The 57,671-nt window shown below is 60.9% G+C and carries 46 protein-coding genes; 22 read left to right on the forward strand and 24 right to left on the reverse strand.

The features are described from left to right. Positions 1 to 249: 249 nt before the first annotated feature. Together CLV41_RS20870 and denD are read right to left on the reverse strand one after the other, a co-directional pair. Entirely contained in the window at positions 250 to 1,026 is a 777-nt protein-coding gene (locus tag CLV41_RS20870) for an SDR family oxidoreductase (RefSeq protein ID WP_103224409.1), read from the reverse strand. After that, a complete protein-coding gene (gene denD, locus CLV41_RS20875; protein WP_103224411.1) occupies positions 1,023 to 2,009 on the reverse strand; it encodes a D-erythronate dehydrogenase in 987 nt (328 codons plus the stop codon). The genes CLV41_RS20870 and denD overlap by 4 nt, the downstream gene beginning before the upstream one ends. Positions 2,010 to 2,159: 150 nt before the next feature. Here denD and CLV41_RS20880 point away from each other — a divergent pair, with 150 nt between their 5' ends. From CLV41_RS20880 to CLV41_RS20890, 3 genes are all read left to right on the forward strand, one after another. Then, positions 2,160 to 3,368: an NADH:flavin oxidoreductase/NADH oxidase family protein gene (locus CLV41_RS20880; protein WP_103224616.1), complete on the forward strand. Its 1,209-nt coding sequence runs from the start codon at positions 2,160 to 2,162 to the stop codon at positions 3,366 to 3,368. Positions 3,369 to 3,513: 145 nt separating this feature from the next. Then, positions 3,514 to 4,335 (forward strand): bifunctional allantoicase/(S)-ureidoglycine aminohydrolase, encoded by an 822-nt coding sequence (locus CLV41_RS20885; RefSeq protein ID WP_103224413.1) that lies wholly within the window; start codon positions 3,514 to 3,516, stop codon positions 4,333 to 4,335. A 4-nt stretch (positions 4,336 to 4,339) separates the two neighbouring features. Then, on the forward strand, positions 4,340 to 4,837 hold the full coding sequence (locus CLV41_RS20890) for an ureidoglycolate lyase (RefSeq protein WP_103224415.1): 498 nt from the start codon (positions 4,340 to 4,342) through the stop codon (positions 4,835 to 4,837). A 324-nt stretch (positions 4,838 to 5,161) separates the two neighbouring features. On the opposite strand, the gene CLV41_RS20895 is transcribed toward CLV41_RS20890, so the two are convergent. The 4 genes from CLV41_RS20895 to CLV41_RS20910 form a co-directional block, all read right to left on the reverse strand. Continuing rightward, on the reverse strand, positions 5,162 to 8,275 hold the full coding sequence (locus tag CLV41_RS20895) for an efflux RND transporter permease subunit (protein ID WP_103224417.1): 3,114 nt from the start codon (positions 8,273 to 8,275) through the stop codon (positions 5,162 to 5,164). 29 nt (positions 8,276 to 8,304) lie between these two features. Continuing rightward, positions 8,305 to 9,399: an efflux RND transporter periplasmic adaptor subunit gene (locus tag CLV41_RS20900; RefSeq protein WP_103224420.1), complete on the reverse strand. Its 1,095-nt coding sequence runs from the start codon at positions 9,397 to 9,399 to the stop codon at positions 8,305 to 8,307. Positions 9,400 to 9,406: 7 nt separating this feature from the next. After that, complete coding sequence (locus CLV41_RS20905; RefSeq protein WP_103224422.1) at positions 9,407 to 9,976, reverse strand: TetR/AcrR family transcriptional regulator; 570 nt, start codon at positions 9,974 to 9,976, stop codon at positions 9,407 to 9,409. A gap of 162 nt (positions 9,977 to 10,138) precedes the next feature. Continuing rightward, positions 10,139 to 11,782 (reverse strand): EAL domain-containing protein, encoded by a 1,644-nt coding sequence (locus tag CLV41_RS20910; RefSeq protein ID WP_208987646.1) that lies wholly within the window; start codon positions 11,780 to 11,782, stop codon positions 10,139 to 10,141. Positions 11,783 to 12,047: 265 nt separating this feature from the next. Here CLV41_RS20910 and CLV41_RS20915 point away from each other — a divergent pair, with 265 nt between their 5' ends. Next, positions 12,048 to 12,947, forward strand: coding sequence for a sugar kinase (locus CLV41_RS20915; RefSeq protein WP_103224424.1), 900 nt, complete (start codon positions 12,048 to 12,050; stop codon positions 12,945 to 12,947). 137 nt (positions 12,948 to 13,084) lie between these two features. Next, positions 13,085 to 14,254, forward strand: a complete 1,170-nt coding sequence (locus CLV41_RS20920) for a hypothetical protein (protein ID WP_208987647.1) — start codon at positions 13,085 to 13,087, stop codon at positions 14,252 to 14,254. 83 nt (positions 14,255 to 14,337) lie between these two features. Here the strand turns inward: CLV41_RS20920 and CLV41_RS20925 are convergent, their stop codons facing one another. From CLV41_RS20925 to CLV41_RS20935, 3 genes are all read right to left on the reverse strand, one after another. Continuing rightward, positions 14,338 to 16,125: an ABC transporter ATP-binding protein gene (locus tag CLV41_RS20925; protein ID WP_103224425.1), complete on the reverse strand. Its 1,788-nt coding sequence runs from the start codon at positions 16,123 to 16,125 to the stop codon at positions 14,338 to 14,340. A gap of 119 nt (positions 16,126 to 16,244) precedes the next feature. Further along, positions 16,245 to 18,026 (reverse strand): aspartate--tRNA ligase, encoded by a 1,782-nt coding sequence (gene aspS / locus CLV41_RS20930; protein WP_103224426.1) that lies wholly within the window; start codon positions 18,024 to 18,026, stop codon positions 16,245 to 16,247. Between the two features lie 167 nt (positions 18,027 to 18,193). Then, positions 18,194 to 18,820 carry a ParA family protein gene (locus CLV41_RS20935; protein WP_103224427.1) on the reverse strand — a complete coding sequence of 209 codons (627 nt, stop codon included), beginning with the start codon at positions 18,818 to 18,820 and terminating at the stop codon, positions 18,194 to 18,196. Between the two features lie 147 nt (positions 18,821 to 18,967). On the opposite strand from CLV41_RS20935, the gene rnd reads away from it, so the two are divergent. Then, on the forward strand, positions 18,968 to 20,152 hold the full coding sequence (gene rnd, locus CLV41_RS20940; RefSeq protein WP_103224428.1) for a ribonuclease D: 1,185 nt from the start codon (positions 18,968 to 18,970) through the stop codon (positions 20,150 to 20,152). A gap of 26 nt (positions 20,153 to 20,178) precedes the next feature. Here rnd and CLV41_RS20945 read toward each other — a convergent pair whose 3' ends face one another. From CLV41_RS20945 to CLV41_RS20960, 4 genes are all read right to left on the reverse strand, one after another. Next, positions 20,179 to 21,699 (reverse strand): Ppx/GppA phosphatase family protein, encoded by a 1,521-nt coding sequence (locus tag CLV41_RS20945; protein WP_103224429.1) that lies wholly within the window; start codon positions 21,697 to 21,699, stop codon positions 20,179 to 20,181. Between the two features lies 1 nt (position 21,700). Further along, a complete protein-coding gene (locus CLV41_RS20950) occupies positions 21,701 to 23,935 on the reverse strand; it encodes an RNA degradosome polyphosphate kinase (protein WP_103224430.1) in 2,235 nt (744 codons plus the stop codon). A gap of 121 nt (positions 23,936 to 24,056) precedes the next feature. Then, positions 24,057 to 24,737 (reverse strand): P-loop NTPase family protein, encoded by a 681-nt coding sequence (locus CLV41_RS20955; RefSeq protein ID WP_103224431.1) that lies wholly within the window; start codon positions 24,735 to 24,737, stop codon positions 24,057 to 24,059. Positions 24,738 to 24,748: 11 nt separating this feature from the next. Next, on the reverse strand, positions 24,749 to 25,846 hold the full coding sequence (locus CLV41_RS20960) for an AI-2E family transporter (protein WP_103224432.1): 1,098 nt from the start codon (positions 25,844 to 25,846) through the stop codon (positions 24,749 to 24,751). A 224-nt stretch (positions 25,847 to 26,070) separates the two neighbouring features. Here CLV41_RS20960 and purM point away from each other — a divergent pair, with 224 nt between their 5' ends. From purM to CLV41_RS20975, 3 genes are all read left to right on the forward strand, one after another. Then, positions 26,071 to 27,162 (forward strand): phosphoribosylformylglycinamidine cyclo-ligase, encoded by a 1,092-nt coding sequence (gene purM, locus CLV41_RS20965; protein ID WP_103224433.1) that lies wholly within the window; start codon positions 26,071 to 26,073, stop codon positions 27,160 to 27,162. After that, positions 27,159 to 27,806 (forward strand): phosphoribosylglycinamide formyltransferase, encoded by a 648-nt coding sequence (gene purN, locus CLV41_RS20970; RefSeq protein WP_103224434.1) that lies wholly within the window; start codon positions 27,159 to 27,161, stop codon positions 27,804 to 27,806. Before purM ends, purN begins: the two co-directional genes overlap by 4 nt. 304 nt (positions 27,807 to 28,110) lie before the next feature. Then, positions 28,111 to 29,184, forward strand: a complete 1,074-nt coding sequence (locus CLV41_RS20975) for a tartrate dehydrogenase (protein ID WP_103224435.1) — start codon at positions 28,111 to 28,113, stop codon at positions 29,182 to 29,184. 57 nt (positions 29,185 to 29,241) lie between these two features. Here CLV41_RS20975 and CLV41_RS20980 read toward each other — a convergent pair whose 3' ends face one another. Beyond that, positions 29,242 to 29,880: a 5-formyltetrahydrofolate cyclo-ligase gene (locus CLV41_RS20980; RefSeq protein WP_103224436.1), complete on the reverse strand. Its 639-nt coding sequence runs from the start codon at positions 29,878 to 29,880 to the stop codon at positions 29,242 to 29,244. Between the two features lie 135 nt (positions 29,881 to 30,015). Here CLV41_RS20980 and CLV41_RS20985 point away from each other — a divergent pair, with 135 nt between their 5' ends. Then, a complete protein-coding gene (locus CLV41_RS20985) occupies positions 30,016 to 31,176 on the forward strand; it encodes a WD40/YVTN/BNR-like repeat-containing protein (protein ID WP_103224437.1) in 1,161 nt (386 codons plus the stop codon). 190 nt (positions 31,177 to 31,366) lie between these two features. Here the strand turns inward: CLV41_RS20985 and CLV41_RS20990 are convergent, their stop codons facing one another. From CLV41_RS20990 to ndk, 4 genes are all read right to left on the reverse strand, one after another. After that, positions 31,367 to 34,720 carry a hypothetical protein gene (locus tag CLV41_RS20990; RefSeq protein WP_146048618.1) on the reverse strand — a complete coding sequence of 1,118 codons (3,354 nt, stop codon included), beginning with the start codon at positions 34,718 to 34,720 and terminating at the stop codon, positions 31,367 to 31,369. A 282-nt stretch (positions 34,721 to 35,002) separates the two neighbouring features. Continuing rightward, the gene (locus CLV41_RS20995) at positions 35,003 to 37,099 is read right to left on the reverse strand and encodes a molybdopterin-containing oxidoreductase family protein (protein ID WP_103224439.1); all 2,097 of its coding nucleotides are present in this window, start codon (positions 37,097 to 37,099) and stop codon (positions 35,003 to 35,005) included. Between the two features lie 122 nt (positions 37,100 to 37,221). Continuing rightward, a complete protein-coding gene (locus CLV41_RS21000) occupies positions 37,222 to 37,668 on the reverse strand; it encodes an EF-hand domain-containing protein (protein WP_103224440.1) in 447 nt (148 codons plus the stop codon). A gap of 280 nt (positions 37,669 to 37,948) precedes the next feature. Continuing rightward, positions 37,949 to 38,371 carry a nucleoside-diphosphate kinase gene (ndk, locus tag CLV41_RS21005; protein WP_103224618.1) on the reverse strand — a complete coding sequence of 141 codons (423 nt, stop codon included), beginning with the start codon at positions 38,369 to 38,371 and terminating at the stop codon, positions 37,949 to 37,951. Positions 38,372 to 38,609: 238 nt separating this feature from the next. On the opposite strand from ndk, the gene CLV41_RS21010 reads away from it, so the two are divergent. The 3 genes from CLV41_RS21010 (at position 38,610) to CLV41_RS21020 (ending at position 42,239) form a co-directional block, all read left to right on the forward strand. Continuing rightward, entirely contained in the window at positions 38,610 to 39,491 is an 882-nt protein-coding gene (locus tag CLV41_RS21010; RefSeq protein ID WP_103224441.1) for a DUF4344 domain-containing metallopeptidase, read from the forward strand. Between the two features lie 163 nt (positions 39,492 to 39,654). Next, entirely contained in the window at positions 39,655 to 41,541 is a 1,887-nt protein-coding gene (locus CLV41_RS21015) for an ABC-F family ATP-binding cassette domain-containing protein (protein WP_103224442.1), read from the forward strand. Beyond that, positions 41,541 to 42,239: an HAD family hydrolase gene (locus CLV41_RS21020; protein WP_103224443.1), complete on the forward strand. Its 699-nt coding sequence runs from the start codon at positions 41,541 to 41,543 to the stop codon at positions 42,237 to 42,239. Before CLV41_RS21015 ends, CLV41_RS21020 begins: the two co-directional genes overlap by 1 nt. 49 nt (positions 42,240 to 42,288) lie before the next feature. Here the strand turns inward: CLV41_RS21020 and CLV41_RS21025 are convergent, their stop codons facing one another. Together CLV41_RS21025 and CLV41_RS21030 are read right to left on the reverse strand one after the other, a co-directional pair. Continuing rightward, entirely contained in the window at positions 42,289 to 42,681 is a 393-nt protein-coding gene (locus CLV41_RS21025; protein ID WP_103224444.1) for a rhodanese-like domain-containing protein, read from the reverse strand. Positions 42,682 to 42,728: 47 nt separating this feature from the next. After that, positions 42,729 to 43,181 (reverse strand): DNA polymerase III subunit chi, encoded by a 453-nt coding sequence (locus CLV41_RS21030; RefSeq protein ID WP_103224445.1) that lies wholly within the window; start codon positions 43,179 to 43,181, stop codon positions 42,729 to 42,731. Between CLV41_RS21030 and CLV41_RS27855 the strand changes: the two genes are divergently transcribed. The 3 genes from CLV41_RS27855 (at position 43,165) to CLV41_RS21040 (ending at position 44,997) form a co-directional block, all read left to right on the forward strand. Further along, positions 43,165 to 43,368, forward strand: coding sequence for a hypothetical protein (locus CLV41_RS27855; RefSeq protein WP_170107275.1), 204 nt, complete (start codon positions 43,165 to 43,167; stop codon positions 43,366 to 43,368). The genes CLV41_RS21030 and CLV41_RS27855 overlap by 17 nt on opposite strands. Positions 43,369 to 43,876: 508 nt before the next feature. Further along, positions 43,877 to 44,233, forward strand: a complete 357-nt coding sequence (locus CLV41_RS21035; RefSeq protein ID WP_103224446.1) for a PRC-barrel domain-containing protein — start codon at positions 43,877 to 43,879, stop codon at positions 44,231 to 44,233. A 203-nt stretch (positions 44,234 to 44,436) separates the two neighbouring features. Further along, the gene (locus tag CLV41_RS21040) at positions 44,437 to 44,997 is read left to right on the forward strand and encodes a type 1 glutamine amidotransferase domain-containing protein (RefSeq protein WP_103224447.1); all 561 of its coding nucleotides are present in this window, start codon (positions 44,437 to 44,439) and stop codon (positions 44,995 to 44,997) included. 81 nt (positions 44,998 to 45,078) lie between these two features. Here the strand turns inward: CLV41_RS21040 and CLV41_RS21045 are convergent, their stop codons facing one another. Then, positions 45,079 to 46,578: a leucyl aminopeptidase gene (locus CLV41_RS21045; protein ID WP_103224448.1), complete on the reverse strand. Its 1,500-nt coding sequence runs from the start codon at positions 46,576 to 46,578 to the stop codon at positions 45,079 to 45,081. 246 nt (positions 46,579 to 46,824) lie between these two features. On the opposite strand from CLV41_RS21045, the gene lptF reads away from it, so the two are divergent. The 6 genes from lptF (at position 46,825) to rsmA (ending at position 54,516) form a co-directional block, all read left to right on the forward strand. Then, positions 46,825 to 48,000 carry an LPS export ABC transporter permease LptF gene (gene lptF, locus CLV41_RS21050; protein WP_103224449.1) on the forward strand — a complete coding sequence of 392 codons (1,176 nt, stop codon included), beginning with the start codon at positions 46,825 to 46,827 and terminating at the stop codon, positions 47,998 to 48,000. Beyond that, entirely contained in the window at positions 48,000 to 49,091 is a 1,092-nt protein-coding gene (gene lptG / locus CLV41_RS21055; RefSeq protein WP_103224450.1) for an LPS export ABC transporter permease LptG, read from the forward strand. The genes lptF and lptG overlap by 1 nt, the downstream gene beginning before the upstream one ends. Positions 49,092 to 49,154: 63 nt before the next feature. Then, positions 49,155 to 51,473, forward strand: coding sequence for an LPS-assembly protein LptD (locus CLV41_RS21060; protein ID WP_208987649.1), 2,319 nt, complete (start codon positions 49,155 to 49,157; stop codon positions 51,471 to 51,473). 240 nt (positions 51,474 to 51,713) lie between these two features. Next, a complete protein-coding gene (locus tag CLV41_RS21065; RefSeq protein WP_103224451.1) occupies positions 51,714 to 52,634 on the forward strand; it encodes a SurA N-terminal domain-containing protein in 921 nt (306 codons plus the stop codon). Positions 52,635 to 52,640: 6 nt separating this feature from the next. After that, positions 52,641 to 53,663: a 4-hydroxythreonine-4-phosphate dehydrogenase PdxA gene (gene pdxA / locus CLV41_RS21070; RefSeq protein WP_103224452.1), complete on the forward strand. Its 1,023-nt coding sequence runs from the start codon at positions 52,641 to 52,643 to the stop codon at positions 53,661 to 53,663. 1 nt (position 53,664) lies between these two features. Then, positions 53,665 to 54,516, forward strand: a complete 852-nt coding sequence (rsmA, locus tag CLV41_RS21075) for a 16S rRNA (adenine(1518)-N(6)/adenine(1519)-N(6))-dimethyltransferase RsmA (RefSeq protein WP_103224453.1) — start codon at positions 53,665 to 53,667, stop codon at positions 54,514 to 54,516. Between the two features lie 153 nt (positions 54,517 to 54,669). Here rsmA and gmk read toward each other — a convergent pair whose 3' ends face one another. From gmk to mltG, 3 genes are read right to left on the reverse strand one after another with little or no spacing between them, the layout of a single operon-like run. Beyond that, entirely contained in the window at positions 54,670 to 55,374 is a 705-nt protein-coding gene (gene gmk / locus CLV41_RS21080; protein ID WP_103224454.1) for a guanylate kinase, read from the reverse strand. A 5-nt stretch (positions 55,375 to 55,379) separates the two neighbouring features. Next, a complete protein-coding gene (locus tag CLV41_RS21085) occupies positions 55,380 to 56,273 on the reverse strand; it encodes a YicC/YloC family endoribonuclease (protein ID WP_103224455.1) in 894 nt (297 codons plus the stop codon). A gap of 57 nt (positions 56,274 to 56,330) precedes the next feature. After that, the gene (gene mltG, locus CLV41_RS21090; RefSeq protein WP_103224456.1) at positions 56,331 to 57,461 is read right to left on the reverse strand and encodes an endolytic transglycosylase MltG; all 1,131 of its coding nucleotides are present in this window, start codon (positions 57,459 to 57,461) and stop codon (positions 56,331 to 56,333) included. Between the last annotated feature and the right edge of the window lie 210 nt (positions 57,462 to 57,671).

The following is a 57,671-nucleotide window of genomic DNA, read 5'->3' on the forward strand; positions in this document are numbered from 1 at the left end:
CCTCGGCCCCATCATCGCCAGCATCTCCCAAATCAGTAAGGAGATTGAATCAGCGTTCAGAACTTAAAACAACAGGAGTTTTTCAACGGAATAGGCCATAAGCCACAGTGCGCCTGCTCTGTGCGAATGTCCGCTTCAATGACTTTCCGAACAAAACCTGAAAATCAGCACTTGGCCCCATTCGTTCAAATAGCAGTAAACGCCCACTCCCCGCCCGACTTACCTATCTATCCACCGCGCAACTTCCCTCTACCCCCTGCCCACAAACGGCATCTTCGTTGCCATGACCGTCAGCGTCAGCACGTTGGCGTCCAGTGGCAGGCTGGCCATGTAGACGACGGCCTGGGCGATGTGGGCCGGGTCGATGGTGGGTTCGCTCATCATTTCGCCGTTGGCCTGCGGGACGCCGCCGCCCATGCGGGCGGTCATGTCGCTGGCGGCGTTGCCGATGTCGATCTGGCCGCAGGCGATGTCGAAGGGGCGGCCGTCGAGGGCGGCGGATTTGGTCAGGCCGGCGACGGCGTGTTTGGTGGAGGTGTAGGGGGCCGAATTGGGCCGTGGGGTTGTCGCCGAGATCGAGCCGTTGTTGATGATCCTGCCGCCGCGCGGGGTCTGCGCCTTCATCAGCCGGAAGGCCTCCTGGGTGCACAGGAAGACGCCGGTCAGGTTGGCGGCGACGACGCTGTTCCATTCCTCGAAGCTGATATCCTCCAGCGGAACGGAGGAATTGGAAATGCCGGCATTGTTGACCACGAGATCGATGCGGCCGAATTTTTCGCGGATATCGCCGAACAGCGCGCGCACGGAGACGGGATCGCCGACATCGGCGGCGCTCCAGGTCACATCGCCGCCGGTTTCCGCCGAGAGGTCCGCGGCGGTCTTTTCAAGCACGTCCTTGCGGCGGCCGGAAATCACCACGCGCCAGCCCACGGCGCTCAGGTCTTTCGCCATGGCCCGGCCGATGCCGGTGCCGCCGCCGGTCACAAGGGCGATCCTGCCTTTCACGTCGAAACCGTTGTATGTCATGCGTGCGTGCCTCCCAGCTCGTCTTCAAGATGTATTCGAATGATGTCGTCAAAGCATGTTTCGGCCTGAAAGCCCAGTTCGCTTGCTCGCCGGGCGTCGAAATCGGTTGGCCATCCGGCAACGATCCGCGCGATGTCCGCATCCGGCTCGCGGCGGATAAGGCGCACGGCCTTTTCACCGGCGACGCGGCGCAGCGCTTCGATCTGTTCGCCGACCGTTGCCGAGAGCCCCGGCATGGAGAGGCTGCGGCGCGGCCCTATCAGCGCGGTGTCGATTCGGGCGGCATGGGTGAAGAAGCCGATCGCGGCGCGCGGGCTGGCGAACCAGTGGCGCACGTCTTCACCGACCGGCAGAACGGCCTCCTTGCCGGAGAGCGGTTCGCGCAGGATGTTAGAAAAGAAGCCGGAGGCCGCCTTGTTCGGCGCGCCGGGGCGGACGCAGATGGTCGGCAGGCGCAGGCCGATGCCGTCGAAAATACCCTTGCGGCTGTAATCTGCCAGCAGAAGTTCGGTGATTGCCTTCTGGGTGCCGTAGCTGGTCAGCGGCGCCGACAGGAACTCGTCGCCGATCTTTTGCGGAAACGGCTGGCCGAAGACGGCAATCGACGAGGCGAAGAGGACGCGCGGATAATAGGGCGCGCGCGCGTTCTCAAGGCGGATCGCCTCGAACAGCATCCGGCTGCCATCCAGATTGACCGCGTAGCCCTTGTCGAAATCGGTTTCCGCCTCGCCGGAGACGACGGCGGCGAGATGAAAGATCACGTCCGGCCGTCCTTCGATCAGCTTTTCCGGCTCGCCAGGCATGGCAAGATCCAGCGTGAGCGCCGAGGTTATGCCCTGAATGGATGGCGGCACGGGTGGCGCGAACGCATCGGCAAGCGTCAGCCGGCTGACCTCGAAGCCGAAGACGGACGGGTCATCGGCCAGTTTTTCCACCAGCTTGCGGCCCACCATTCCGGCGGCGCCAATCACGAGCACATGCATTTCCCCCCCCTTCTCCCATGCCTGCTGCAATTCAGGTCATGGAACAGTGCGCATTCAACCGAATGCGAAAAAAGCCGATCCAGCGTTGCGCTAGCGCGCGTTTTCGCGGATGTAAAACCAACGCTGCACAATCCGGCCATGGACGTTCAAATGCAACACCCTGAAATTCTGTTCGAACCGCTGAAACTGCCCTGTGGCGTCATCCTGAAAAACAGGATCGCGAAATCGGCGATGTCGGATTCCCTGGGGGACGGAACGGGCCATCCGAGCGCGGACCAGTTACGGCTGTATCAACGATGGGCAGAAGGCGGGCTGGCGCTTGCCATCATCGGCGAGGTGCAGGGCACAGCAAGCTATGCCGAAAAACCCGGCAATCTGGTGCTCAACGAGGCGTCCGACCTGGAGCGCTTCGGAGACCTTGCCCGAAAGGGCGGCGCGAACGGCGCGAAGCTGTGGCTGCAGCTTGGCCACGCCGGGGCGCTTGCCTATGCGCCGACCAGCGCCCCCAAGGGCCCGAGCGCTCTCGATCTGCCGGGGCTGCGCTGCGCGCAGATGACAGCGGACGAGATCCGTCAATTCCCGCTGGAGATCGCGCGGACGGCCCGGCTGGCGCGGCAGGCCGGTTTCGGCGGGGTGCAGATCCACGCGGCGCACGGATTTCTGCTCAGCCAGTTTCTGTCACCCCTGTTCAACAAGCGGAGCGATGCCTATGGCGGGCCGATCGCCAACCGCATGCGGCTGCTTCTGGAAGCCATCGAGGCCGCACGCGCCGCCGTCGGGCCGGATTTTCCCATCGGCGTGAAGCTCAATTCCTCGGACCAGCTGGAAGGCGGGCTCATAGAGGACGAGGCGCTGGAGGTGGTGGCGGCGCTGGAAAATACCTCGGTCGATCTGATCGACATCAGCGGCGGGACGTATTTTCCCGGCGCGAAAGCCGCCTCCGACGGCGCGGGACGCGGGCCGTATTTCATTGGCTTCGCGAAACGCGCCCGCACTGTCACGTCAAAGCCGCTGATGCTGACGGGCGGGTTCAAGACCCGCGCCCAGGCCGAGGACGCATTGGCCGGCGGCGCGGTCGATATCGTCGGCCTGGCGCGCGCGCTCGCCCTTGTGCCCTCCCTCGCCGACCAGTGGAAAGCTGGCAGGATGCTCGAGCCGGAGTTTCCCAGATTTTCGCAAGCCCCGGAGGGCGGCATAACCGCGTGGTACACGATGCGGCTGACCGGCATCGGCTCCGACGCGGAAACACCTGCCGCGTCGGACCTTCACGAGGCGATCCAGGCCTATGAGGCGCGCGACAGGTCGCGAACGGACATCTGGTTGCGCCACTTCGGCGGCAATGCAACGGGAGAAGGCTGAAAAAGACCCTTCAATCACCGGCGCGCCGGACGAAAAGCCTTAAAGCAGATTGATCTTGTTGCTTTTTCCATTGCTTTGCCGGGACCACACTTCTTAGGGTACGAACTCATAAAATTATGCTTCCAGGCGCTATCAGGAACTCTCAATGACTTCCAAATCCTATTACGCCCCGAGCGGCGGTCATCCGCCGCAAACCCAGCTCCTGACCGACCGCGCGGTCTTCACCGAGGCCTATGCGGTCATCCCCAAGGGCACGATGCGCGACATCGTCACCAGCTTCCTGCCGTTCTGGGACAAGACCCGGCTGTGGGTGCTGTCGCGGCCGCTGTCCGGCTTTGCCGAGAGCTTCTCGCAATACATCATGGAAGTGCAGCCGGGTGGCGGCAGCCAAAAGCCGGAACCGAATGGCCGGGCCGAAGGCGTCCTGTTCGTCGTCGAAGGCAGCATGAACGTCATCATCGAAGGCATTCCTCACCCGATGGAGGAAGGCGGCTATGCCTATCTGCCCGCCGGCTGCAATTGGACCCTGACGAACGAAAGCAGCGCGCCGGTGCGGTTTCACTGGGTCCGCAAGGCCTATGAGGCCGTCGAGGGACTTGAAAAGCCGGAGGCCTTCGTGCGCAACGAGAAGGACGTCGCGCCCAACCCGATGCCGGGCACAGACGGCAAATGGGCGACGACGCGGTTCGTCGAACCGGACGACCTGCGCCATGACATGCATGTCAACATCGTCACGCTGGAACCGGGCGCCGTCATTCCGTTTGCCGAGACACATGTGATGGAACACGGGCTTTATGTTCTGGAGGGCAAGGCCGTCTACCGCCTCAACCAGGACTGGGTGGAAGTGGAGGCCGGCGATTACATGTGGCTGCGCGCCTTCTGCCCGCAAGCCTGCTACGCGGGCGGGCCCGGCAGGTTCCGCTATCTGCTCTACAAGGACGTCAACCGCCACATGAAGCTTCTGTAAGCCCATGGCGCGCGGAATTTTGACCGAACCGCTCACACGCGACGCCTTCGCCCCGTTCGGCGATGTGATCGAGACCAGCGGCGATCCGACCATGATCATCAACCAGGGTAAATGCGGCCGCTACCACGATCTGGCGGCGCTCGACATGGCCGGCGCGAATGCCCGTGCCGGCATCAGCCTGTTCCTGTCTGAGAAACGCACCCTGCCCTACCTGCTGGAGATGGTCGAGCGGCACCCGCTCGGCAGCCAGGCCTTCCTGCCGATGACACAGGCCGCTTTCCTGGTGATCGTCTGCCCGGACGACAACGGCAAGCCGGGACATCCGCGAGCCTTCATCACCGAACCGGGCCAGGGCATCAATCTTCACCGCAACATCTGGCACGGCGTGCTGACACCCTTGAGCGATCCGGGACTTTTTTCAGTCGTCGACCGGATCGGCGACGGCGACAATCTGGAGGAATTCCGGTTCGAGGAACCTTACGAGGTTGTTCGGGGGAGTTGACAGATTGAGTCCGGAAGAGCTGCTAAGTTTCTGGATAAAATAGAGAAATTTAACCCACCCACACCAGCCTGACCCATTTTGGCGCTGCGAAGGAAGATAGCCGAGAGTATCACAGCTATAGCCGCTTGCTCCCGTCTCCCCCCTTGAGGGGGAGATGTCCGTGAAACGGACAGAGGGGGGACGGCCTCTCGGCACACAAATCCTGTCAGAACTCGCGGAACCGCTTCACCCCCCTCTGTCCCCTGCGGGGACATCTCCCCCTCAAGGGGGGAGACGGGAGTGTGCCGAGCGGACAGCGAGACGCCGCTCTTCCAAACGAAGCCGTTATTCGGCCGGTACGGGTATTGCTGCCGGTGCGGCGCTGCCGGTGTCCGTCGATGCCTTGGTCTTCTTCGGCGGGCGGATCCGGAAGAACAAGGCGTAGAGCACCGGCGCCGCGATCAGGGTCAGGACGGTGGCAAAGGCCAGGCCGCCCATGATGGTGACCGCCATGCCGCGGAAGAAAGCGTCGGACAGAAGCGGCGCCATGCCGAGGATGGTGGTGATCGCCGCCAGCATCACGGGCCGCATACGCGACACGCAGGCATCGACGATCGCCTCGTATTTCTCCCTGCCCTCGCGGATCAGCAGATCGATCTCCTCCAGAAGCACGATGGCGTTCTTGATCAACATGCCTGAAAGCGACAGGAAACCGAGCAGCGACATGAAGCCGAACGGCGTGTCGGTTCCCAGAAGGGCGAGAGCGACGCCGTTGATGCACATCGGCACCATCAGCCAGATGATCAGCGGCTGGCGGACGGAGCCGAACAGCATGATCGAGATGATCAGCATCACCAGGAAACCGAGCGGCAACTGGGCTCCGAGCGAGGCCTGCGCGTCATTGGTGCTCTCGTATTCCCCGCCCCATTCAAGGGCATAGCCTGGCGGAAGCTCCATCTCCTCGATCTGCGGCCGGACCCTTGCGAGCGCGGAGGTCGCGGTTTCTCCCGCCGTGGTTTCGGCCTTCACCGTGAGGGTGCGCACCCGGTCCCGCCGGTGGATCAGGGTATCCTGGGGCTCCATGACGAACTCGCTGACGACCTCGTCGATGGGGATGTAACGGCGCTGGCTGTTGCTCCACACCAGGGCGTCGGACACACTCTCGTTCACCGAAATGCCGTCGGTATCCGCCTTGCGGGCGATGATCGGAATGCTTTCGTCGATGTCCCGGTAGGAGCCTACCTGAACGCCTTCCGTGGCGAATTTCAGCGCCAGCGAGAGTTCTTCCCGGGTCACGCCCGAGATGCGGGCACGGTCTTCATCGAAGATCGGCCGCACGACGAGCTCGCGTTGACGCCAGTTGGTGTTGACGTCGGCCAGCGCATTGTCGGGCTGGGAAAAGATCGCCTGGGCTTCGTCTCCGAGACGCTTGAGAACATTCTCGTTTGGACCGGAGAACCGGGCCTCGATCTTTGCGCCGCTGCCGGGACCGAAAACGAGACGTTTGGTGATGATCTGGGCCGCCGGAAAGCGCTCGGCGAACTGCTGCCGGAGTTCCAGCGCCAGCATGTCGATGTCATCACGGCTCGCGGTGCGGATGATCATGTGGCCATAGGCCGGATTGGCATCTTCCGGTGCATAGGTCAGCATGAAGCGCGTCGCCCCGCCGCCCGCGAAGGCGGTTACGGTCTCGACGCGCTCGTCGGCCAGGATGACCTTCTCCATTTCCTTGAGGTCGGCCTCGGTGACGCGGATATCCGTCCCCTGCGGCGCCCAGTAATGGACATAGAAGATCGGCGTGTTGCTGTCCGGGAAGAATGCCTGCTTCACATTGCCGAACGCCATGACACAGGCAACGGTGATGCCGATCAGCACCAGCACCGTCAGAAGGCGCGCATGCAGTGTAGCGATGAGAAACTTGCGGTAAATTGTGTAGAGAATGCCCTTGTAGGGGTCATGGTCATCCAGGTTGCCGGTGGCCGTCCTGAAAAAATACTTGCCGAAGAGCGGCGTGACCGTGATCGCGAAGACCCAGGACAACAACAGCGAGATTCCGATCACGGCAAACAGGGAAAACAGGAATTCCCCGGTCGAGTCGGGCGACAGTCCGATGCCGGAAAAGGCCATGATGCCGATGACCGTTGCGCCGAGCAGCGGCCACATGGTCTGCGCCACCACCTTGCTGGCGGCCTCGATGGCCTTCTGGCCGCGCTGCATGTTGATCATCATGCCTTCGGCCACGACGATGGCGTTATCCACCAGCATGCCCATTGCGATGATCAGGGCTCCGAGGGAGATGCGCTCCATCTCGATCGCGAAGATCCGCATGAACAAGACCGTTGCCAGAACGGTGAGCAGCAGAACGGTGCCCACCACCATGGCGGCGCGCCAGCCCATGAACAGGGCCAGGACGCCAATCACGATCACGACAGAGGCGGCAAGGTTCAGGATGAAGCCGTTCACGCTTTCATCGACGATCGCGTTCTGCTCATAGATCGGATGGATCTGCATGCCGACGGGAAGCTGTTTCTCAATCGCGGCGAGTTTTTCAACCACCCGTCCACCGACATCTACGATATTGGTGCCGTCCACCTGCGAGACACCGATGGTCACCGCCTCGTGGCCGTTGTGCCGGATCAGCCGACCGGGGCGTTCGGGTTCTCCCAGTTCCAGCGTCGCAACGTCGGACAGGCGGATCATGGCCGTCGACCCGGGCCTGCCGATGACCAGATCCTGGATGCCGCGAAAATCGTCAAAGGCCGAAGCGGTCATCAGCCGGATGCGCTTTTGCCCCGACACCGCGGAGCCGTTGGTCTGAATACGGTTTTCCGCGTCCAGGACACTGGTGATGTCGCTGTTGGAAATGCCGAGGCCGGCCATCTTGTCATGATCGACATTCAGATAAATGATGTCGTTCGGCTCGCCGGCGATCTCGACCTTGCCGACACCGTGTACCGTCAGCAACTCCCGGCGGATCCGCTTGACTGTTTCGCGGATCTCCCGGTTGGTATAGCCATCCGCCGTGAAGGCGTAGAAAAGGCCGTAGACGTCGCCGAAATCATCGTAGACCAGCGGCACGCCGACGCCGGCAGGAAGGTTGCGGACCTCGTCAGTGACCTTGCGGCGCAACTCGTCCCAGACCTGAGGCAGCTCGCTGCCGTCATAGGTGGGCTTTATCTCCACGCTGATCCGCGACAGGCCCGGTTCGGACACAGAAGTGACCAGATCCAGCTGCGGCATTTGCTGGATTGCGGTTTCGAGATTTTCAGTGACTTCGTTTTCCACCTCGGCGGCGGTCGCGCCGGGATAGCTGGTGATGACCTGAGCCTGTTTGATGGTGAAGGCCGGGTCTTCAAGCCGGCCTACCGTGGTAAGCCCCCAAAGCCCGCCCAGAAGCGCCATGATGACGATCATCCACGTGTTGACCGGCTTCTCGATGGAGTAGCGTGCGATATCCAAGATACTGATCCTTTTTCTGTCCGTACGGATCAGCGCAGACGGCGCACGACCTGGCCGTCGCTGAGATAGGCCACGCCCGCGGAAACGATTTCATCTCCCCGCTGCAGACCGGAGCTGACCGGGAGGTAATCCCCCATCACCGTTCCGATTTCGACCGGCTGTTTGGAGACTTCTCCGGTTGCATCCGCGAGTTTCCAGACAAAGGCCTTGCCGTCGCCGTCAACCGCGACCGAGTCGGAGGGCACCAGAAATTGCTCGCCAAGTTCCAGTCCCTGCGGAGAGAAACTGACGATGACCGAGGCCGTCATTCCGGGGGAAAGGTGTTCTGCTCCGGCCTTGGGCATCGCCAGAGTTACCCGGTAGGTTTGCGTGACTTCATCCACCTGGCTGGAATGCTCGCGATAGGTCAGCGGAAACCGCTTGTCGCCAAAGGCGGCGAACGTCCCCTCGATGGAGGCCACATCCTCCTCCGTCACGCGGGCAAACAGGGCTTCGGCGACATTGATGTCCACATGCACTTCGGAGACGTCATGGACCTGAACCACCGGCGTGCCGACGCTGACCGTGGTGAAATTGTCGACGAGCCTTATGGAGACGATGCCGTCGAAAGGGGCGTGCAGCTCGGTATAACCGAGGTTCTGCTTTGCTTCCTTCAGCTCCTCGACGGCGAGATCATGAACGTTCTTCTGCTCGTCATAGGCCGCCTGCGAAATGATCGAGCGCTCACGCAGGGTTTCCAGCCTGTCGAGTTCGCGCTTGGCCTGCTCGGACCGAAAGGTGGCTTCGCGGACCGCGCGATCGAAATCGGTGGTATCGAGTTTGGCAATCAGCTGGCCTTTCTTGACCCGCTGACTTTCCAGAATCGGGAGTTCGACGATTTTTCCGGGAACCTGGAACGACAGGTCAACCGTCTGGACGGCAGCCACGCGGCCGGCAAAGCGGCGCTCCAGCAATCCGACCTGATCGGTGACGGTGAAAATTTTGGCCGGCCGCGGTGCCGCGTGCAGCTCCGCCTCGGCCTTTGCCACCGGGTCGAGAACATCCTCCTGGCAGGCCGACAGGAAACCGGCGGCGAGCAGGAGCGCGGCCAGGCGGCCGATGGAGGTTTTGCGAATTGCGGTCATCTCGTGATCAATCCTGATTCTTGTTTTTCTGCAGGCACTTGCGAAGTTCCTTGAAGACTTCCAGGCGCTCTTCCTCAGAGAAAATCGTTACACAATGAGCTTCGGAGAAGTGCAGTCCCTCCAGACTGGCCCAGATGGCGCAAGCCTTGCCGATTTCGGTTGTTTCTCCCGCAATCGCCGCTTTCAGCCGCGTCTTGACTTCCATGAAGGGTTTGCTGAGATCGGGCCGGTCGACCTTCGTCGCCAGCATGGCCTGTGCGACGTCCTTATGCGCGCGCAGCCAGCCTTCCGTAACGTCGATCATGGCGCTGAGCGTCGGACATTGCGACGAAAGGTGCCTTTCCCGCGCGGTGGCGATCTCGCCCTCGAACTGGCCGGCGAGAAACTCGACCATTCCGGTGATCAGCGCATCCTTTGTCGGGAAATTGTAAAGGACGCCGCCCTTGGAAAAGCCGCTCTCCTCCGCAACCGCATCGATAGTCAGGCTCGGCGCACCGGATCGCTTGATGACCTCCAGGGCTGCCTTGAGTATTTCCGACTTCGAATCCTGTGATTTTCTGGCGTTCCGCACAGCCATTTTTATACCGTCCAGTCAGTACATATCTTGAGGCATATAAACCGTCCAGCCGGTACAGACAAGTGGCATTTTCCGCAATGCAGCATAATTTTCGGTGTGTGGCTTAGTCAGCCATGCCGGGCAAGGATTCAGATATGCGGAAAGCTCCGCCTGGCGGAGCGATCAGGCCGCGGCACCCTTCATCGCGGTCTCGGACGCCGCCCTTGCCGCAGCGGCAGCTTCAGCCGCCATCCGCTCGCGCTCACGCGCTTCGGCTTCGGTGCGTTCGGCGTATTCGATGAATTCGCCGGAAGGCATCGGCGCGGCGAAAAAATATCCCTGCGCGGCGGTCACGCCGAGTTCCAGGAGCCGTTCGATCTGCTCCTCCATCTCCACACCTTCGGCAATGATGCCCATGCCGAGATTATCGGCCAGTTCGACCATTGAATCGACAATTGTGGTGGAGTTGTCGTCCGAACTGATCGTATCGATGAACATCTTGTCGATCTTGATGATGTCGACGCCGAGTTTCTGCAGATAGGCCATGCCGCCGTGGCCGGTTCCAACGTCGTCCAGGGCGACACGGACGCCGAGCGCCTGGAGTTCGGCAATGATCTTGCGGGCAAGGTCCATGTCTTCCAGCGGATGGCGTTCCGTCACTTCGACGACGATCTGCTGATAGGAGATATTGGATTTTTCGAAGATCGCCTTGATATCGGACACGATCTCGCGGTCCAGGAAGTGGCCCGCGAAGAGGTTTATCGACAGTTTCAGGTCCGGATTATCGCCGTAAAGCTCACCGACTTCCTCCGCGGCCACCCGCATCATGTGCCGGGTCATGTCAAAGATATGGCCGTTGTTTTCCGCGTAAGCCATGAATTGACCCGGTGAAACGATCATGCCGTTCGGGCGCCGCCAGCGCATCAGAACCTCACAACCGCGCAGGCGATGGCTTTCGATGTCCATGACAGGCTGATAATAGGGAATGAATTCGCCGTTGCGGATGGCCGCGATGAATTCGTCATTCGCCTCGCTCTCGGGCCGCCAGGAGAACCAGACCCCGATGGCGACGAACAGGACTGCAACGCCCGCGCATGCGGCGGCGGCCAGCACCTTCAGATCCTGCACGACCTGTCTCGCCGACGATGCGGGCGCGGTGACCGTGGCCACGAGCGGATAAAGCTCGGAGGCTATTTCCACGGTCAGCATTTCCTCCGGATCGGAGCCTACGGAATTATAGCCGCCGACGTTGTACCAAAGCAGGTTGTTTCCGAGGCGGAGCTCGGTTCGCCTGTAGGAACGCAGGTATTCCGGCCCCGGATCCATGGCGATCACCGCGGGCGTGACTTCCGCGAAAAGCCTTGTCTGGTTCTTCAGATCCCAGCTGATCACGGCCGCATGGGCGCCGAGAAAGCTGCGCTCGAGCATGCCGATGCCGACCAGGGGACCATCCGCACGCAGTGGCGGCAGGATGATCATTCCGGCCAGTTCGCGGTCCGGAATGATGCACATGCGCTGGCCGGAGGCATCGGCGAGGCCCACGGCATCGATCATGCCGTGTTCAACGATCTGTTTTTCGAAAATGACCCGGTCTTCGGCGCTGCATGTCTGGACATTGTCCCGGTCGAGCCGCTGCAGCAACGAGACGGTGGTGCTGATGGCCTCTTCCGCCCGGTGGACCGAGACGTTGCCCATGGCCTCCATCTCGGTGACCGCGCGCCGTTCCGCGTACTGGTTCAGGATGATATTGATTGCAAACAGGGGCGTGGTCGCCAGCACCAGGGCAACCATGACCGTCTTTGCGAAGCCAATATAGCGGAGGGACAAAACGCATGCCTGTTTGTGAATAAACTCTTTCTGACAATCGCCGATCTGGGTAAACAAGGACTGAATATGCAGGTGTTTCATCCAGATCAAAGCCGTCTCGCGCGCAATCTGACTAGGATTGTGGCGATGTAAAAACCCAATCAGGTCGCGAGCTCATAAATGAGGATGAAATGGTTTGAGGCGGTTTGCTCCTCATTTATGAACTCGTGACCTAAAGCAACTTGTCTGCGTTTGGATGAACGCAGGTTGATCCAGGGAGAACGCCATGCAGGCATTGTTTATCGGCCAGTCCTATATCGACGTAACTTTTCTGACCGACCGCCTCCCGACAGGCGATGAAAAGACAATTGCCCGGGACTATGCCATCAGCTTTGGCGGCAACGCCGTTACCGCGGCCTTCTGCTGCGCCAAGCTCGGCGGCAAACCGGAGCTTCTTTGTTCGCTGGCCGATGACTGGCTGGCGCGGATGTTCCTGGACATGGCGGCGGCCTACGGCATCTCCGTGCATGGGCGCAAAGTGCGGGAATCCTCCCTGTCCTTCATTATGCCGCAGGGCGGCAAGCGGGCGATTGTCCGTTGCCGCGATAATGACTTTCTGCATCCCTTCCCGCCGCTGACAATTGCCGGCATGAAGGCGCTTCACCTCGACGGGCATATGCCGGACGCGGCGCAGCACTACGCGGCAACCTGCAAAAACCTTGGTATCCTGACCTCGCTGGACGGCGGCGCGGTCAGGGAGAACACGGACGAACTGTTGAACCATATCGACATCGCGGTGGTCTCCGAGCGCTTCTGTCAGCAGCTCGGCAAATCGACGGGGGAAACGCTGAATTACCTGCGGTCTAAGAACTGCCCGGTCGGTGCCGTGACACTCGGCGAACACGGCATGGTCTGGTATGAAGCGGGCGGGCCCGACAAAATCATGCCCGCGCTTTCCGTCCCGATCGAAAAGGTGGTGGATTCCAATGGTGCGGGCGACGTGTTCCACGGAGCCTATATCGCCTCTTACCTGCACTGGCCGGAAAACAGCTGGGACCAGCATTTCAGGTTCGCCCGCGGCGCCTCCACCCATGCCGTTCAGCATCTTGGCAATGAAGCCAGCCTGCCGCGCATGGAGGACGTGGAGCGGGCCAACTCCACCTTCCGTGAAAAGGCAGCCGCCTGAGCGGCGGTTTCCGGGTCCAAACCCTTCCCCGCCGGCTCCGGCTTTCGCCTTGCTCCGCACTGGAACTTGGGCCATACCCTCATGGTTCATGCAGGGTTGCCTGACACGGCGTGTTCCATCCGTTTGCTGGAGATTTCATGATGTTTTACCGATCCCACCGGTTTGCCGCCGGTCTCGCAGTCAGCCTGTTCCCTCTTCAGGGCCTGCCTGCCCTCGCCTTCGACCCGAGCGGAAACGATGTTGCCGACACCTTTCTGGAATTGCTGGATTCAGAAGAGGGAACCGTTGAGAGCTACAGTGCCGTCGACACGTCCGCTGACACGGTAACGATCAGGGATCTCGTCATTACCAATGACGACAAGGACGACGCCAGGGTGACCATCGGCTCCACGACGCTGACGGGCGGCGCCATTCAGGACAACGGACGCCTCAAGCTCTCCAGCCTCGATCTGGAAAACCTGGAACTTGCCGCTGACGACGGCGGCATGTCCTTGAAAAACCTCAAGGCGACCGGGTTGCTTTTGCCATCGGCGGAAGAGGTTAAAGCGGACAAGGCTCCGGTCAACCCGGGCTACAGCATGCTTGAGATCACTGGTGTACTGATCCGCGGCGAAGACGGACAGATCGCCGATATCGAGAAAATCACCTCCTCGATCGACGCAATGGACGGCGACCTGCCGACGGCAGGAAGTTTTGCCGTCTCGGGAGCCAAAATCGATGTCGACAAGGTCGAAACCAAGGAGTCCAAATCGCTTAGCGAGCTGGGTTACAAAACGCTGACAGTCGATCTGTCCGGTTCTGGAAAATGGGATCCCGAAACGGCAACGCTCACGGTTCCGGAGCTGAAGATCAACGCCGAGCAGGCTGCCAGCGTGTCGCTGTCGTTTTCCCTGGGCGGTGTCACCCGGGAGGTGATCATGCAGCTCAACCGGAACTCCGGCGAGCCGCAGGAGACGATGGCGGCTTTGCAGGCGGTCACAGTGCAGAATATCGGCATCCGGCTGGATGACGATTCACTGACGGGCCGCATTCTGGACGTCGAGGCCCAAAAGGCGGGCGTCGAAACGCCTGTCTATGTCGAGCGTCTGACCGGCAGCCTGCCGCTAATGCTCGGCATGCTGCAGAACAAGGACCTGCAGGACAAGGTTCAGCAGGCGGTCACACAGTTTCTGACCACTCCGGACTCTCTGGAGATCAAAGCCGCTCCGGGTGTTCCGGTACCGGTGGCGCAGATCATGGGAACCGCGATGCTCGCCCCGCACATGATCCCGCAGATCCTGTCGATCAGCATAGCGGCAAACGAATAGGCCCGACTTGGTCCGACGGTTCTCAATCAAAATGCCCGGATCGAACCGTCCGGGCATTTTTCATTCCAGATCAAAACAGAAGCTTACTCGGCCGCTTCGCTGCGATTCTGGAACTGCAATTCGCAAAGACGGCGATAAATGCCGTCATGCTCGAACAGCTCGTCATGCGTTCCGCTTTCAATCGCCCGTCCCTTGTCCAGCACATGGATCATGTGGGCATGGCGCACCGTGCTCAACCGGTGCGCGATGACCAGGGTGGTCCGGCCCGCCATCAGGGTTTCCAGCGCAGCCTGGATCTTGGATTCAGATTCCGCGTCCAGCGCGGAAGTCGCCTCGTCCAGAAGCAGGATCGGCGCATCACGCAGCATCGCCCGCGCGATCGCGACACGCTGACGCTGGCCGCCCGACAGACGCCCGCCGCCTTCTCCGGCCGCCGTGTCATAGCCGTTCGGTAGCTCCAGAATGAATTCATGGGCATTGGCGGCCCGCGCCGCGGCCTCAATCTCACTGTGGCTGGCGCCAGGCTTGCCGACAGAGATATTGTCCCGGATGCTCATGTTGAAGAGATAGGATTCCTGGCTGACATAGGCGATGTGACGGCGCAGCGACGCCAGCGAAACGTCCCTGACCGGCTGGCCGTCAATGACGATATCCCCGCTCTGCGAGTCGTAGAAGCGCTCGATCAGGGCGAAGACGGTCGATTTGCCCGCGCCTGAAGCGCCGACCAGCGCGGTTGTCCTGCCGCCTTCGGCGGTGAGGGAAAGGCCACGCAGGGCGGCACCTTCCCCATAGGAGAAATGCACGTCCCTGAGAGCCACCTCGCCGTTTTTCACCCGCAATTCCGGTGCGTTCTCGACCACTTGCAGGTCCTGTTCCTCGTCGATCAGCTCATACATCAGCCGGACGCCGACAATCGACTTGTTCAAATTGACATTCAGCCGCGCAAGGCGCCGGGCCGGATCGTAGGCAAGCAGCAACGCCGTGATGAAGGCGAAAAACGCTCCCGGATCCTTGTTGAGTTCGATGACTGAATAACCACCGTAGAAGATGACCAGCGCAATGGCGAAACCGCCAAGGGTTTCCATCAAGGGCGAGGTGCGCGCGGTCAGCGAAGCGATCTTGTTGGACTGGTGCCGCACTTCGGAAACGGAGGAATTCATCCGCCGGTGCATCGCAGGTTCCATTCCGAAAGCCTTGACGATGCGGATGCCGAGAACCGTTTCCTGCATGGTCGCGCCGATCTTGGCGTTGGAGACCACCTGCCGCCTGGCATAGGTCTTGACCCGCTTGACAAGAAGACTGACGCCGATCACCGCCGGCGGCATGATCAACAGAGCGAGCAGGCTCATCAGCGGATCCTGCACGATCATCACCGCCAGCAGACCGACCAGCGTCAGGACATCCCGGCCGAGTGTCAGCACGAGCATCTCGATAACGGAGCGCGCACTGCCGGCACCGGTATTCACACGGATCGTCAGTTCCGGCAGGGACATGCGGTCGAAATAGGACTGGTCCTGTTCGGTCAGACGCTTGAAAAGCCGGTTCTGCAGGTCGGCGACAATGGCGTTGCCGACACGGGACAGAACCACCATCTGCCCATAGGTCGAAAAGCCCTTCAGCGTGAAGATGAAGATGACCGCGCCGGCGATCGTATAGATCATCATCTTGTCGCGGTTGATGAACACCTCGTTGATGACGTCTTTCATGATCCAGGCGCTGGCCGCGGTCGTGGCGGCGACGACCCCCATGAACACGAATGCAAGGATATAACGCGGGATATAGGACCGGATATTCTCGCTGAGCAGCCGTTTGATCAGCTGGACGGTTCCGTCCGGATCTTCCCAGACCTGCCATTTCGCAGGGTTGAACACGAGGCAGTGCCTTTCCGTAAGTTGCCGAACCCGGCATGCGGGAGGCCGGCGGAACCGGCCTCGAAGCCCTCTTCTAGAGAGGTACTCCTATTTCAAGGTTTGCCGCAAGTGGGCCCAGGTCAGTCCTCAGGCAGGTTCAGGCGCAGGTGCAGGTCGCGAAGCTGGGCGGGCGTCACGTCGCCGGGCGCCCCCATCATCAGATCTTCCGCCTTCTGGTTCATCGGGAAGAGCATGACCTCACGGATGTTGGCCTCGTCCGCCAGCAGCATGACCATGCGGTCGATCCCGGCCGCGCAGCCGCCATGCGGCGGGGCGCCGTACTGGAAGGCGTTGACCATGCCGCCGAAGCGCTTGTCGACCTCTTCGGCCGGATAGCCCGCGATCTCGAATGCCTTGTACATGATTTCCGGCTTGTGGTTCCGGATGGCGCCGGACAGCAACTCGTGACCGTTGCAGGCAAGGTCGTACTGAAAGCCGAGAACCTCCAGCGAGTCGCCTTGCAGCGCTTCCATCCCGCCCTGCGGCATGGAGAACGGGTTGTGCTCGAAGTCGATCTCGCCGGTTTCCTCGTCGCGCTCGTAGATCGGGAAGTCGACGATCCAGGCGAATTCAAACCGGTCCTTGTCGGTGTGGCCGAGTTCCTCGCCGATGATGACGCGCGCCTTGGCCGCAACCGCCTCGAACTGCTTCGGCTTGCCGGCGAGGAAGAAGGCCGCGTCGCCGACCTCAACGCCGAGTTGCGTGCGGATAGCCTCGGTGCGTTCCGGACCGATGTTCTTGGCGAGCGGACCGGCCGCTTCCATGGAACCGTCTTCCGCCTTGCGCCAGAAGATATAGCCCATGCCCGGCAGGCCCTCGCCTTGCGCGAACTTGTTCATCCGGTCGCAGAACTTGCGGCTGCCGCCCTTGGGAGCCGGGATCGCACGGATTTCGGTGCCCGGCTGTTCCAGAAGATTTGCGAAAATGGCAAAGCCGGACCCGGCGAAATGCTCGGAGACGATCTGCATCCTGATCGGGTTTCTCAGATCCGGCTTGTCGGTGCCGTACCACAGCGCGGAATCCTTATAGGAGATCTGCGGCCAGTTGCGGTTGACCGGACGGTCCTTGCCGAAGCGCTCGAAGCAGCCGGCTATCACCGGTTCAATGGTGTCGAACACGTCCTGCTGGGTGACGAAGGACATTTCCATATCGAGCTGGTAGAAATCCGTCGGCGACCGGTCGGCGCGCGGGTCCTCGTCGCGGAAACAAGGCGCGATCTGGAAATACTTGTCGAATCCGGAAACCATCAGAAGCTGCTTGAACTGCTGCGGCGCCTGCGGAAGCGCGTAGAATTTGCCCGGATGCAGCCGGGAAGCAACCAGAAAGTCGCGCGCGCCTTCCGGCGACGAAGCGGTGATGATCGGCGTCTGGAATTCGTTGAAGCCGATGGCCCACATGCGATCGCGCAGATCGCGCACCACATTGGAGCGCAGGATCATGTTGTCATGCAGCTTCTCGCGCCGCAGGTCGAGGAAACGGTATTTCAGGCGCACTTCTTCAGGATAATCCTGTTCGCCGAAAACCGGCAGCGGAAGTTCTTTGGCGGCGCCGAGAACTTCCAACTCGCGGATGAATACCTCGATCCCGCCGGTCGGCAGGTCCGGGTTGATCGTCTCGTCCGAGCGCTTTTTCACATTGCCGTCGATGCGGATGCACCATTCCGAGCGCACGGTTTCGGCCAGATTGAAGGCGGCCGAATCCGGATCGACCACACACTGGGTCACGCCGTAATGGTCGCGCAGATCGATAAACAGCACCCCGCCATGATCGCGGACCCTGTGGACCCAGCCGGAAAGACGGATGGTCTCTCCCTCATCGGACAGACGGAGATCACCGCAAGTGTGACTACGGTAGGGGTGCATTCTCGTTCCTCGACAGTTTTTAATTTTTGCATGGAAAACCAATACGGCCCGCCAGAGGCAGGCCGTGTCCGGCTGCAAAAGCCATGTTGCGCGGCGAAAGTCAAGGGAGAGGCTTGCGCGATGCTTGCCCGTCCCCTTTGGGCAAGAGAGACAGGCAGATGCCCCGCTCAGGCATCAACCGCCTGCAGCAACGGGTGCCACTGGCCGCGGATCTCGTGGGAGCGCGCGTCGGAAAAATCGAAAACACCAGTCCCCGCGGCCGCATGACGGGCGTAAAGCACCCGATCGGAAATGCGGGCGAGAAGCGGAAAGCCTTTTGCGGCGAAGGTCTTTTCCAGATCGGCCACCTGAGTCGAGCGGCGGTTGATCCGGTTGGCAACCACAAAGATTTCCGCCTTGCCCTTGCGGACACGCTTGATGTCGGAAATACCGTCCAGGAACTTCAGGGTCGCATCCCAATCGAAGGCGGAGGCCAGAACCGGCACGATGATGTCGGAGGCCTCGGCAATGAGATTCCTGGCAAGTTCCGAACGCAGTCCGCCCGGGCCGTCGATCACGATGGCGTCCAGCTTCTTGTCCTTGTCGCCGATCGCTTCTTCCTTGGACCAGTTCAGGCCTTCGATCCTTGCAAGATTTTCCGGGCGGCGCCTGACCCAGGAAAGGCTGGATTTCTGGCGGTCCGCATCCGCCAGCGCGACATCATCGCCGCGCGCCGCGAGAGCCACCGCAAGATTCGTGGCGATCGTGGTCTTGCCGCATCCGCCCTTCGAATTCACCATCAAAATCCTGCGCATTTGTTCTCCCCGTTTCTATTTCATGTTCCGTCAGTCTGCCGCTTCAACATAGGCGCACTTATTGCGCCTTTTCAAGCGTTTCGGAATGTATTTTTTGCCATTTCGTGGCGACAAAGCGGCAGAACTCAGGTATAGCTTTCCGTCACCATGCATGTGATTACAAAAACAAAAGACCTCGCCGCTGCCTGTCAGCGCCTTGCAGCCAACGACTATGTGACAGTGGACACGGAGTTTCTCCGTGAAACCACCTTCTGGCCCAAGCTCTGCGTGATTCAGATGGCCGGGCCGGAGTTGGCCTTTATCGTCGACGCCCTGTCCGAAGGGCTTGACCTTGAACCCTTTTTCGAACTGATGCGCGACGACAGTGTGACAAAGGTGTTCCACGCGGCGCGGCAGGACATAGAAATCGTCTATCACCTGGGCGGGCTCATCCCCGCGCCCCTGTTCGACACTCAGGTCGCCGCGATGGTCTGCGGTTTCGGCGATTCCATTTCCTACGATCAGCTGGTCTACAAGGTCACCGGTGCCCAGATCGACAAGTCGTCCCGCTTCACCGACTGGGCGCGGCGGCCGCTTACCGCCAAGCAGCTTGATTACGCGCTTGCCGATGTCACCCATCTGCGCGATGCCTATCAGTTCCTGAACGCCAATCTGGCGGAGCAGAACCGCAGCCACTGGGTACAGGACGAGATGAAGGTTCTGACCTCCGTCACCACCTACCGCACGGATCCCGACCAGGCCTGGAAACGGCTGAAGCTCAGGGTGCGCAAGCCGATCGAACTCGCCGTCATGATGGAAGTCGCCGCCTGGCGGGAGACAGAGGCGCAGGCGCGCAACGTTCCCAGAAGCCGGGTGATCAAGGACGACGCGATCTATGAGCTCGCCGCCCAGCAGCCCCAGGACACGGAAGCGCTCGCACGGCTGCGAACTGTCCCGCGCGGTTTTGAACGCTCCAAAACCGCCGACGAAATCCTGAGAACCGTGAAACGCGCGCTGGAACTCCCCAAGGACAAGCTGCCCAGGCTGCCGAAGGGCCGGCAGGCGCCGGACGGCTCGGCCGCCGCGGTGGATCTTTTGAAAGTTCTGTTGAAACTTGTAAGCGAAGCCAACGGCGTTGCCGCGAAGGTGATCGCCACGGTCGACGATCTTGAAAAGATCGCCGCCGACGATGAAGCCGATGTTGCCGCGTTGAAAGGCTGGCGCCGGGAACTTTTCGGAGAGACCGCGCTGAAGCTCAAGCACGGCGAAGTCGCCCTCGCCTTCCGCGACCGGCAGATCGTGGCGCTCGATCAACCGGCTCAAGAGGATCTGGAAACACAAGCGGCGGAATAATGGTCTGGGGAAAGCCCTTCCTTGACCTAACCTGCCCGCACAGTGACTGACGTCTCGATCGCCTTGCCAAGTTGGCTGACCCGCTTGCGCAGGCGTTCGCCGTCGAGCGCGGCGAGGTCCGTGCCGAGATCCAGCGTCAGGCCGTCTTCCGTCTTCGAAATGCCGACCTTCGGCAGAAGACCCGCCATCGAAGCGCTCAAAAGCGAGGCGACGCGCAAGGTTGCGCCCAGAACCTTGGCCCGAATCCGAAGACGATCCGTGAAAAGATGCTGGATGACCGGGGACAGCGCCCCTTCCCGCAGCCCCTCATGCCGGTAGAACACGGCCGCCGAAAGATAGGCGCGGCTGGCATGATCCAGCCCGACGAACGATGCGTTGGAAATAATGTTGAGGCTCTGCTCTCCCCGGTAATCCGGATGCGCCCGCCAGCCGATGTCCGACAGAAGACAGGCGGCATGCCGCAGCCGGGTCTCGTTGGCGGTTTCCTCGATCTCCAGCTCCCTGAACAGCGCATCGGTCCACGCGATAAGCTCTTCGGCGTGGTCCGGTGAGCGGGCCCGCAGGATGCAGAGTTCGCGGGACGCTTCTATGACCGGATCGTGGTCCTGCATGCCCGCTGGCAGTTTCTCGTGCAGCAATCCCTCGCGAACGCCGGTTGCGGAAAACACCAGACGCTCGGCCTTCATGGCGGTCAGCACCTGTTCCAGCACGACCGCGCCGACCGGCACCAGAGGGCGCCGCTGCTTGGAGACGACTTCGGACTGGTCGATGCCTTCGAGATTGGGCACGGCGATCTTCCGGCAGAACTCAATCGCCTCCTCCGCGCTGATTTCGTAGTTGTGCATCACATGCAAGGGATAATTATTCTGGATGAGATGGAGGCGGCCCAGGGAACGCCAGGTCCCGCCGACCGCGTAGAATGTCCGCTCTCCCGGCGCAAGGTCGGGCCAGTCATAACCCCTGAGCGCTTCTTCGGCGATTTTCTGGGCCTTGGACAGCTTGCCGTCGGCTTCTTCGGACAGGCGCAGGCCGCCTAGCGGGAATGTCGCACCGACACCTGGCACGCCTTGCGAGATTTCCACAAGTTCAAGGCTGCCTCCGCCCATGTCGCCGACAATGCCGCGCGGCTGCCAGAACCCGGCGATCACCCCGAGGGCGGAATAATAGGCTTCCTCGCCACCGTCCAGAATGCGGACCGGCGCATCCAGAAACGCTTCCACCTGACGGACAAATGCCGGCCCGTTCTCGGAATCCCGCGCGGCGGCGGTCGCGACGATATAGAGTTCCTTGCAGCCGGTATGCTCAATCAGCGCCTTGAACCGCGCCAGCTCACCGAGCGCCAGGTTGACCGAATCCTCCGCCATGCGTCCGGTCGCCGCAACGCCCCGGCCAAGTCCGGCAAGCAGCTTCTCGTTAAAGAGCATGGTCGGCGTGCGGGCAAGGCGTTCATAAATCACCAGGCGCACGGAATTTGAGCCGATGTCCACGACTGCGACCGGTCCGGACCCGTTGAGACGACCGCGGGCCGGCTTGAACTGGCGTGTCATGCTAACCTCGTTTTTGCCGTTTCAGGAACGGCTTTGGCCGATCGCTCTTCAGGGATTTGCCACGCCCCGACAAGGATGGATTGGTCATGAAATACCGGTGGGCATTGAACGCTTCCTCGTTTGCACCCGGCAGAATCCGCTCGTGACTGCCATCGGCAAGAATCCGCCAGCTTTGCTGATTGTCCTTGAGATTGGCGACCATGATCTGGTCAAGCACCTGCTCGTGCACCGTCGGCGTCAGCAGCGGCGCCAGAACCTCGACGCGGCGGTCGATATTGCGCGGCATGAGATCCGCCGAACCGATATAGACATGAGCTTTCGGGGACGGCAGGCCATGACCGTTGCCGAAGCAGTAGATGCGCGAATGTTCCAGAAACCGCCCGACGATGGATTTGACCCGGATGTTCTCCGACAGTCCGGCTATGCCCGGACGCAAACAGCAGATACCGCGGATGATAAGATCGATCTGCACGCCTGCCTGACTGGCCCGGTAGAGCGCGTCGATGATCTCCGGATCGACGAGTGAATTCATCTTCATCCAGATCTGCGCCGGTCTGCCGTCTTTCACATGCGCGATCTCGGCCTCGGTCAGCTCCAGCACGCGCCTGCGCAAGTTCACCGGCGAAACAAGAAGATTGTTAAGCTCGGCCGGCTCAGCGTATCCGGTGATGTAGTTGAAAACCCGCGCCGCGTCTTCCGCGATGCCCGGATCGTCGGTGAAAAAGGACAGGTCCTCGTAGATCCGCGCCGTGATCGGGTGATAGTTGCCGGTGCCGATATGGCAATAGGTCTTCAACTGGCCCTGCTCGCGCTTGATGACCATGGAGAGTTTCGAATGGGTCTTCAGCTCGATGAAGCCGAAGACCACCTGCACGCCGGCGCGCTCAAGGTCGCGTGCCCATTTGATATTGGCCTCTTCGTCGAAGCGCGCCTTCAGTTCCACCAGCGCGGTGACCGATTTGCCGGCCTCGGCCGCCTCGGCCAGCGCCTTGACGATCGGGCTGTCGTTGGACGTCCGGTAAAGCGTCTGCTTGATCGCGACGACATCTGGATCGCGGGCGGCCTGACGCAGATACTGTACGACCACGTCGAACGATTCGTAAGGGTGATGGACAATGATGTCCTTCTGGTGGATCGCCGCCAGACAATCACCGCCATGTTCGCGGATCCGCTCCGGAAACCTGGCCGTATAGGGCTCGAATTTCAGGTCGGGCCGTTCCAGATCGACGATCTGCGACAGGTTGTTCAGCGCCAGCAACCCATTTGCCAGGAAGATCTCGTTCTCGCGCACCTGAAGAGCTTCGGCCACGAAATCGCGCAAGGCCGGCGGGGTCGTGTCCTGAATTTCCAGGCGGATCACGGAACCCCGGCGGCGGCGTTTTAGCGCGCTTTCGAAAAGACGGACCAGGTCTTCCGCTTCTTCCTCGATTTCAAGGTCGCTGTCGCGGATCACCCGAAACGCGCCCTTGCCGCGGATCTGGTAGCCCGGAAACAGCCGCCCGATGAAGAGACTGACGACCCGTTCGATCGCGATGAAGCGGGCGGTGCTGCCGCCGCTGACGGGCAATTGCACAAACCGATCGACCTGGTTGGGAATCCTGAGCAGCGCGATCATGCCGCGTCCGCCGGACGTCGGGACCAGCTCGAAAACGATGGAAAAGCCCAGATTGGGAATGAACGGGAACGGATGGGCCGGATCGATCGCGAGCGGCGTCAGGACCGGAAACACATAGGCGAGGAAATAGTCCTTCAGCCAGGCCCGGTCATTGTCATCCAGCGTATCGCCCTTGAGAATCTCGATGCCCTTGTCGACGATATCGTGGCGCAGTTCGCCCCAGATCTCCTGCTGGGAGGCCTGCAACTCCCGCACGGCCTCACTGATTTTCTGAAGCTGTTCGGACGGGGTCAGGCCGTCATCGGACAGGTTCATGACTTCGGCCCGGTGCTGGCCGCGCAGACCGGCGACGCGCACCATGAAGAATTCGTCGAGATTGTTGGCGGAGATCGACAGGAAACGGATGCGTTCCAGCAGCGGATGGCTCTCGTTCATCGCCTCTTCAAGGACCCGGCGGTTGAACTGCAGCCAGGAGAGTTCCCGGTTCATGAAGCGGGCCGGAGAAGTCGCCAGGCCGGTGCCGTGGTCTTCGGAGCGATCAGCGGACTTCTGGTCCGCCGTATCGGCAGCGGAACCAGGAGAAGGAGGCGAAATGTTAGAAAGATCAGAGGTTTGGTTCATCGCATCATTCTTTCTACCGGCCATTTCAGCTGGAGCTGGAATATCCATCCCGCCCAGTTGGAGCGGTCCCTAGCATGGACTCCCGAGCACGCAAATGACAGTCCCTTGGCAAATTCGCCAATCACGCGCCTTTATGCACATTTTCAAGAACGCGGCCGGCCAGCGGCTTGGTAATCCCGACCCGGCCGGCCAGCGCTTCCCGGTCGATCGCCTCCACCGCGCGCATGGCAACCTCCAGCGAACGTTCCATGCGGACGACGAGATAGTCCACCACGCCGATATCGATGGAAATCTGCCGGTCGGCGAAGAGTTTCACCAGAACCCGGCGCAACAGATCGTCATCGGGTTCCAGAATTTCCACGGGTGTGGCGGCGCGCAGTCGCGACATGAGATCGGGAAGCGCGATGTTCCAGCTTGCCGGCCAGGTGCGGCTGGTGATCAGGACGGTTCGATCCGCCTGCCGGGCCGCGTTCAGCAGGTGAAACAGCGCGGTGTCGTCCACACCACGATGGGCGTCCTCGACAATCACCGCCGGGGACGCCACCAGAATTTCGACGGCGGTTTCCCTCAGATCCTTCGCGGCGATGACAGCCGCTCCGGTTTCCTCCTGGAAAGCCCCGACGAGATGTGTCTTGCCCGATCCGACCGGTCCGGCCAGCACCACCACCGGCGAGGGCCAATCCGGCCAGCGGTCCAGTAGCTCAAATGCCGCCCGGTTCGAACCGCCCACCAGATAATCCTCACGGCTGAGCGCCGCTTCATGCGGCAGGTCTAACGGCAGTTGGCGCGGTGGTTCCGCCATGGGTCTTATACTTACTCTTCTACTCTGTCTTCCGGGACCGGTGCCGGTCGGCCGGTTCCCCGGTATACGGGGCTTGCTAGGTACTGCCTAAGGGCGAAGCGCGCAAGCACGCCGATCATCGCAGCGGCCGGAACCGCGATCAACATCCCCACAAATCCAAAGAGATATCCGAAGGCGAAGAGGGCGAACATCAGGGTCACCGGATGAAGGCCCGTGCTGTCCCCGACGAGCTTCGGCTGGAGAATGTTTCCTTCCAGAAACTGGCCGACGGCGAAAATCGCCGCAACGGCGACGATCCATGGCCAGTCGGGCCAGAACTGCACAAGCGCCACACCGACGGAAATCACAAGACCAAGGCCGGCGCCGACAAACGGGATAAAACTGACCAGTCCGGCGCCCATGCCGATCAGGAGGCCGAAATTGAGCCCCACCACTGCCAGCGAGACCGCGTAAAACGTCCCGAGTATGAGGCAGACGGATACTTGGCCGCGCACGAAGCCGGCGACGGCCGCATCCATTTCCGCGGCAAGTTCGCGGATCTGAGCGAGGTGCTCGCGTGGCAGCCAGCTGTCGATACGCCTGACCATTCGGTCCCAGTCCAGCAGCAGATAAAAGGCGACCACCGGCGTGATGACGAACAGGGAAAGGATCGACAGCAGCGCCTGACCGCCGCTCCACAGCGACTGGGCCAGCTTGCCGACGAAGGACGCGCCCTGCCCGATCAGATTCGACATGGTCGCCTGCAGGTCGTCGGCATCGATGCCTGCGGCGGTGGCGAGCCCGGATCCGAGGTTCTTCGACAGGAGGCCCTGGAGCTTTTGGACAAGATCGGGAAAATTCTCCAGGAACTTGGCCAGCTGATTGCCGAGTACCGGCAGCAGGAGAACGAAAAAAAGCACCAGAATGAAGATGAAGGCCAGGAGGATGGTGAGCGTTGCCCACATCCGCCCTATGCCGATCTTTTCCAGCCGGTCGCAGACCGGGTCGAGCAGATAGGCAACCGCCATGCCGGCGACAAAAGGCAGAAGCACGCCGGAAAACACATAGAGAAAGGCGCAGAACACAGCCAGGGACAGCAGCCAGAATTGGACCTGACGGTGAAGGGTCATAATTGGCTCCTTGTAACAAAGGGTCGGAAAAACTGGTCCTGACCAGCACATGGGATCAAACCCGTGTTTCGGTCAAGCCCGTCGGCGGGTTTCGGTTGGGGTGCGGATGCTGCCTCCGGCTATCGGCAACGGGGCGGCGAGAGACGGTCTGCCCTCTTGTTTTCCGAGGCACCAGACTGTAAGCCGCGTGGCACAGCCAAACGCACGAAGTCCCGGAGCGCCCCATGAGCCAGACCACCCCGCCCAGCAATGGCCTGACCTACGCGGATGCCGGTGTTGATATCGACGCCGGAAACGAACTGGTGAACCGCATCAAACCTCTGGTCAAGGCGACTTCCCGGCCGGGCGCGGACAGCGACATCGGCGGGTTCGGCGGTCTGTTCGATCTCAAGGGCGCCGGATTTACCGACCCGGTCCTGGTGGCCGCCAATGACGGTGTCGGCACCAAGCTGAAAATCGCCATTGAAACAGGCCAGCACCGTACCGTGGGGATCGACCTTGTGGCCATGTGCGTCAACGATCTCGTGGTCCAGGGCGCCGAGCCGCTGTTCTTCCTCGACTATTTCGCCACCGGCGCGCTGGATGTCGATACCGCGACCGACGTGGTCGCGGGCATCGCGGACGGCTGCAAGCTGGCGGGCGCCGCGCTGATCGGCGGCGAGACCGCCGAAATGCCCGGCATGTATGTACAAGGCGACTACGACCTTGCGGGCTTTTCCGTCGGCGCGGTCGAACGCGGCGCGATCCTGCCGCGCAAGGATGTGGCCGAAGGCGATGTGCTGCTTGGCCTTGCCTCCTCCGGCGTCCACTCCAACGGCTATTCCATGGTCCGCAAGATCGTCGAGCTCTCCGGCCTCACCTGGTCCGATACCGCCCCGTTCGACAGCGGCAAGTCGCTGGGCGAAGCGCTGATGGTGCCGACACGGATCTACGTCAAATCGCTTCTGGCCGCGCTCAAGCAAACCTCCGGCATCAAGGCGCTTGCCCATATCACCGGCGGCGGCTTGACGGAAAACCTGCCGCGCGTGCTGCCGGACAGCTGCTCGGCGCGGATCGACCTTGCACGCATAAGCGTCCCCGCCGTCTTCGGCTGGCTGGCGGAAACCGGCGGTGTCGCGCAAGCCGAATTGCTGCGCACCTTCAACTGCGGCATCGGCATGGTGGCGGTTGTCTCCGAAGACGAAGCGGAAGCGGTATCCAGTGTCCTGAGGGACGCCGGCGAAACGGTGACGGCGATCGGCCGCATCGAAGCGGCGGGCGCTGCTCCCGTACTCTTCGACAACAGCCTGACTATTTCCGCGGGCCTTTCAAAATGACACGCAGGAAGACCGCCATCCTGATCTCCGGACGCGGCTCCAACATGAGCGCGCTGATTTCGGCGGCAATGCAGCCGGAGTATCCGGCGGAAATCGCCCTGGTGCTCTCCAACCGGCCGGACGCTCAGGGACTTGAGCGGGCCGCCGATCTCGGGATCGCGACCGCCGTGGTCGATCACAAGGAGTTCGCCGGAGACAGGGAAGCCTTCGAGCGGCAGCTGGACGCGGTCTTGAGGGAGCACCGCATCGAATTCGTCGCCCTCGCCGGCTTCATGCGCATCCTGACGCCGTTCCTGGTGGGAGCCTGGTCGAACCGGATGATCAACATTCATCCAGCCCTCCTGCCCTCCTTCAAGGGCCTGGCCACCCATGAGCGCGCACTGGAGGAAGGCGTCAAGCTTCACGGCGCAACTGTCCATTTCGTTTCAGCGGAAATGGACGACGGTCCGATCATCATCCAGGGCGCCGTACCGGTGCTCGACACCGACACCCCGGATACACTTGCCGCGCGCGTTCTGGAGTTAGAGCACAAGATCTATCCGAAGGCCCTGGCGCTGGTTGCCGGTGGCAAGGCCCGGGTCGCAGGTGCGCGCGTGACGGGCGGCGGATGTGAGACGGAGCCTGGCGACCTGGTGTGGCCCTGACACGGACAGGCGAAATCCCAAGCGCGCATCCTGACACGAAAGCACCCTGCGCCCGGTTGAACGCAGGGGGCTCCTGCATTTCCGCAACGTAGACCCTTGCCCGCAACCGGTTTTTTCCTTCGGACAGCGCACGGCAAACCGATTGCGGATCTGCATATAATCCCATGCACGTTTGGCCTTACGAATGCAGCCCCCATCGTCAGGCCGAGATTGCCGGACTGACGTTGCCAGGAAAGAAAGCGCACCGGGAAGAAATCTGCCAGTATCATCGGCACCTCGGGCCACGATTGAACGGACAACAGCCATGAAGCACTATAAGATCGCGGCCATTCCCGCCGACGGCATCGGCCCCGAGGTGATTGCAGCCGGCCTGCAGGCTCTTGAGGCCCTGTCGCGCAGGGATGGCGGCTTCTCGCTGGACGTGACCCATTTCGACTGGGGCTCGGAGCGTTACAAACGCACCGGCACCCTGATGCCGGAGGACGGCACGCAGCAGTTGAAGGAATTCGACGCGATCTTTTTCGGCGCGGTCGGGGCTCCGGACGTCCCGGACCACGTCACGCTCTGGGGACTGCGCCTGCCGATCTGCCAGGGTTTCGATCAATACGCCAATGTGCGGCCAACGAGAATCCTGCCCGGCATCTCGTCTCCGCTTGAAGGCGTCGGTATCGGTGATCTCGACTGGGTGATCGTGCGCGAAAACTCGGAAGGCGAGTATTCCGGACATGGCGGCCGGGCGCACAAGGGACTTCCCGAAGAAGTCGGTACGGAGGTCGCGATCTTCACCAGGGCCGGCGTCACCCGGATCATGCGCTATGCTTTCCGCCTCGCGCAGTCCCGCCCCCGCAAGTTCCTGACGGTGGTCACCAAATCCAACGCGCAGCGGCACGGAATGGTCATGTGGGACGAGATCGCAGCCGAGGTTTCGCAGGAGTTTCCGGATGTGACCTGGGACAAGATGCTGGTCGACGCGATGACCGTGCGCATGGTCAAGGACCCCAAAAGCCTCGACACGATCGTCGCCACCAACCTGCAAGCCGACATCCTGTCGGATCTTGCCGGCGCGCTGGCCGGCAGCCTCGGCGTCGCCCCGACCGCAAATATCGATCCGGAGCGGCGCTTTCCCTCAATGTTCGAACCCATTCACGGGTCTGCCTTCGACATCACGGGCAAAGGCATCGCCAATCCGGTCGCCACGTTCTGGACCGCTTCCCAGATGCTGGACCATCTGGGAGAAAAGAAGGCGGCGGACCGGCTGATGCGCGCGGTGGAAAAGGTCTGCGAGGATGGCATTCTGACACCCGATGTCGGCGGCAACGCGACGACGCAGGAGGTGACCGACGCGGTGTGCGAGGCCATTCGCAGCGAGAATATCTGAGCGAGGAGATGGACGGTTTCCCGGCGCCTGCCGTTCCGAGTGGACCTTTCTAAAAGATCACCCCTTCTCGGTCACAACAACATCCATCGCGATATCCCAGGGCAAGGGGAATATCGTCGGCATGCGGCAGAATTCAAAGCCCACTCCGACCGTCAGGGGTTTCCGGTCAAAGGCGGCCAGCGTGCGGTCGTAGTATCCGCCGCCGTTGCCAAGGCGGAAATTTTCGTCGTCAACGCCGACCAGCGGCGAGAGGATGATATCCGGCACCTGCGCCTCACCGGTGGCGGGGACTGGGATATTCCAGATCCCGCGCGACATGGCGCAGCCGGTGTGCCAAGGAAGGAACTGGAGCGGAGCTTCCTTCGTGGTCACGACAGGAAGCAGGACGGTCCGGCCCGCGCCGCTGAGATCCGTCATCAGCAACCGCAAGTCCGGTTCGCCGCGGATGGGCCAGTAGACGGCGATTCTCGCGAAGGCTTTGTTCTCGAGAAACCGGTGCAGGTTGGCGATCAGCGCGATAGTCTTTTCCCGCCGTTCGGCGTTTTCCATCCGCCGCCGCTTTTCCATGAGGCGAATGCGTTCGGATTTGCGGAAACGGCTGACATCCCTGAAGGTCTGCTCATCGACGATATGTCCACCGACAAGTTTGCAGGCGTAACAGACAGGATCGCCGGGACGGTCTTCCTCTTCGCTCATCCACTTCTTCCGAGTTTTGCGCAACCGATTTTCGCATGCTGTCAGGCGCGAGCCTTCGCCGCAAGTCCCCAAAATGAAGACGTGCCGACCGGCCATTTGGTGATAAAATGAGCGCAATTGTGTGGAGGTCTGGCGATGAGCACAGGGGAATTGACAGTACTGGTTGGAACAACCAAGGGAGCGTTTCTGTTATCGGGCGGGCCGGAAAGGTCCGGCTGGACCGTGAAGGGGCCCCTATGCAACGGCTGGCCGATCAATCACGTGATCGGCGATGCGCAAACCGGAACGATCTGGGCCGGCGGCGGGGGAGACTGGCACGGCGCGGGCGTCTGGCGCTCGGCCGATGGCGGGGAAAGCTGGGACCTTTGCAAGCTGACAAAAGGCACGATGGACGAATGGGCCGCCAGCGATCCGGATACGGCCGCCTTCCTCAACTGGACCCCGCAACCTGTGCCCTTCGACGACGATTTCTCACAGATCTGGTCGCTGGGTTTCGCCCATGGCAAGCTCTATGCCGGGACGAAGCCGGCGCGCTTCCTGGCAAGCTCCGACGGCGGCAGGAGCTTTGAACATCTGGATGGCCTTGCCAACCATCCCACCGCGGACAGCTGGAACGGCGGCGCGGCGGGCCTCGTGCTGCACACGATCGTTTCCGACCCGCAAAATCCCGAAAAACTCTGGATCGGCATTTCCGCGGCGGGCGTGTTCGCAACGGAGGATGGCGGCGTTACATGGGAGCGGCGCAACCGTCTTTCCAATGCGGCCTCCTGCGAGGGCCACAGCCATCCGGCCGCGCCGCGCGACGGGGAAACCGGCCACTGCGTGCACAACATGATGCGCGCGCCCGGCGACAACGACATTCTCTATCAGCAGAACCATCACGGCGTCTGGCGCTCGGCCGATGGCGGGCGGAGCTGGGACAATATCACCGACGGCCTGCCCTCGACGTTCGGCTTTTCGATCCGCGTTCACCCCAGGGATCCGCAGACCGTGTGGACCCTGCCGCTCAACAGCGACACGGACGGACGCTTTCCACCGGATGCGGCAGCGGCCGTGTGGAAATCGACCGATGGTGGCAGCACTTGGGAAGCCAAGCGTGAAGGCCTGCCGCAGGAGGCCTGTTTTTTCACGGTGCTGCGTCAGGCAATGTCCGGCGACCAACGCGAGCCGGCCGGGCTCTATTTCGGCACGAATTCAGGCTCGGTCTTCGCCAGCCTGGACGAAGGTGAGAGCTGGCAGGAAATCGCCCGGCATTTGCCGACGGTTCTTTCGGTGGAAGTGATGGACCGGAAGTAGCTGCATTGCCGGCGACCGGCGAGACCTGGCCGCCGGACACCGGAACCGCCTGCCCTCTCCGGCCGCGCCCTGTCATGACCGTCTTCGAAGGCGTCGTTCGAGCCCGGGGATTGCGAGATGACGGTCCCCGGGGCGATGCTGCCCCGAAGACGGCATGAAGGGTAACGGCGCCACAGAGGACGGCCCGGACTTACGGCGTGGCGCGATACTCCGCCGTGGCGCCGACCTGCAGGACCCAGTCCTTGATCTCCGGCGTGTCGTCGCCCACCAGGTTCTCCGTCAGATACAACAGCCGGTTCGTGTCCTTGCTGCCCGCGCCGGTGCAGAAGCGGTCTTGCAGATAGAAGGGCGGCGTTGCCTGATACAGCAGCCGTGCCGTTACCCTGGTAACACTCGCGCCGGGCAGATCAAAGGCATAGGTCAGGCTGTCCGCGCCCGAGATCCTTCTTGAGCCCTCCACATCATAATCGGGGTCGATGACGCCCTTGGCATCGGTCACACCCAGCGCCGTCGTATCTTCGGCCAGATCCGCTTGCGCGCCCAGCGCTTTCGCGATCTCGATCCGGTGCGCCAGCGGCAGAAAGCCGGACGGGTAAAGCCGGTTGTCCTTGACCTCCGCGCAGATCGACAGGAAGCTGGTTGTCAGCGTTCCGGCAGGCGTCGCGTCATGGCCGCAGCTTGCCTGTGTCGCATTTGCCGGCGGCGTGCTGACCAGTTCCTGATAGATTTGCGCCTGATCCTGTGCCGTGATCAGTTCAAAATGCGGCTGATGCGGCCGATCCTCCCAGTTGTCCGGGCGTTCGCATTGCTTCGTCCACCAGACCTCCCCCGTGACCGGGTCTTTCCCCGCGTCGACGATTTGTCCCGCCGGATTCACAGCCCCCGATTGCCACAGCACTTTGCCGGCCTCGTCATAGGCGGAGAACTCGATAAAGGCGCGCCGGAACCCGACGCCGGAGGGAAACTTGTGCCCGGTCAGGTTGGTCACCGTCACCTCATAGGCATTTCCAAAGGGGGTGCCGGTCGCCGGGTTCGTTGGAGCGGACGCAGCTTTCACCACCTCGACGGTCGCTGTTGCGTTTCTCGCATTGTCGAGCATCGCGAGCTTTGTCAAATCGGCCGGGTCCAGGCCGTTGTCTCCGAGCGTCGCGCTTGAAGCGAGAAGACCAAGCACGTTGGGGAACTTGTCGGCCATCTCCACAAGGAACATGTTCAGACCGACCAGAGAATGCTTGGCGAAGCCTTCGCGATAGGGCAGGTCGATATTGTCCGCCGATTCAGCGTAATCGGAAGCCGGGAAATTCGTGCGCTCCTGGATGCCCGCGATTTTGCTCACGAAGTCCTGGCCATCCGGTGTCTTGCTCGGCAGATGGCAGCTCTGGCATTCCTGCGACTTGCTGCCCTGGTCGTCTTTGCCCAGCAGATCCACACCCAGCAACTTGCCTGAGCGGTAATCGCTGAAGGCCCATTCGGGATAGGTTGTCTGTTCATAGACATGGCCAAGAATGTTCAGGTTTTCTCCGGCAGGATCCGTCACGCCCAGAACCGGCAAATGCACCGTGTGGCAAGAGCCGCAAACGACTGAGTCCTTGAAGCCCTCGTGATATTTCGGCGTTATGCCGAGAGAGTTCTGCATCGGCACGGTTTTGATCGCTCCGGCGGGATCGTCCGGTCCGCCAAACGGGCCGTTGATATCCGTCGCCGGGCCAACCTTGAAGCTGCCGGTGAAGGTGGCCGCGAAGTTGGTGTTGGCCGGTTTTCCGTCGCCGTTCTGGCTGAAGATCTCCTGGCGTTGCTCCACACAGGCGTTGCGTGTCTCCGGCGTTTTTGAACCATCGCTGTCATCGCCAGGACCGGCTACGGTTGCGTCGGAAAAATCCATCCGGTGACAGGACGTGCAGTTGATCCCGTCCCTGGCGAGGCCCGCATGGCGTGCAGCCAGATCATCGAATGCCGTTGGAATAGCGTCAAGATCGTCGCGCGTGAACTCTTCACAGGTGTTTGTCGACGCATCATACGTGTCGATCTGGAACTGACGCTGACCTGAAATTCCGTGGCAGCCCAAACAGGTGTTTTCGATGAAGCTCGGTACGCTCTTTGCGCCCTTGTCATAGGTGCCCGGGTGGAACGTCCTCGTCTCGGAGGCCAATTGCGCGAAAAAGATCGGATCGCGCCCGGACAGTCCCATCGGAGAGGTGCGCCAGGTGGCATAAGGCGAATAGTTATAAAGATGCGGGACCGCGGCGCCCTCGCCTGCGTTCTCAATGAGCTGTGCATGCTCCGCCACGGTGAGAGGGCGGGTCATGTCGAACTGCATCCCCGTCCCGCCCGCATCATGGCAACCGGCACATTGATCCGATGTCAGATACTGGCTGGAATCCGCGGGTTCTCCGGTAAAGGCGGTCGCGGTGTCATATGTCGAGCTGATCATGCTGACGTCGTCCGCATCGGCCGGAACCACGGTCTTGTCGTAGAGATATGTCTCGATCAGCCCTCTGGCCGTTTCCGGGTCGAGACGCTGGAATGCCTCTTTCGCGGGCTGCAAGGCACGCTGCTGGTGCCCGTTTGCGATGCCGGCCGCCCCGGAAGTACCTGTCGTGGTCGACGGTGTCACGGAGGTCGGGTCGCTGAACACCTGCTTCTCAAACCAGGAATTGGTCAGATAGCTCTTTGGTTCGCCCGCGCCGACCTGCAGATTGTTCATGGTCGAAAATGTCGAATTGTCGACGGCTGAAGCGTGACAGTTCAAACAATATTGCCCAAAGCCCATCGCAGGCGGGCCCTGGTAAAGCGCAGGCCAGTCATTGGCGGAAGTGTTCTGAGTGGTCGCGGTGTTGCCGTGTTTCGTGGTCTGCGTCGCGAAGTTTTTTTGCGCATCGGCTTTGGTGTCGCCCTGAGCGAAAGCATAATAACCCCAATACCAGCCATCATACGTCGCCTCGGCCTCGCGCACCATGAATGCGATGCCGTGATCGGGATAAAGCGTCATCGGATCGCGATCCTGGCACACGGTGGCAGGCGCGGGATGCATTTCCTTCACGATGATCGCGCCATCGGGCATCGGGCGATCCGGCGGGCTGTATTCCGAGTCGTTCCCGGTCCGGAAGGTCGAGATCCAATCGAACGCGATCTGGTTGTACCAGATCACGGCGGGCGAATGAAACGCGCTTTGAAAGGTTTCCCATGTGCCGGAGCCCGACGTGCCGAATGTCACGCCGGTTGCCATGTCCGGTCCCAGTTGGCGCACATATTTGTCGCGATACCAGCCCTCACCAACGGGATTTCCAGCCTCGATGGGCGCCAATCGGCGATGGCACATATTGATGAAGAACAGACTGACCAGATTTTCGTAGACTTCAGGCGCTGATTTGTCGCCGGAAGGCCGGGTCGCGCTTGGTGTCTTCAGCCGCTCTTCAAGCTCTCCGCACGTCGTGCCCTCGAACGTCCCTTCGGTCGGCGTTAGTCCGCCCGCGGTGTTGTAAGGGCTCGGCGGAGTGGCATCGCACCAGATCTCGGCCTGCGCGGAAAATGCGAATCCGACCATCGCAACGGCCGAAACAAAAGCCTTTATCAACGCTTCCCCCCCCAAAAAACTTATTTTTCAGGCAATCTGGACAGATCTGCAGCCTGGCGTCCTGACAGGCAGGAAACACAGTTCGCGTCCGCAGAAAATCACATCGCGCCTGATGAGCAAGAATCTCTCTGGCATCACGGTAAGTTGCTTACGTGACTTGATCAATCTGCCATTTGGGAAAATGCGCGCTCGTCCACGACACCCGTTCTCACTGGGCTGGAAAACACCGGGAAACACGACGCCTCCGGAGAGTTAAACCGCTCTCACCCACACGGCGGTGTCGTGAAACGCCGCGCCGCCATAGGGCGCGACCGGGTCGGCACCGGTAAGGGTGTTGATGCCCTTGCCGTCCTCGAAAGCGTCGTTGGGCCACAGGCCTTCGGAAATCACGGTCCCCGGGGCGACGATCTCAACCAGCCGAGCATGAAGCGTGACCACGCCGCGCCGGTTGCCCATCGTCACCTTCGCGCCGTCGCCGATGCCGAAACGGGCGGCGTCGTCCGGTCGCAGCCAGGCCTCGGGCCGACCTTCCTTTTTCCTTGAACTGTCCGTCTCGTTGAAGGTCGAGTTGAGGAAGGAGCGCGCCGGGGCCGTCACCAGGCGGAGCGGATGCTGTTCGTCGGCGATTTCGATGCTGTCCCACTGGTCGGGCAGCTCGGGCATCGTTTGCCAGGGACCGAAAGGATCGCCCTCCGGCTTGTTGGGCGCCGCGGAGCGGCCCCAGTCCGGCCTGAAATGGAACCTGCCGTCCGCGTGGCCGAAGCCATTCAGATAGTGCGCGGTCTCGAAATCCGGCTGCAGGTCGATCCATTTGCCCGCTTCCAGATCCTCGAGCCTCCCGTAACCGGAATTCTCCAGCATCCAGCCGATATGATCGCGCACGCTCATATCGGATCCCGGATGAGATCTTGCACTGACACGTTCGGCTATCTCGTTGATAACAAAAATATTCTCGCGCGGCCCCTCTGGCGGCTCAACCGCCTTCGGCCCGAGCATCAGATACTGGTGCCCGCCACCCTTGTAGATATCGTCATGTTCCAGAAACTGTGTGGCGGGAAGAACAATGTCGGCCATTTTCGCCGTTTCGGTCATGAACTGTTCGTGGACCACGGTGAACAGATCCTCACGGGCAAAGCCCTGTTTGACCCGATCCTGCTCCGGGGCCACCGACACCGGGTTGGTGTTCTGGATCAGCATGGCCTTGACCGGGGGACCTCCGCGCAAGGCGGCTTCATCGCCGGTCAGGATACGCCCGATCAGGCACTGGTCGAGGGCGCGCACGGCAGGATCTTGCAGCGATCCGGCCTCGATCATCTCCTTGTTGAGCTCGTAGATGGCGCCGTTGTTGTGAAAGGCGCCGCCACCCTCGTATTTCCACGCGCCGGAGACAGCGGCAATCGAACAGGCGGCATGCATCGCAACGACGCCGTTGCGCGAACGGGTGAAGCCGTAACCGAGCCGGAAATAGGTCTTTTTCACTTCGCCGATCAGCCGCGCGGCTTCCTCAATGCGAGCAGCTTCAAGCCCGGTGATCGCGGCGGCCCATTCCGGCGACCTGGACTGAAGATGGGCTTCCAGCTCGTCCGGGCAGTCGGTGAATTTTTCCAGATAGTCCCGGTCGGCGAAACCCTCACGGAAGAGAACATGCATGATCGCGCAGGCGAGTGCGGCGTCTGTGCCGGGTTTCACGATCAGGCCGATATCGGCCTGTTTCATCGTCTCGGTCCGGTAGACATCGACGACGATGATCCGGGCGCCGCGTTTCTTGCGCGCCGCGATCGCGTGGGTCATGACGTTGACCTGGGTCGCGACAGGATTGGTGCCCCAGATGACAATCTGGTCGGAAACCGCCATCTCGCGCGGATCGGGTCCGGCAAGCCTTCCCGTCCCGGCCACGTAGCCGGTCCAGGCCATGTTGGTGCAGATACTGTCGAACTGACGCGAATAGCCCTTGGTGTGGCGCAGCCGGTGAATGCTGTCGCGCTGGACCAGCCCCATCGTTCCGGCATAATGGTAGGGCCAGACGCTTTGCGCGCCGAATTCAGCTTCGGCCGACAAAAATCTCTCGCCGATCAGGTCGAGAGCCGCGTCCCAGGAGATTTCCTCGAAGCTGCCCTCGCCCTTGCCGCCAACCCGGCGCATCGGCTTCAGCAGGCGTTCGGGATGATAGAGCCGTTCCGCGTAGCGAGCGACCTTGGCGCAGATCACCCCGGCCGTGTAGTCGTTGTCCCTTGCCCCGTTCAGGCGTTTGACCTTGCCATCGGGATCGAACTGCACGTCGAGGGCGCAAGTGGACGGACAGTCGTGAGGACAGGCGGAAAAGGCGGTTTTGGGCGGCAGCTGTGTCATCTCGGTCCAATCGGATTGAGCCGGCAAGTTCCCCGCCCTTCGGCCGCCTGTCAAGCCCGGAGACACACCACAACGCGCCCCCGGATCAACTGACCTTCAATTGGAATCGATCGGAAAAACCGTCAGTTCTTTCCAGGTCCGAAATCGGCCAGCGACACCACGCCATCGCCGTTGCGGTCGATCTTCATGATCCAGTCAGGCGCGTTGTCCAGAAACTCCGCCTGGGAGACCTTGCCGTCGCCGTCGTTGTCGTTGACCTCAAGACGCATGCCATTCGCCGGATTTCGGGCTCCGCGTCCCATACCTGCCGGCTCGTTTTCAGCCATGTCCAATGCGCGGGCCTCGTCGAACAACTCGTATTCCTCCGCATCCAGGTAGCCGTCGTCATTGGCATCGAAACTGGCGAAAACATCACTCCTGCGCAACCGGGCTTCTTCAACGGTCACTTCGCCGTCGCTGTCGAGATCCCAGTTCTCGATGAAATGAGCGCCAGGCCCCTCGCCCGCCAGCACCGAAGGAACTCCGGTCAGCGACATCAGGGCGGCTATCGCGAATACAGACGTTTTCATGATCTTGCCTTTCTTGATTTATTTCGAATGTATGAAAGTTTTGGTCAAAAAAAAGGTCTGTTGAGGCGGGAACACTCACCACCAGACCGGCAAGCGGCGTTGGTTGAGCGCATGATCCTTCTCCCGTTCCGTTCTCCGACATATTGAAGATAAGATGTACATGGTCGAAATGCTGTCGTGCACTCGTAAGAATGTGTAACAGCCTGTAACGCACCAGGGTCTGTAGACGCAAAAAGCCGGCCCCGAGGGACCGGCTTTCGACAGAATGTCTTTAAAACCTTCAGCCGACGAGTTCGACGCCGGAGAACCAGAAGGCGATTTCCTCGGCAGCCGTTTCCGCTGCATCGGAGCCGTGTACGGAGTTTTCACCGATGGACAGGGCATGTGCCTTGCGGATGGTGCCCTCGGCCGCGTCGGCCGGATTGGTCGCGCCCATCACTTCACGGTTCTTGGCGATGGCGTTTTCGCCTTCCAGCACCTGAACGACGGTCGGGCCGGAGGACATGAATTCGGTCAGTTCGCCGAAGAACGGGCGTTCCTTGTGAACCGCGTAGAAGGCTTCCGCTTCGCGCAGGGACATCCATACACGCTTGGAGGCGACCACGCGCAGGCCGGCTTCTTCCAGCTTGGCGGTGATGGCACCGGTCAGATTGCGTTTGGTGGCATCCGGCTTGATCATGGAAAACGTGCGTTCAATCGCCATGGTTTCGTCTTTCTCGTTGCAGGAGCGCCCGGCGGATCTGCTGGGCCGGCTCATTCAGGAATTTCGCGGCCTTCATACCGGGGCCCCGCGCGGCCCGCAAGGGGCAGCCACAAGACAATCCCGCGTCGATGTCTTGCGCTCGTCGGGAAGTTTACTGGCATTGACGGCAGGTGCGGCTTAATCTGTGCGCACGGGGGCTGACCAGATCGGCCGGACTTCAAGACGGATTGCGTATCGAATGACAAGACTGGCCGCGATACCCGGACGCCTCGCAACGCTTGTGAGCGGGGGGATCTTCTTCCTCGCCTTCTTCTGCCTTGCGGCCGTGCTGACACAAGCGGGCGCGCAGGAAAACGAAAACTACTACGCCAACCTCGAAGAAGACCTGGCGGAGCTTTCCGCCGAGGAGCGCGAGGAACTCCTGCTGTTCGTTGCCGGCAATGCCCTGCACACGCTCTATCACGAGGGCGGGCACATGCTGATCTCCCTGCTGGAGCTACCGGTTCTGGCCCAGGAGGAAGACGCCGTCGACAATCTTGCGACGGTCACAATGCTGGAAATCGAAACGGGCGATGTCGACCTGATGCTCAGGGACGCCATGATCGGCTGGTTCCTGATGGCCGAGACCACCGGCGAGAACCTGGTCTTTTACGATGAGCACGATCTGGACCTGCAACGCGGTTTCAGGATGCTGTGCCTCATGGTCGGGGCGGATGAGGAAGCCTTCATGGATCTCGCCCGTGAGCTGGACCTGCCTGAGGACCGGATCGAAAGCTGCGCCTTCGACTATGCGCAGGCGTCCGAGTCCTGGCAGTTGGCAACCGCGTCCTTTGCTCGCGAGAGCAATACGCCGGCCGGCAGGATAAAAGCCGTTCACGACCCGGCTCCAGAAGGTCTGAAGATCCTTGCGCAGTTCCTGAAGACCAGCGAGCTGCTGGAGGACGTCGCAAAGGAATTCGACACACGCTACGACATTCCCGAGGACATCACCTTCCGCGCAGCTGCCTGCGGCGAGGACAACGCATTCTGGGACCCTGAAGCACGCGAAGTCATCCTCTGTCACGAAATGCTCGGCGCTTTCGCCGATCTTTATCTCGGTCTGCTTTACGAGGAAGAATGAGCCTCTCCTCGAAAAGAACCTTATCCTTTTCGCACGAAGTTGAACGCCACGCGCCATTTCGCTGCCGGAGGTTCGTGCAGCAAAGCCACAGCCCGCGACATGATGGGGTAAAGCCAAGCTTTCCTCTTGCATCCTCGCGCCCGGTTCGCCAAATATCCGGCCCATGTTGCAAATTACAGATGTCACCTACCGGATCGGGGACCGCCTCCTGATCGAAAACGCCAGCGTCACGTTACCCGGCAAGGCCAAAACCGGCCTTGTGGGGCGCAATGGTGCGGGCAAATCGACCCTTTTCAAGATCGTCACCGGCGATCTTTCCACCGAGACCGGTTCGGTGCAGATCCCCAAACGCGCCCGTATCGGACAGGTCGCCCAGGAAGCGCCCGGTACCGAAGAAACGCTGATGGAGGTGGTTCTCGCCGCCGACAAGGAGCGCAGCCGCCTGCTTGCGGATGCCGAAACGGAGACAGACCCGCACAGGATCGCCGAGATCCACATCCGTCTTGCCGATATCGACGCGCATACCGCGGAAGCGCGCGCGGGGACCATCTTGTCCGGTCTGGGCTTCGACGCCGAAGCGCAGCAAAGGCCCTGCTCGTCGTTCTCCGGCGGCTGGCGCATGCGCGTGGCGCTGGCGGCGGTGCTGTTTTCCGAGCCCGACCTGCTGCTGCTCGACGAGCCGACCAACTATCTAGATCTGGAAGGCACGATGTGGCTTGAAAACTACGTCGCCCGCTATCCGCACCAGGTGCTGCTGATTTCCCACGACCGGGACCTTCTCAACAACGCGGTCGACAGCATCGTGCATCTGGAAGGCGGCAAGCTGACCTATTATTCGGGCGGCTACGACAGTTTCGACCGTCAGCGGCGCGAGGCGTTGATCCTTGCCGGAAAGGCCAAGGAAAAGCAGGACGCCCAGCGCAAGCACATGCAAGCGTTCGTCGACCGGTTCCGCTACAAGGCCAGCAAGGCGCGGCAGGCCCAGTCACGGCTCAAGATGCTGGAAAAAATGCAACCGATTGCTGCCCTGACGGAAGGAAGCAGCAAGCCGATCCATTTCCCCAACCCCGAACAGCAGCTTGCTCCGCCGATCCTGAAGCTCGAGGACGTCTCCACCGGCTATGGAGAGACGAAAATTCTCTCAAGGCTGACGCTAAATATCGATACGGACGACCGGATCGCCCTGCTGGGTTCCAACGGCAACGGCAAGTCGACATTCGCCAAGCTGATATCCGGCCGGCTCGACGCGATGGACGGTGAGATCACCAGGGCGTCCAAGCTGAAGATCGCCTTTTTCGCCCAGCACCAGCTCGACGAACTGAAGCCTGCGGAGAACGCGGTGGCGCATGTGCGCGCCCTGATGCCGGGAGCGCCGGAAGCCAAGGTGCGGGCCCGGGTGGCCCGTTTCGGCCTGCCCACCGACCGGATGGACACCCCCGCGAAAGACCTGTCCGGCGGCGAAAAGGCCCGGCTGCTTCTCGGTCTCGCCACTTTCGACGGACCGCATCTGCTTATTCTCGATGAGCCGACCAACCACCTGGACATCGACAGCCGCGAAGCGCTGGTGATGGCGCTCAACGACTTTCAGGGCGCCGTGGTCCTGATCAGTCATGACCGGCATCTTGTGGAAGCCTGCGCCGACCGGCTCTGGCTGGTGGCCGGCGGCAAGGTTGAGGCATATGACGGCGATATGGAAGACTACCGCCGTCTGATCCTGCAAGGACCCGAGGCGGCCCGCAAGGCCCGCGAAAAGGCGGCGGCCGAAGAGGCCGACAACGCCTCCGCGCAGGAAAAGCGCCGGGGATCGGCGGAAAAGCGCAGCCAGTTGAAACCGCTGAAGCTGAAGATCGCCGTCGCCGAAAAGGAAATCGCCCGGCTTCAGGAAAAAATCGCCAAGCTCGACAAGGCTCTCGCCGATCCGGCTTTCTTCGCCCTCGATCCGCAGCGGGCCGCCAAGTTCGCCAAGGAACGCGCCTTTTGCGAAAAGAAACTGGTGAAGACGGAAGAAGAGTGGCTGGAACTTTCCGCCGAGTACGAGGAAGTCGGCTGATGGCCGCGATCACGACACTTGGTTTCGACGCCGATGACACTCTCTGGCACAACGAACGTGTCTTCCGGCTCACGGAAGACCGTTTCGCCTCCCTGCTTGCCGGCTACTCCGAAAGCAGCCATCTCAGGGAGCATCTTCTGGCCGCCGAACGGCGCAACGTGCTCCATTACGGCTTCGGGGTCAAAGGCTTCACCCTGTCGATGATCGAAACCGCGATCGAGGTCACAGAGCGGCAGGTCCCGGTGGATGTGATCGCGGAAATCCTTGAAGCCGGACGCGACATGCTGCAACACCCGGTGGAACCGCTGCCGCGCGTGGAAGACACTCTGAAGGCCCTCAAGGGCATCTACCGCCTTGTCCTCATCACCAAGGGTGACCTGTTCGACCAGGAACGGAAGATCACGGCCTCCGGTCTCGACGTCTATTTCGACGGTATCGAAATTGTTTCAGACAAAAACGCCGAAACCTACAGAACCCTGTTTTCCCGTCACGGAAGCGGCCCAACCGAGGCGATGATGGTCGGCAATTCCCTTAAATCCGATATTCTGCCTGCTCTCGATGCCGGGGCATACGGCGTCCATGTGCCTTACGAGATCACCTGGGGGCTGGAAGAAGCGGATGAACCGCAGGGCAAGGACAGGTTCCACCGCGTCGACCATATAGGCAAGGTGCCGCAGCTTCTGGCGCGGCTGAGTTAGAGTCCGTACCCTAGCAGAGCTGTGTCCAAGCCTTTGCGCCCTTAGCCAGTCAGTCTTTCCGTTCCACAGGTCCGCCCTTCTCCACCCAGTCGGTGAAGCCATCCTTCAGATGGGCTGCCTTGAATCCCATGTCGTTGAGCGTTGCCACGGTCAGGGCCGAGCGCCAGCCGGAAGCGCAATGGAAGATGAAACGTCTGTCTTCGGCGAAAATTTCCTTGAAATACGGACTTTCCGGATCGACCCAGAATTCGGCCATGCCGCGCGGACAGTGAAAGCTCCCAGGGATAAAACCGGACCTTTGCCGTTCGCGTACATCGCGAAGGTCGACAAACACCACTTCCGGATCGCCGTGAAGGGCAATCGCATCACCGGTCTCGATTTCCTCGATCCGGTCCCTTGCCGACCTGACCAGGTCTTGCGAAGACAATTTCAGTTTGTTCATGCATTCCTCTCCGGTTTCCGTCCAGCCTTCATACCAGATAGCTGGTATCAGGCCTTCTTCTCCCAACTCCCGGCCTCTGTCTGCTGCCAGTAGGCGATGTCGAACCCCTGGTCCTTTGCCTCCTTCCAGCGCATCCGGGCTTCCTGAACGGCGTCCTGGTCATTGCCGTCGAACATGTAGATAGCCCTTGTGTAGGATGCGAGCGGCGGCGGCGGCGCGCGATCCACCAGAAAGCGGACATCCGCATCGTTTGGATTGTCCTGCTGCGCTGTCAGGTAGATCGGCTGATGTTCGGCATGGCCATCGGCCTTGGTGCCATGCGGCAGGAAACTGTCATCGGCGTAGGTCCACAGATGCGCATCGAGCGCGCTGCAGCGCTCGTCGGATCCGGTCTGCACCACGACCTTCCAGTCCCGCTCCAGGCATTTCAGCAACAGCTGTGGCAGCGCCGCCTCGAGCGGTTGGTGCAGCAGGTGGTAAAACATGACTTCAGTTGTCATCGAAGAAAGCGGAACCTTGTTTCAATTAAGGCGTTTCCCGCCAGCGCCCGGAAGTTATCCAGAGGCAACGGGGGAAGGTGATGCAGTCATGCAACAACAGAGCCGCCAAATGGGTTTGGCGGCAAACGCGGCATGGACAGGCAACAAGACTCGTATCATTAACCCTTCGCAAATGTCGATTGGCTAGATTTCGTCCCTGGGGACGATCCATGGATCAGGTGATTTGAGCTGGTGAGCGGTTATTCCGAACCGGCTTAAAAGGGGATTTTGTGAATGCTTGCACGTGTTGTTGTGTTTTGTGCGTTAGTGGCTGTCGTTGCCGGCGCCACCGTTGGAATGGGGCTCCTGGTCGAACCGGCCACCGCTTGCCAGGCCTATAAGACCTGCTGAACGCCTCACTTCTGTCTTTCGAAAAACCCGTCCTCGCGACGGGTTTTTCTTTTTCCGGCGAGCATCCCGCATCCGAATTCAAGCGATCGGGCGCTCTCGGGCGATCAGCATATGGTCTGCCTTCCTCTTCCGCGGGTCATGCCCGTAAAGAGATCCGGATTCGCGGGTCAGCCCTGCCCTGTCCGGGCTGAAGTTCCATTCGTTTGAGAAATTATTTTTCGATAAAATTCCCGCGCCCACACGGAACCGAAGCAAGAGCGATTTGTTTTCCTGCTGCCTGCAACGAATTTGCAAGGAGAGGAAAAATGGATCAGAAATTTGCCAGCTCGGCAGTGGTGAACTCGAAGGATGTGAACGGTACCGCCGTCTACGGAATCGAGGGCGAAAAGGTCGGTGAAATCGATCATCTGACGATCGAGAAAAACAGCGGGACCGTCACATTCGCGGTCATGACCTTCGGCGGATTCCTGGGTTTTGGACAGGATGAGTATCCCATTCCCTGGAAGAAGCTCAGCTACGATGTCTCCAAGGACGCCTTCGTCACGGACATCAGCGAGGAACAGCTGAAGGGCGCGCCGCGAACGCACCCTGACTGGCACTCGGACCGTGAGTGGGAGAAGCGATCTTTCGACTATTTCTCTGTGCCCTACTACTGGATGTGAGGAACACCCTCCCAACACCCGGCCGGCGAAACCCGGCCGGTATCCAGTCGCGTTCCAGGGTTCACGTACACGTAATTTCCGGGAACGCTCCCCCTTCCCGGCCGTTTACCCATCGAACCAACTGAAAGTCTTCCCTTCGAGGGCGAGGCGTTACCGGCGATCGCCCAATCCGTGACCGCCGTGCAAAAAACAGGAGATTCCATATGCCGAAGATTACCGAAGCCAAAATTCTCATCATGGCGACACATGGATTTGAACAGTCGGAACTCGAGGTGCCGCTCAACAGCCTGCGCGAACAGGGTGCGACCGTCCATGTCGCGACCCTGGACGGCAAGGCCATCAAGGGCTGGAAGGAAAAGGACTGGGGCGACGAATTCAACGCCGATCTGAAGATCAGCGACGTCAACGTCGACGACTACATCGCCCTGGTTCTGCCGGGCGGCCAGATGAACCCGGATATTCTGCGCGCCGACAAGGAAACGGTCGCCAAAGTCAGGGAGTTCGTTTCCGCGGACAAGATCGTCGCGGCCATCTGCCACGCGCCCTGGCTGCTGATCGAGGCCGGTGTGGTGAAGGGCCGGGAGATGACCTCCTACCATTCCATCCGCACCGACCTGAAGAACGCCGGCGCTGATGTTGTCGACAAGGAAGTCGCCATCTCGAACGGCATTGTCACCAGCCGCTCTCCGGAAGATCTGGAGGCGTTCGTCGCCAAGATCGTCGAAGAAGTCGAGGAAGGCGAACACGAGCGCAAGGTCGCCTGAGCGGCTTTGTCCCCGCTCAGAAAAAGGGGCGCGTCCTGCCGGGACGCGCCCCTTCTGTTTCTGTCCGGCCGGCCTTGCCGATCAGCTCTCGTAGTGATCCGCCACCAGTTGATTCAAAAGACGCACGCCGTAGCCGGATGCCCAGCTCTGGCAGATATCGTCCTTTGGCGCGCCAAAGGCGGTGCCGGCGATGTCCAGATGCGCCCAGGGCACGTCATTGGCAAAGCGCTGAAGGAACTGCGCCGCCGTGATCGAGCCTGCCCAGCGGCCGCCGGTGTTCTTCACATCCGCGTTGGGCGTGTCGATGATCTTGTCGTAGTCGCTTGAAAGCGGCAGGCGCCACAGGGGTTCGCCGCTTGCCTGTGCCGAAGCCAGCAGCTTGCCGGCCAGATCGTCATTGTTGGAGAACAGTCCCGCGTTGAAGTTGCCGAGCGCGACAAGCACCGCACCGGTGAGCGTTGCCAGGTCGATCATGATGGCCGGCTTGTATTTCTGCTGGGTGTACCAGAGCGCGTCGGCCAGTACGAGGCGGCCTTCCGCGTCCGTATTGAGGATCTCGATCGTCGTGCCGGACATGGCCGTGACGATGTCGCCGGGCCGCTGCGCGTTTCCGTCGGGCATGTTTTCAACAAGCCCGATGACACCGATCACATTGGCCTTGGCCTTGCGGCCGGCGATGGCGTGCATGGCGCCAACGACCGCTGCCGCCCCGCCCATATCGCCTTTCATGTCCTCCATCCCGGCAGCGGGCTTTATGGAGATGCCGCCCGTGTCGAAGACGACGCCCTTGCCGACCAATGCGACGGGCGCCTCGCCCTTCTTGCCGCCATTCCAGCGCATGACCGCCAGGCGCGGGGGACGAACAGACCCCTGGGAGACGCCGAGCAGCGCGGCCATCTTCAGCTTCTTCATTTCCTTTTCACCGAGAACCTCGACCTCGACACCCAGCTTTTCAAGCTCTTCCGCCTTCCTGGCGAATTCGACGGGACCGAGGATGTTGGCCGGTTCGTTCACAAGGTCGCGCGCCAGGATCACGCCGTCGGTTACGGCCTCCGCGGAGGTCCAGGCTTTCTTGGCGCCCTTCAGATCGGCAACCGACAGGGTGAGCTTGAGATCCCTGTCCTTGTCTTCTTCCTTTTTCTTCGTCTTGTAGGCATCGAAGGCATAGGAACGCAGTTTGGCGCCCATCGCGAATTCCGCCGCCGCTTCCGCGGAAATCTCGACGCCCTCGGGCGCATCCAGAAGAACGGTCGCGGCGTCCGCCTTGGCTTTTTGAAGTTCGGCGAAGACAGCGCCGCCGAATGCGCGCCAGTCTTCCCTGCTCAATTCGCCAGGCTTGCCGATACCAAAGACGATCAGCCGGTCCAGGCCAAGTCCGGCCGGGGCGACCAGATCCAGGCTGGATTTCTTTTGCCCCTTGAAGCCGGCGATCCCGGCGGCGCGCTGCAATCCGCCCTCAAGAGCGGAAACGACCTGACCGGCAACCGTGCCCAGGGACAAATCCTCGCCGGCCAGGATCACGGCCACGCCCTTCTTCGGAGCTTCTGCTTTTGAAAATGAGGTTTTTGCAAGTTTGATCATTCGTCGGTCCTATTTGTTCTGGATCTTCGTCCGTTCAGAGAAAGTCGGTAGCAGGGCGGAACCAACCTAACTCTGTGATTGCGGTACTTCCTGCAAATCATGGGGTTTCAACAGCTTTTGGGCAAGTGGGATTAAATTTAATGCAGGTTAACCATTCTTATTCATGGGCCCTTCACCACATTACGTGTTATTCGGAGATGCGCTGAATTATAGTCATCGTTTCAAGGGACATGGTCCGGCAACTTTATGAAAACGCTCGAACGTTACATCGTCCGCCGGACCGCCTACGCCTTCACGCTGACAATTGCCGCGATGACGGGTGTCGTCTGGGCGACGCAGGCCCTGCGTCAGCTTGATCTGGTCACTTCGAAAGGCCAGACCATCGTTCAGTTCATCGGCATCACGATTCTGGCCCTGCCCTTTCTGATCGTGATCGTCGCGCCCTTCGCACTGATGATCGCACTCATCCTGGTGCTGAACGCATTGTCCGGCGACAGCGAGCTTATCGTGATCGATGCCAGTGGCGGCTCGCGCTTTCTGGTGCTCAAGCCCGTCCTGCTGTTTTCCACGGTTGTCCTGCTGCTGACAGCCAGCATGTCGCTGTATTTCGCACCGATGGGCCTTGCCCAGCTCAGAACGGAAATCACCCGGGTGCGGGCGGACCTTGTCGCCAATATCGTCAAGCCGGGCCGCTTTATCACCGTTGAGAACGGCCTGACCTTCCATATCCGCAACCGGTCGGGCAAGGGCACCCTGGACGGCCTGCTGCTGCACGACACAAGGGACGAGGCAACCGCATTCACCTACCAGGCCGACACCGGCCTGATCATCGAAGCGGCCGACCGGACCTTGCTGGTCATGCAGAACGGCACCATCCAGCGCCGTCCCAAGAAACAGGGCGACATCTCAATCGTCCGCTTCCAGTCCTACGCCTTCGACCTGTCCAATCTCATTCCCGAAGCCGGCGATCCGGTCTACAAGGCGAGTGAGCGGACAACGGCCAACCTGCTGTCGTCGGCAGGTAAAGACGACTATGCCCTCAAAAATCCCGCAAAATTGACGACAGAGCTGCATGAACGCTTCAGCCAGCCGCTTTACTGTATTGCCTTCGGCCTGATTGTCTTCGCCTTTCTGGGAAAGGCCCGCACGACGCGCCACGGCCGGGGCCTTGCTGTTGTGGGAGCGATTTGCGCCTGTGTGCTTCTGAGAACGGCCGGTTTCGGCGTGACGGCGATTTCGGGCGGCTCCACCGCGCTACTGGGCCTGCTTTACCTGGTTCCTGCCGCCGGGTCGGCACTCGCGCTCATGTCAATATTCCGCGAACAGCGCGGTGCGGAACCCAAATGGCTGAGCTCTTTTCAACTGGCTGTCCATGAACGGATCGAAGCCCTGACCAACCGTGTGAAGGGAGGCCTGGCGTAATGCTCGGAGGAACCCTGTCGGTCTATTTCTCGGGACGATTCCTGAAGGCGATACTCGGCCTGCTCCTGTTCGCGGCCGTTCTGATCTATCTGTTCGATGTTCTGGAACTGATGCGGCGTGGCGGCGACCGCGAAGGCTTCACCGTCCTGCGGGTGGCGCTGATATCCGCTCTGCGTGTGCCCCTTCTTCTGGAACAGGTGATCCCCTTTACCGTGCTGTTCGGCGCCATCGCGGCCTTTGTGACGCTGAGCCGCGGCCTGGAACTGGTGGTCACCCGGGCCTCCGGCATTTCCGTCTGGCAGTTTTCCCTGCCCGCGATCATCGTCGGCATCGTGCTCGGCGTGCTTTCCGTGACGGTCTACAATCCCGCCGCCGTCTGGTTTCAGCAAAAATCGGACGAAGTCGCGGCCGGCCTGTTCGGATCGGAGGAAAGCTTTCTCATGCAGACCTCCAATGATGTCTGGGTCCGCCAGGACGGGCTCGACGGGGAATCGGTGCTGCTGGCCAAGAAGCTTCTGGAGGGCGGGACCCGGCTGATCGGCGTGACGATCTTCACTTTCGACAAGGACGGAACCTTCCGGGAGCGGATCGAGGCCGACGAGGCCCGCCTGGGAGACGAAATCTGGTACCTGGATGACGCGATCGTCTACACGACCGAGCAGGATCCCCAGACTTATGGTCGTTATGAGGTGAGCACCTTTTTGACCGCAACCGAGGTTCGGGAAAGCATCGGGTCACCCGAATCGATTTCCTTCTGGAAACTGCCCCGTTTCATCGAACTGGCCAGAAACGCGGGGTTACCCGCCTACCGGTACAATCTGCAGTACCAGTCCCTGCTGGCAAGGCCGCTTCTTTTGGTGGCCATGATTTTGATCGCAGCGGCAGTTTCCCTTAAAGTTTCACGGTTTGGCGGATTGGGGAGCATGATTCTGGGTGGAATCCTTTCCGGGTTCGTGCTTTACGTTCTAACCGAGCTTGCCAAGGACTTCGGGGGGGCGGGTATAGTACCTCCCGTGGTGGCCGCGTGGGCGCCTGGAATATTTGGAGTACTAATGGGGTTGACGATTCTCTTGCATCAGGAAGACGGGTAAGGGCCTATGTCTTTTCCGTTTTTCCTGAACACAGAGATTTGGTCCGAAAGGGGCAGACGGCTGGTGGCGGCGAGCGCGTTTGCCATTGCGGCAACCCTTTGTCATGCGGTCACGGTCCCCGCGCATGCCCAGGACCTTGCAACCGGATTTGCCGGAGATATCGACCCGGATGCCAATCTGCTGCTGGAATCCAGCGAGATCACCTATGACTTCGACCGGGACCTGATCGTCGCGACCGGAGATGTGCAGGTCTATTACGACGGCAACACCGTGCAGGCGCACCGGATTGTCTTCAACCGCAAGAGCCAGGAGCTCAAGGCGGAGGGCAACGTCATCTTCATCGAAGCCAGCGGCAATGTCGTGCGCACCGAAGAGTTGACCCTGTCGGAGGATTTTTCGGAAGGTTTCGCGCAAGCCCTGCAAATCGACACGACCAAACGCACGCGGTTCCTGGCAGAACAGGCGCGGCGCGAAGGCAATAACATCACAACCATCGAGAATGGCGTCTACACGGTCTATACCAAGCCGACCACCCCGCCGGACAAGCCGCCGCTCTGGCGCGTCAGGGCCGAGAAGATCATCCACAATCAGCAGGAAAAGATCATCCGGTTCGAGAACGCCGCCTTCGAGGTCTACGGCCAGCCGATCGCCTACCTGCCCTACCTGTCGATGCCGGACCCCACGATCAAGAGAAAATCCGGTTTTCTCATGCCGAGCGGTATCGTTTCGGACAAGCTCGGCTATGGTGTGACCGTTCCCTATTACTGGGCGCTCAACCCGTACTACGACATGACGACCACGCTAACGCCTCTGACAAAGCAAGGGCTTTTCGGAGACGTGGAGTACCGTCACAGGTTCCATGCCGGCCAGGTCAGCGTCTCCGCCGCGGGGCTTTTCCAGGCGCGTCCCGGCGAGTTTTCGACTTCCAGGGCCGACGAACGCTGGCGCGGCGCCGTCAATTCGCAGGCGTCTCTCAGTCTGACGCGGGACTGGACCCTTGGTTGGGACCTCACCTACAAGAGCGACCGCGCTTTTTTCAAGGACTATTCCTTCACCAGCTTCGGCGACAACAGTGAAACCTCGGAGATCTATCTGGAAGGAAAGACGGACCGCAACGCGCTGACCGTTCGCGCCTACGCTTTCCAGATTTCTCAGGAAGACTATGTCGACAGCGAATTCGATGCCAATGGATTTTCTCCGGTCGGCAGTTCGCTGCAGGACAAACAGCCGCTTGTCCTGCCTGTTATCGACTATGACTATGTTTTCGCTGACCCTGTTCTGGCGGGTGAGCTCGCGCTGACCGCCAACTTCACGTCGCTCACGCGCGACGAGACCGACGCCTTCTCGATCAACGGCGGCACGACGGCGAAATTCCGGGGGGTGGACGGCACGTTCTCCCGCCTGTCTGTCAAGGGGAACTGGCGCCGGACCTTCGTCGACCCGCTCGGCCAGTCCTTCACTCCCTTCGCCTATATGCGCGGCGACCTGTTTTTTCTGGCATCGCCCGATTCCGACGTAACCGCCCTGAGCGGGGAGAGTTTTGTCGGCCGCGCCATGCCGGCCATAGGCCTTGAATACCGCTATCCCTTCATCGCCACGTTTAACGGCGGCAACCAGATTCTCGAGCCGATCGCGCAGATCGTTGCCCGTCCCAACGAACAGCGCATCGGGGAACTGCCAAACGACGACGCACAGAGTATCGTCTTCGACACCACGACCCTGTTCGACTATGACAAGTTTTCCGGATTTGACCGCGCCGAGGGCGGCACGCGTTTGAATGTCGGCCTGAACTACAAGCTTCAGCTGGACAGCGGCTATTACGTCAGCGGCCTGTTCGGCCGATCCTACCAGCTGGCCGGGGAAAACTCCTATGCGGTGCCGGATATTCTGGGCGCCACCGAGGATTCAGGCCTTGCCACGACCCTGTCCGACTATGTCGGCAGCCTCTATCTGGATACGCAATATGGCGTGAAGCTCGGCGCGCAGGCGCGTATGGACAAGGACGATTTCTCGGTCAACCGTGTTCAGGCTCAGGCTACCGGTATATACGGCCCGGTGGTTTCCACTCTCGCCTACGCCTTCCTGAATGCCCAGCCCGATGTCGGCATCGACGCCCCCCGGGAAGAGCTTCTGGGCTCGGCGAGCCTGCGGCTGCAAGAGAACTGGCGTGTCTTCGGATCGATGCGCTACGACCTGGAAAACGACAACATCGTTCAGGACGGCTTCGGGATCGGCTATGACGACGAAGGCTTCTCCCTGTCCGTCTCCTATGCCGAAGACCGCAGCCGCAATGACGGCGACGAGGTGGACCGCACGCTCTATTTCCGGATCGGCCTCAGAACGATCGGCAATACGCAGGTTTCCAGCGGTGCACTGAACTAGGTCAGTTTCCTTTATGGGCCGGTGACCCAGGCCGCTTAACACAACATCAGAGCAGTCCGGGCACTTCCGCAAAGTCATCATACCGCCATGAAATAAAGCATGATGCGCGGAAACTTTGAATTTGTGGCCGCGATATGCGACACAACTGATCACAGACACATCAGAACGTGAGGCGATTCCTTTAAGCCGCGTCACGTTCAAACTTCGGTTTGGCCTCAGGCCAGCACGGATGGTTAGGCAATGCGACTTCGTTTCGTCCCGGTTTTCTTCAGCCTCGCGCTGGTCCTGGCGGTCCCTTTTTCCGGATCGGCAACGGCCGCGATCAAGGTTATCGTCAACGATATTCCCATCACCGACTATGACATTACCCAGCGTTCCCGGCTGATCACACTGACACAGCGCAAATCGGCCTCGATTGCAAAGCGTCAGGCGGAAGAGGAACTGGTCGACGATCTGATCAAGCTGGCCGAAGCGGAACGGGTCGGCATCGAAGTCAGCCGGACCGAAGTCGACAACGCCTTTAACAACATTGCCAGCAATGTGAAAATGACGCCTTCGCAGCTTTCCAAGGCCCTGAGCAGCGGCGGTGTCAAAGCGGACACGCTCAAAGACCGCCTGAAGGCGCAGATTGCGTGGAACCAGGTTCTGAGCCGCCGCTTCAGCGGTAATATCGATGTGGACGAGTCCGATATCATCGCGGCGCTCAAAAAGACCGATGAGGAAGACCGGCAAAAGTCGGTCGAATACGATCTCAAGCGCGTGATCGTCGTCGTGCCGAAAAATGCCTCCGGCGGTTTCAAGTCCAAGCGCAAACAGGAAAGCAACCAGATCCGCGCCGCCTTCAGCGGTTGCGACAACTCGGGCCCTATTTTGGGAAAATACAGCGAAGTGGTCGTCCAGCCGATCGGCCGCCGGCTTGAGACGGAACTGCCGAAAAACCTGCGCTCGGAGATAGAAGCTCTGGAACCCGGCAATCTGACCAAACCGACCATGACCCCTATCGGCTATGAAATGATCGCTCTTTGCGGCAAACGTGAGATCGCATCGGATATCGCCGTGCGCACCGAGCTGGAAAATGAGTTGCGCGCGAAGGAAGGCGAAAGCCAGTCCCGCCGTTACCTCTTGGAAATCCGCCGCCGCGCGACCATCATCTACCGCTGAGCCGATATGGGCCGCCCCCCTAAAAAACCGATCGCCGTCAGCATGGGGGAACCTGCGGGTATCGGGCCAGATCTGGTTCTTCTGGCCTGGGCCAACCGCAAGGCTCTCCATCTGCCGCCGTTCTATGTGCGCGGGGATAAAGCCCTGCTCGCCAGCCGGGCGCACGCGATCGGTCTGAATATCCGCCTCGAAGACGTGTCGCCGGATCAGGCCGGCGCGCATTTTTCAAAGTCCCTGCCGATCGTGCAGACGGGTCCCGCTCTGGTGGACCGGCCGGGCGTGGAACAGGCCGAAACCGCCTCTTCGGTCATCGCCTTCATCGAAGGCTGTGTCGAAGATATCCGCGGCGGCCTGGCCTCCGGCCTGGTTACCAACCCGATCAACAAGGCCGCGCTCTACAGAACCGGGTTTTCATATCCAGGCCATACGGAATTTCTGGGTGCGCTTGCCGGCAAACACTGGCCCGGCGCTCCGGCAAAACCGGTCATGATGATTGCCGGTCCGGACCTGATGGTCGTGCCGGTGACCATCCATATTCCGATCAAGGACGTTCCGGCCGCCCTGACCGAAGATCTCATTGTCGAAACCGGGGAAATCACCGCGCATGACCTTCAGACCCGTTTCGGGTTTTCCAATCCGCGGCTGGCGATCTGCGGGCTCAACCCGCATGCGGGGGAAGACGGCACCATCGGCACGGAAGACCGCGATGTTATCGCACCGGCGGTCGCGCGGCTGAAAGCGGCGGGTATAGCGGCAACCGGCCCGCATTCCGCGGATACACTGTTTCATCCCCCGGCGCGCAAGGCTTACGACTGCGTGCTCGGCATGTATCACGATCAGGTGCTCATTCCGGCCAAGACAATCGGCTTCGACGAGGGCGTGAATGTTACCCTCGGCCTGCCCTTCGTGCGCACCTCGCCGGACCACGGTACGGCCTACGGGCTGGCTGGCTCCGGCACGGCCCGCATCGACAGCTTCTCGGCGGCTGTGCGTCTTGCGGATGTTCTCGCCAATCCCGATCAGGTGTAAATTGGCCCAGTTAGACGATCTGCCCCCGCTGCGCGATGTGATCGCGGCTCATGGTCTGGATGCAAGAAAGTCGCTGGGACAGAACTTCCTGCTCGACCTGAACCTGACCTCGCGCATCGCGCGGTCGGCCGGAAGCCTGGAAGATTGCACCGTTCTGGAAATCGGCCCCGGACCAGGTGGTCTCACGCGAGCTCTGCTGGCGGCCGGCGCCAAAAAAGTTGTCGCGATCGAGAAGGACAGCCGATGCCTGCCCGCCCTTGCCGAGATTTCAGCTCGTTATCCGGGACGGCTGGAAGTTGTCGAAGGCGATGCCCTCAAGCTCGATCCCGTTGCCCTCACCGGTGGCGGCAACATACGCATCGCCGCCAACCTGCCCTATAATGTCGGCACGCAACTGCTTCTCAACTGGATCACCACACCGGATTGGCCGCCCTTCTGGTCGTCGCTGACGCTGATGTTTCAAAAGGAAGTCGGTGAGCGGATCACGGCGCCGCCGGGCTCAAAGGCCTATGGCCGCCTCGGCGTGCTGGCCGGATGGCGGTGCAAGGGCGGCATCCTGTTCGATATCAGTCCCAAGGCGTTCACACCGCCTCCGAAAGTCACCTCCGCGGTGGTGCACCTGACGCCCAATCCCGCGCCCCTGCCCTGCGAGCTGACCGCTCTGGAACGGATCACCGCCGCCGCCTTCGGCCAGCGCCGGAAGATGCTGCGGTCCAGCCTCAAGGCGCTCTCGCCGGAGGCCGAACAGTTGGTTGAACAGGCTGGCATCGAGCCGACTGCGCGGGCGGAGGAAATAGACATTGCCGGGTTCGTGAACCTCGCCAATGTGTTCAGGGCAGCCGGGGCGGTTTAAAGTGCCTAATTGGAGTGTGTCGCGTTTAAGCAGAACCATGGGGTCAGGAAGACACCCGAGGCAGCGTTTTCATTGCAAATGCGTTCGGGCGATTTCCTGAATTCGATTTGACGCGAAATGCTATAATCCGGTTCCCGCGCCTCCAGCTCCACTTCACTCTTCGGCCAGTTCCTTCTGCAGATCATCGACCATGCCCTGAATAAGCGGACCGATCCTCGGGGAGCGGAATTGCTTGAGGCGTTCCGCCCTCAGGATCGAGCGGACATTTTCGAAAGCGCGTTCCAGATCGTCGTTGACGACCACATAGTCGTATTCCCCCCAGTGGGACATCTCTTCGACCGCGGTTTTCATGCGCTTGGCGATGACTTCCTCGGTGTCTTCGGCACGCCTGTGCAGACGGGATTTCATTTCGGCGATCGACGGCGGCAGAATGAAGATGGAAACGACGTCGGACCGCATTTTCTCGTAAAGCTGAAAAGTGCCCTGGATATCGATGTCGAAGAGGATGTCCCGGCCGTTCTCGATGGCATTTTCAACGGGCGCTCGGGGCGTCGCGTAGTAGTTGCCGTGCACTTCCGCCCATTCCAGGAGTTCGCCGTGATCGCGCATCTGCTCGAACCGCTTGGCGTCCAGAAACTCGTAATGCACGCCGTCGACTTCGCTGGAGCGGCGCGGCCGGCTTGTCACGGAAATCGACAATTCGAGATTGTCTTCCTTTTCCAGAAGCAGGCGCGCGATGGTGGACTTGCCGGCACCCGAAGGGGACGACAGGACCAGCATCAGGCCCCGGCGCTGCTGCTCCGCCTGCTCCGCGCTGACGGTCGTTCCAGCCGGGGTTCCAGTGCGCGCCTCACTCATATGGTCTACTCCAGGTTCTGTATCTGCTCACGCATTTGATCGATGACCGCCTTCAGGTCCAGCCCGATCGCCGTCAATTCGACATCGTTGGACTTGGAACACAAGGTATTGGCTTCGCGGTTGAATTCCTGCGCCAGAAAATCGAGCCGGCGGCCAATCGCCCCGCCGGCGTCCATCAGCTCGCGGACGGCGGAGACATGGGCATGCAGCCTGTCGAGCTCTTCCCGGATATCCGCCTTTGTCGCCAGCATTACCGCTTCCAGGTGCAGGCGCTGCGGGTCGAGCTGTCCGTCGGAGACATCCATGAGATCGAGAACCAGCTTCTGCAGCCGGGCCCTGATCGCCTCCGGCCTGCGGGCCGGCAGGTTTTCGGCCGCCTGTGTCAGCTCCGCGACGGTGTCAATCTGCTTGCGGACGATGCCGCTGATCGCATGACCTTCCGTATGGCGCATATCGACCAGATCGATCAGGGCGGCGTCGAGAGTGGTCAGCAGCGCGTTGTGAAGGGCGGCCTGCGCATCCGCATCCTCTTCCGGTTCCTTCAGCTCGAACACGCCTTTCTGTGACAGGATACCGTCAAGGGAAGGCGGGGCGAGATCCGGCACGCGGTTTTTCAGAAGGTCGATCGTCGAAAGCACCGCATCAAGAGCTTTTTCATTTACCTGAAGCTGCTGTTCGGCCTGGCTCCGCTGCATGGCGAGACCGATCGTGACATTGCCGCGCCTGAGAAGCTTGCCGCAACGTTCTCTTATCTTCGGTTCCAGCGTTTCCAGTCCGGCCGGAATGCGAATGCGCAGATCCAGGGATTTGCCATTGACGGACCTGAGTTCCCAGGTCCAGCGGACCGGTCCCGTTTCCCCCAGGGCCCGCGCAAATCCCGTCATGCTGGCCAGTGCCATAAGCCCCCCTTGCGGACGTTATGCGAGCGATATCCGCCTTACGTCCCGGCTACCCGATCAGTTGGACGTCGCCGGCTGTGTTGGCTGGTTCCGTTCAGCTTCTCGCAGGTCCCGTTCAATCTGCCGCCACTTGCGGACGTTTTCCTGATGCTGCTCATAGGTTTCGGCGAAAATGTGCCCGCCGGACCCGTCCGCGACGAAATAGAGATCCTTGGTCCGAGACGGATTGGCCACGGCCTCCATGGCCGCGCGGCCAGGATTGCCGATCGGCCCCGGTGGCAGCCCCTCGATCTGATAGGTGTTATATTCATTTTCCGCCTTCAGGTCCGACTGCTTGATCGCAGAGCGGTCCCGCAGCCAGGCTTCACCGCCATAAAGACCGTAGAGAATGGTCGGATCGGACTGCAGACGCATGTTCTTGTTCAGACGGTTGACGAACACACCCGCCACGCGCGGCCGTTCATCGGCCAGAGCGGTTTCCTTTTCAACGATCGATGCCAGGATCACCAGCTCTTCCGGCGAGGCGACCGGCAGGTCCTCGGAGCGGCGCTCCCAGATTTCGACCAGCAGCTTTTCCTGGGCCGCCTTCATCTGGTCAAGAACTTCCTGGCGCGTCGATCCGCGCGCGAAGGTGTAGGTCTCCGGCAGCAGGTCTCCTTCGCCGGGGATCTCCGTGATTTCCCCGACCAGAACCGGATGCGCGCGAACGCGCTCGATAATCTGAGCCGTGGTCCAGCCTTCCGGCACGGTCACGGAATGTGTCACGGCATTGCCTTCCACCAGATCGGTCATGATCTGCTGCATCGAAACGCCCGGTGCAAAGGCGTATTCCCCGGCCTTCAGCCGGGTGGCATTCTTGTAGAAGCGGATGCCGAGATTGAAGATCCACTCATCGATGAGACTGTCCTCGATCACCCCCTGGCTGGACAGCCGGTCGGTGATACCCGAAAGACCCGCACCGGAGGAAATCACCACCGTGGCGTCCTTCTCGAGCGGACCGGCTTCCTCGAACTTTTCCTTGCCGAAGTAAAGCACACCGCCAAGCGCGGCGAGGCCGAACACGGCAAGCGAAATGATCAAGTTGATCAGAATGACGAGCGGATTGCGGACGTGACGGGACCGCTGCGGCGGTCCCGGAGCCGGTTCCGGCTGCAAGGCTTCACGCGGGCTTTTCGGCTTAATGCGCATATTGGATCGCACCTCCAAAACTGAGCCCCAGATCCCTGATTCAGGCTCAAAACCAACCTGCTTTCATATGGGCTCACATAAAAGCGTAAAAGCTGATCGACTTTAAAACGTTAGAGCATCTTGTCCGCGCCATGGCGATCGAAGAATGCCCAAACAGACCAGTGGTCCCGATCAACGTCTCGGGCCGCACCTTGAGAATCGGTGCGGCCC

This window comes from Roseibium marinum, from assembly GCF_002906165.1.
Classification (GTDB): domain Bacteria; phylum Pseudomonadota; class Alphaproteobacteria; order Rhizobiales; family Stappiaceae; genus Roseibium; species Roseibium marinum.

Bases quoted from the DNA above. Each gene is read 5' to 3' on its own strand.
- CLV41_RS20870 (WP_103224409.1), bottom strand. From the start codon at position 1,026: ATGACATACAACGGTTTCGACGTGAAAGGCAGGATCGCCCTTGTGACC.
- denD (WP_103224411.1), bottom strand. From the start codon at position 2,009: ATGCATGTGCTCGTGATTGGCGCCGCCGGAATGGTGGGCCGCAAGCTG.
- CLV41_RS20880 (WP_103224616.1), top strand. From the start codon at position 2,160: ATGCAACACCCTGAAATTCTGTTCGAACCGCTGAAACTGCCCTGTGGC.
- CLV41_RS20885 (WP_103224413.1), top strand. From the start codon at position 3,514: ATGACTTCCAAATCCTATTACGCCCCGAGCGGCGGTCATCCGCCGCAA.
- CLV41_RS20890 (WP_103224415.1), top strand. From the start codon at position 4,340: ATGGCGCGCGGAATTTTGACCGAACCGCTCACACGCGACGCCTTCGCC.
- CLV41_RS20900 (WP_103224420.1), bottom strand. From the start codon at position 9,399: ATGACCGCAATTCGCAAAACCTCCATCGGCCGCCTGGCCGCGCTCCTG.
- CLV41_RS20905 (WP_103224422.1), bottom strand. From the start codon at position 9,976: ATGGCTGTGCGGAACGCCAGAAAATCACAGGATTCGAAGTCGGAAATA.
- CLV41_RS20915 (WP_103224424.1), top strand. From the start codon at position 12,048: ATGCAGGCATTGTTTATCGGCCAGTCCTATATCGACGTAACTTTTCTG.
- CLV41_RS20920 (WP_208987647.1), top strand. From the start codon at position 13,085: ATGATGTTTTACCGATCCCACCGGTTTGCCGCCGGTCTCGCAGTCAGC.
- aspS (WP_103224426.1), bottom strand. From the start codon at position 18,026: ATGCACCCCTACCGTAGTCACACTTGCGGTGATCTCCGTCTGTCCGAT.
- CLV41_RS20935 (WP_103224427.1), bottom strand. From the start codon at position 18,820: ATGCGCAGGATTTTGATGGTGAATTCGAAGGGCGGATGCGGCAAGACC.
- rnd (WP_103224428.1), top strand. From the start codon at position 18,968: ATGCATGTGATTACAAAAACAAAAGACCTCGCCGCTGCCTGTCAGCGC.
- CLV41_RS20945 (WP_103224429.1), bottom strand. From the start codon at position 21,699: ATGACACGCCAGTTCAAGCCGGCCCGCGGTCGTCTCAACGGGTCCGGA.
- CLV41_RS20950 (WP_103224430.1), bottom strand. From the start codon at position 23,935: ATGAACCAAACCTCTGATCTTTCTAACATTTCGCCTCCTTCTCCTGGT.
- CLV41_RS20955 (WP_103224431.1), bottom strand. From the start codon at position 24,737: ATGGCGGAACCACCGCGCCAACTGCCGTTAGACCTGCCGCATGAAGCG.
- CLV41_RS20960 (WP_103224432.1), bottom strand. From the start codon at position 25,846: ATGACCCTTCACCGTCAGGTCCAATTCTGGCTGCTGTCCCTGGCTGTG.
- purM (WP_103224433.1), top strand. From the start codon at position 26,071: ATGAGCCAGACCACCCCGCCCAGCAATGGCCTGACCTACGCGGATGCC.
- purN (WP_103224434.1), top strand. From the start codon at position 27,159: ATGACACGCAGGAAGACCGCCATCCTGATCTCCGGACGCGGCTCCAAC.
- CLV41_RS20975 (WP_103224435.1), top strand. From the start codon at position 28,111: ATGAAGCACTATAAGATCGCGGCCATTCCCGCCGACGGCATCGGCCCC.
- CLV41_RS20980 (WP_103224436.1), bottom strand. From the start codon at position 29,880: ATGAGCGAAGAGGAAGACCGTCCCGGCGATCCTGTCTGTTACGCCTGC.
- CLV41_RS20985 (WP_103224437.1), top strand. From the start codon at position 30,016: ATGAGCACAGGGGAATTGACAGTACTGGTTGGAACAACCAAGGGAGCG.
- CLV41_RS20990 (WP_146048618.1), bottom strand. From the start codon at position 34,720: ATGGTCGGATTCGCATTTTCCGCGCAGGCCGAGATCTGGTGCGATGCC.
- CLV41_RS20995 (WP_103224439.1), bottom strand. From the start codon at position 37,099: ATGACACAGCTGCCGCCCAAAACCGCCTTTTCCGCCTGTCCTCACGAC.
- CLV41_RS21000 (WP_103224440.1), bottom strand. From the start codon at position 37,668: ATGAAAACGTCTGTATTCGCGATAGCCGCCCTGATGTCGCTGACCGGA.
- ndk (WP_103224618.1), bottom strand. From the start codon at position 38,371: ATGGCGATTGAACGCACGTTTTCCATGATCAAGCCGGATGCCACCAAA.
- CLV41_RS21010 (WP_103224441.1), top strand. From the start codon at position 38,610: ATGACAAGACTGGCCGCGATACCCGGACGCCTCGCAACGCTTGTGAGC.
- CLV41_RS21015 (WP_103224442.1), top strand. From the start codon at position 39,655: ATGTTGCAAATTACAGATGTCACCTACCGGATCGGGGACCGCCTCCTG.
- CLV41_RS21020 (WP_103224443.1), top strand. From the start codon at position 41,541: ATGGCCGCGATCACGACACTTGGTTTCGACGCCGATGACACTCTCTGG.
- CLV41_RS21025 (WP_103224444.1), bottom strand. From the start codon at position 42,681: ATGAACAAACTGAAATTGTCTTCGCAAGACCTGGTCAGGTCGGCAAGG.
- CLV41_RS27855 (WP_170107275.1), top strand. From the start codon at position 43,165: ATGACTTCAGTTGTCATCGAAGAAAGCGGAACCTTGTTTCAATTAAGG.
- CLV41_RS21030 (WP_103224445.1), bottom strand. From the start codon at position 43,181: ATGACAACTGAAGTCATGTTTTACCACCTGCTGCACCAACCGCTCGAG.
- CLV41_RS21035 (WP_103224446.1), top strand. From the start codon at position 43,877: ATGGATCAGAAATTTGCCAGCTCGGCAGTGGTGAACTCGAAGGATGTG.
- CLV41_RS21040 (WP_103224447.1), top strand. From the start codon at position 44,437: ATGCCGAAGATTACCGAAGCCAAAATTCTCATCATGGCGACACATGGA.
- CLV41_RS21045 (WP_103224448.1), bottom strand. From the start codon at position 46,578: ATGATCAAACTTGCAAAAACCTCATTTTCAAAAGCAGAAGCTCCGAAG.
- lptF (WP_103224449.1), top strand. From the start codon at position 46,825: ATGAAAACGCTCGAACGTTACATCGTCCGCCGGACCGCCTACGCCTTC.
- lptG (WP_103224450.1), top strand. From the start codon at position 48,000: ATGCTCGGAGGAACCCTGTCGGTCTATTTCTCGGGACGATTCCTGAAG.
- CLV41_RS21065 (WP_103224451.1), top strand. From the start codon at position 51,714: ATGCGACTTCGTTTCGTCCCGGTTTTCTTCAGCCTCGCGCTGGTCCTG.
- pdxA (WP_103224452.1), top strand. From the start codon at position 52,641: ATGGGCCGCCCCCCTAAAAAACCGATCGCCGTCAGCATGGGGGAACCT.
- gmk (WP_103224454.1), bottom strand. From the start codon at position 55,374: ATGAGTGAGGCGCGCACTGGAACCCCGGCTGGAACGACCGTCAGCGCG.
- CLV41_RS21085 (WP_103224455.1), bottom strand. From the start codon at position 56,273: ATGGCACTGGCCAGCATGACGGGATTTGCGCGGGCCCTGGGGGAAACG.
- mltG (WP_103224456.1), bottom strand. From the start codon at position 57,461: ATGCGCATTAAGCCGAAAAGCCCGCGTGAAGCCTTGCAGCCGGAACCG.